This window comes from Azohydromonas lata NBRC 102462, assembly GCF_001571085.1.
Classification (GTDB): domain Bacteria; phylum Pseudomonadota; class Gammaproteobacteria; order Burkholderiales; family Burkholderiaceae_C; genus Azohydromonas; species Azohydromonas lata.
This window is the reverse complement of record NZ_BCTC01000002.1, coordinates 112,883-168,330: the sequence shown is the minus strand read 5'-3', so window position 1 is coordinate 168,330 and position 55,448 is coordinate 112,883. Positions and strand designations below refer to the sequence as shown.

The 55,448-nt window shown below is 69.6% G+C and carries 51 protein-coding genes and 1 pseudogene (1 of these 52 cut by a window edge); 16 read left to right on the top strand and 36 right to left on the bottom strand.

From position 1 onward, the window contains the following. Positions 1–160: 160 nt before the first annotated feature. The 6 genes from ALA01S_RS01730 to ALA01S_RS01705 are packed head-to-tail and all read right to left on the bottom strand — an operon-like array spanning position 161 to position 6,158. The gene (locus ALA01S_RS01730; RefSeq protein ID WP_084267121.1) at positions 161–1,300 is read right to left on the bottom strand and encodes a glycosyltransferase family 9 protein; all 1,140 of its coding nucleotides are present in this window, start codon (positions 1,298–1,300) and stop codon (positions 161–163) included. An 11-nt stretch (positions 1,301–1,311) separates the two neighbouring features. Beyond that, positions 1,312–1,644: a glycosyltransferase family 2 protein gene (locus ALA01S_RS33855; protein WP_066331134.1), complete on the bottom strand. Its 333-nt coding sequence runs from the start codon at positions 1,642–1,644 to the stop codon at positions 1,312–1,314. Between the two features lie 59 nt (positions 1,645–1,703). Then, the gene (locus tag ALA01S_RS01720; protein WP_066331131.1) at positions 1,704–3,542 is read right to left on the bottom strand and encodes a carbamoyltransferase family protein; all 1,839 of its coding nucleotides are present in this window, start codon (positions 3,540–3,542) and stop codon (positions 1,704–1,706) included. Beyond that, positions 3,539–4,714, bottom strand: coding sequence for a glycosyltransferase family 9 protein (locus tag ALA01S_RS01715; protein WP_084267120.1), 1,176 nt, complete (start codon positions 4,712–4,714; stop codon positions 3,539–3,541). Before ALA01S_RS01715 ends, ALA01S_RS01720 begins: the two co-directional genes overlap by 4 nt. Further along, positions 4,711–5,343, bottom strand: a complete 633-nt coding sequence (locus ALA01S_RS01710; protein WP_066331130.1) for a D-glycero-alpha-D-manno-heptose-1,7-bisphosphate 7-phosphatase — start codon at positions 5,341–5,343, stop codon at positions 4,711–4,713. Before ALA01S_RS01710 ends, ALA01S_RS01715 begins: the two co-directional genes overlap by 4 nt. After that, the gene (locus ALA01S_RS01705) at positions 5,340–6,158 is read right to left on the bottom strand and encodes a glycosyltransferase (RefSeq protein ID WP_066331128.1); all 819 of its coding nucleotides are present in this window, start codon (positions 6,156–6,158) and stop codon (positions 5,340–5,342) included. The genes ALA01S_RS01710 and ALA01S_RS01705 overlap by 4 nt, the downstream gene beginning before the upstream one ends. A gap of 188 nt (positions 6,159–6,346) precedes the next feature. Here ALA01S_RS01705 and ALA01S_RS01700 point away from each other — a divergent pair, with 188 nt between their 5' ends. After that, positions 6,347–7,576: a cation:proton antiporter domain-containing protein gene (locus ALA01S_RS01700; protein ID WP_157118699.1), complete on the top strand. Its 1,230-nt coding sequence runs from the start codon at positions 6,347–6,349 to the stop codon at positions 7,574–7,576. A 199-nt stretch (positions 7,577–7,775) separates the two neighbouring features. Further along, positions 7,776–10,754: a hybrid sensor histidine kinase/response regulator gene (locus ALA01S_RS01695; RefSeq protein ID WP_084267119.1), complete on the top strand. Its 2,979-nt coding sequence runs from the start codon at positions 7,776–7,778 to the stop codon at positions 10,752–10,754. Positions 10,755–10,865: 111 nt separating this feature from the next. On the opposite strand, the gene ALA01S_RS34285 is transcribed toward ALA01S_RS01695, so the two are convergent. After that, positions 10,866–11,429, bottom strand: coding sequence for a hypothetical protein (locus ALA01S_RS34285; RefSeq protein ID WP_174548599.1), 564 nt, complete (start codon positions 11,427–11,429; stop codon positions 10,866–10,868). A gap of 146 nt (positions 11,430–11,575) precedes the next feature. Between ALA01S_RS34285 and ALA01S_RS01685 the strand changes: the two genes are divergently transcribed. Beyond that, the gene (locus tag ALA01S_RS01685) at positions 11,576–11,866 is read left to right on the top strand and encodes a hypothetical protein (protein WP_066331124.1); all 291 of its coding nucleotides are present in this window, start codon (positions 11,576–11,578) and stop codon (positions 11,864–11,866) included. Positions 11,867–11,928: 62 nt separating this feature from the next. Here ALA01S_RS01685 and ALA01S_RS01680 read toward each other — a convergent pair whose 3' ends face one another. From ALA01S_RS01680 to ALA01S_RS01650, 6 genes are all read right to left on the bottom strand, one after another. Beyond that, the gene (locus ALA01S_RS01680; protein WP_066331117.1) at positions 11,929–12,453 is read right to left on the bottom strand and encodes a DUF421 domain-containing protein; all 525 of its coding nucleotides are present in this window, start codon (positions 12,451–12,453) and stop codon (positions 11,929–11,931) included. 31 nt (positions 12,454–12,484) lie between these two features. Next, positions 12,485–13,408: a lipocalin family protein gene (locus tag ALA01S_RS34360; protein ID WP_218011410.1), complete on the bottom strand. Its 924-nt coding sequence runs from the start codon at positions 13,406–13,408 to the stop codon at positions 12,485–12,487. Beyond that, complete coding sequence (locus tag ALA01S_RS01670) at positions 13,371–13,937, bottom strand: phage holin family protein (RefSeq protein WP_066331116.1); 567 nt, start codon at positions 13,935–13,937, stop codon at positions 13,371–13,373. The genes ALA01S_RS34360 and ALA01S_RS01670 overlap by 38 nt, the downstream gene beginning before the upstream one ends. Then, positions 13,937–14,437, bottom strand: coding sequence for a hypothetical protein (locus ALA01S_RS32500; protein WP_157118698.1), 501 nt, complete (start codon positions 14,435–14,437; stop codon positions 13,937–13,939). The genes ALA01S_RS01670 and ALA01S_RS32500 overlap by 1 nt, the downstream gene beginning before the upstream one ends. 145 nt (positions 14,438–14,582) lie before the next feature. Next, a complete protein-coding gene (locus ALA01S_RS01655; RefSeq protein ID WP_066331227.1) occupies positions 14,583–14,852 on the bottom strand; it encodes a GlsB/YeaQ/YmgE family stress response membrane protein in 270 nt (89 codons plus the stop codon). 63 nt (positions 14,853–14,915) lie between these two features. After that, entirely contained in the window at positions 14,916–15,572 is a 657-nt protein-coding gene (locus ALA01S_RS01650; protein ID WP_066331110.1) for a cysteine hydrolase family protein, read from the bottom strand. Positions 15,573–15,640: 68 nt separating this feature from the next. Here ALA01S_RS01650 and ALA01S_RS01645 point away from each other — a divergent pair, with 68 nt between their 5' ends. The 3 genes from ALA01S_RS01645 (at position 15,641) to ALA01S_RS01635 (ending at position 19,115) form a co-directional block, all read left to right on the top strand. After that, positions 15,641–17,062, top strand: a complete 1,422-nt coding sequence (locus ALA01S_RS01645) for a sigma-54-dependent transcriptional regulator (RefSeq protein WP_066331108.1) — start codon at positions 15,641–15,643, stop codon at positions 17,060–17,062. A 140-nt stretch (positions 17,063–17,202) separates the two neighbouring features. Continuing rightward, positions 17,203–18,648: a class II fumarate hydratase gene (locus ALA01S_RS01640; protein WP_218011409.1), complete on the top strand. Its 1,446-nt coding sequence runs from the start codon at positions 17,203–17,205 to the stop codon at positions 18,646–18,648. Beyond that, entirely contained in the window at positions 18,645–19,115 is a 471-nt protein-coding gene (locus tag ALA01S_RS01635) for a GNAT family N-acetyltransferase (RefSeq protein WP_218011408.1), read from the top strand. Before ALA01S_RS01640 ends, ALA01S_RS01635 begins: the two co-directional genes overlap by 4 nt. Positions 19,116–19,160: 45 nt before the next feature. Here ALA01S_RS01635 and ALA01S_RS01630 read toward each other — a convergent pair. The 3 genes and pseudogenes from ALA01S_RS01630 to ALA01S_RS01620 all read right to left on the bottom strand — a co-directional run. After that, positions 19,161–19,490, bottom strand: a pseudogene (locus tag ALA01S_RS01630) (SDR family oxidoreductase); the annotation flags it as partial. Positions 19,491–19,764: 274 nt separating this feature from the next. Continuing rightward, entirely contained in the window at positions 19,765–20,271 is a 507-nt protein-coding gene (locus ALA01S_RS01625) for a hypothetical protein (protein WP_066331105.1), read from the bottom strand. A 43-nt stretch (positions 20,272–20,314) separates the two neighbouring features. Next, positions 20,315–23,236 carry an ATP-binding cassette domain-containing protein gene (locus ALA01S_RS01620; RefSeq protein ID WP_084267116.1) on the bottom strand — a complete coding sequence of 974 codons (2,922 nt, stop codon included), beginning with the start codon at positions 23,234–23,236 and terminating at the stop codon, positions 20,315–20,317. Between the two features lie 97 nt (positions 23,237–23,333). Between ALA01S_RS01620 and ALA01S_RS33850 the strand changes: the two genes are divergently transcribed. Beyond that, positions 23,334–23,492, top strand: a complete 159-nt coding sequence (locus ALA01S_RS33850) for a hypothetical protein (RefSeq protein ID WP_169805831.1) — start codon at positions 23,334–23,336, stop codon at positions 23,490–23,492. 350 nt (positions 23,493–23,842) lie between these two features. Here ALA01S_RS33850 and ALA01S_RS01615 read toward each other — a convergent pair whose 3' ends face one another. Next, positions 23,843–24,328, bottom strand: coding sequence for a hemerythrin domain-containing protein (locus ALA01S_RS01615; RefSeq protein WP_066331102.1), 486 nt, complete (start codon positions 24,326–24,328; stop codon positions 23,843–23,845). 187 nt (positions 24,329–24,515) lie between these two features. On the opposite strand from ALA01S_RS01615, the gene ALA01S_RS01610 reads away from it, so the two are divergent. The 4 genes from ALA01S_RS01610 to ALA01S_RS01595 all read left to right on the top strand — a co-directional run bounded on the left by ALA01S_RS01610 (position 24,516) and on the right by ALA01S_RS01595 (position 26,683). Next, the gene (locus ALA01S_RS01610) at positions 24,516–24,953 is read left to right on the top strand and encodes a DoxX family protein (RefSeq protein WP_066331093.1); all 438 of its coding nucleotides are present in this window, start codon (positions 24,516–24,518) and stop codon (positions 24,951–24,953) included. A 66-nt stretch (positions 24,954–25,019) separates the two neighbouring features. Then, positions 25,020–25,451, top strand: a complete 432-nt coding sequence (locus tag ALA01S_RS01605; RefSeq protein WP_238455659.1) for a SirB2 family protein — start codon at positions 25,020–25,022, stop codon at positions 25,449–25,451. Positions 25,452–25,525: 74 nt separating this feature from the next. Next, positions 25,526–26,116 (top strand): hemerythrin domain-containing protein, encoded by a 591-nt coding sequence (locus tag ALA01S_RS01600; RefSeq protein ID WP_066331086.1) that lies wholly within the window; start codon positions 25,526–25,528, stop codon positions 26,114–26,116. 246 nt (positions 26,117–26,362) lie between these two features. Beyond that, positions 26,363–26,683, top strand: a complete 321-nt coding sequence (locus tag ALA01S_RS01595) for a hypothetical protein (protein WP_066331083.1) — start codon at positions 26,363–26,365, stop codon at positions 26,681–26,683. Positions 26,684–26,708: 25 nt separating this feature from the next. On the opposite strand, the gene ALA01S_RS01590 is transcribed toward ALA01S_RS01595, so the two are convergent. Both ALA01S_RS01590 and ALA01S_RS01585 read right to left on the bottom strand, forming a co-directional pair. Continuing rightward, on the bottom strand, positions 26,709–27,197 hold the full coding sequence (locus ALA01S_RS01590; protein ID WP_066331080.1) for a cyanophycin metabolism-associated DUF1854 family protein: 489 nt from the start codon (positions 27,195–27,197) through the stop codon (positions 26,709–26,711). Positions 27,198–27,200: 3 nt separating this feature from the next. Beyond that, positions 27,201–29,471 carry a cyanophycin metabolism-associated ABC transporter gene (locus tag ALA01S_RS01585; RefSeq protein ID WP_066331078.1) on the bottom strand — a complete coding sequence of 757 codons (2,271 nt, stop codon included), beginning with the start codon at positions 29,469–29,471 and terminating at the stop codon, positions 27,201–27,203. Between the two features lie 145 nt (positions 29,472–29,616). On the opposite strand from ALA01S_RS01585, the gene ALA01S_RS01580 reads away from it, so the two are divergent. Genes ALA01S_RS01580 through ALA01S_RS01570 form a run of 3 tightly spaced genes read left to right on the top strand, consistent with a single transcriptional unit; the run spans position 29,617 to position 35,028 of the window. Beyond that, a complete protein-coding gene (locus tag ALA01S_RS01580) occupies positions 29,617–31,791 on the top strand; it encodes a cyanophycin synthetase (protein WP_066331074.1) in 2,175 nt (724 codons plus the stop codon). Next, positions 31,791–34,346 (top strand): cyanophycin synthetase, encoded by a 2,556-nt coding sequence (gene cphA / locus ALA01S_RS01575; protein ID WP_066331072.1) that lies wholly within the window; start codon positions 31,791–31,793, stop codon positions 34,344–34,346. The genes ALA01S_RS01580 and cphA overlap by 1 nt, the downstream gene beginning before the upstream one ends. A 52-nt stretch (positions 34,347–34,398) precedes the next feature. After that, a complete protein-coding gene (locus ALA01S_RS01570; RefSeq protein WP_066331070.1) occupies positions 34,399–35,028 on the top strand; it encodes a DUF4126 domain-containing protein in 630 nt (209 codons plus the stop codon). Between the two features lie 60 nt (positions 35,029–35,088). On the opposite strand, the gene ALA01S_RS01565 is transcribed toward ALA01S_RS01570, so the two are convergent. From ALA01S_RS01565 to ALA01S_RS01555, 3 genes are read right to left on the bottom strand one after another with little or no spacing between them, the layout of a single operon-like run. After that, on the bottom strand, positions 35,089–35,640 hold the full coding sequence (locus ALA01S_RS01565) for a flavin reductase family protein (RefSeq protein ID WP_066331068.1): 552 nt from the start codon (positions 35,638–35,640) through the stop codon (positions 35,089–35,091). Positions 35,641–35,653: 13 nt separating this feature from the next. After that, positions 35,654–36,856, bottom strand: a complete 1,203-nt coding sequence (locus tag ALA01S_RS01560; protein ID WP_066331065.1) for an acyl-CoA dehydrogenase family protein — start codon at positions 36,854–36,856, stop codon at positions 35,654–35,656. Between the two features lie 33 nt (positions 36,857–36,889). Further along, the gene (locus tag ALA01S_RS01555; RefSeq protein ID WP_066331062.1) at positions 36,890–37,828 is read right to left on the bottom strand and encodes a 3-carboxyethylcatechol 2,3-dioxygenase; all 939 of its coding nucleotides are present in this window, start codon (positions 37,826–37,828) and stop codon (positions 36,890–36,892) included. A gap of 222 nt (positions 37,829–38,050) precedes the next feature. Here ALA01S_RS01555 and ALA01S_RS01550 point away from each other — a divergent pair, with 222 nt between their 5' ends. After that, on the top strand, positions 38,051–38,377 hold the full coding sequence (locus ALA01S_RS01550; protein ID WP_157118697.1) for a hypothetical protein: 327 nt from the start codon (positions 38,051–38,053) through the stop codon (positions 38,375–38,377). 33 nt (positions 38,378–38,410) lie between these two features. On the opposite strand, the gene ALA01S_RS01545 is transcribed toward ALA01S_RS01550, so the two are convergent. From ALA01S_RS01545 to ALA01S_RS01485, 13 genes are all read right to left on the bottom strand, one after another. Beyond that, positions 38,411–38,914: a flavin reductase family protein gene (locus tag ALA01S_RS01545; RefSeq protein WP_169805830.1), complete on the bottom strand. Its 504-nt coding sequence runs from the start codon at positions 38,912–38,914 to the stop codon at positions 38,411–38,413. 11 nt (positions 38,915–38,925) lie between these two features. Beyond that, positions 38,926–39,318: a tautomerase family protein gene (locus ALA01S_RS01540; protein WP_066331053.1), complete on the bottom strand. Its 393-nt coding sequence runs from the start codon at positions 39,316–39,318 to the stop codon at positions 38,926–38,928. Then, positions 39,309–40,385 carry a cell division protein ZapE gene (zapE, locus tag ALA01S_RS01535; RefSeq protein ID WP_066331051.1) on the bottom strand — a complete coding sequence of 359 codons (1,077 nt, stop codon included), beginning with the start codon at positions 40,383–40,385 and terminating at the stop codon, positions 39,309–39,311. The genes ALA01S_RS01540 and zapE overlap by 10 nt, the downstream gene beginning before the upstream one ends. Beyond that, positions 40,382–41,008 (bottom strand): FMN-binding negative transcriptional regulator, encoded by a 627-nt coding sequence (locus tag ALA01S_RS01530; RefSeq protein ID WP_066331049.1) that lies wholly within the window; start codon positions 41,006–41,008, stop codon positions 40,382–40,384. Before ALA01S_RS01530 ends, zapE begins: the two co-directional genes overlap by 4 nt. 40 nt (positions 41,009–41,048) lie before the next feature. Further along, the gene (locus ALA01S_RS01525; RefSeq protein ID WP_066331047.1) at positions 41,049–42,338 is read right to left on the bottom strand and encodes an NAD(P)/FAD-dependent oxidoreductase; all 1,290 of its coding nucleotides are present in this window, start codon (positions 42,336–42,338) and stop codon (positions 41,049–41,051) included. Further along, positions 42,319–43,641: a SidA/IucD/PvdA family monooxygenase gene (locus tag ALA01S_RS01520; RefSeq protein ID WP_218011407.1), complete on the bottom strand. Its 1,323-nt coding sequence runs from the start codon at positions 43,639–43,641 to the stop codon at positions 42,319–42,321. The genes ALA01S_RS01525 and ALA01S_RS01520 overlap by 20 nt, the downstream gene beginning before the upstream one ends. A gap of 14 nt (positions 43,642–43,655) precedes the next feature. Then, positions 43,656–45,032: a diaminobutyrate--2-oxoglutarate transaminase family protein gene (locus ALA01S_RS01515; protein ID WP_066331043.1), complete on the bottom strand. Its 1,377-nt coding sequence runs from the start codon at positions 45,030–45,032 to the stop codon at positions 43,656–43,658. Between the two features lie 10 nt (positions 45,033–45,042). Next, positions 45,043–46,089: an aromatic ring-hydroxylating dioxygenase subunit alpha gene (locus ALA01S_RS01510; protein WP_066331041.1), complete on the bottom strand. Its 1,047-nt coding sequence runs from the start codon at positions 46,087–46,089 to the stop codon at positions 45,043–45,045. A gap of 24 nt (positions 46,090–46,113) precedes the next feature. After that, positions 46,114–47,640, bottom strand: a complete 1,527-nt coding sequence (locus ALA01S_RS01505) for a 4-hydroxyphenylacetate 3-hydroxylase family protein (protein WP_238455658.1) — start codon at positions 47,638–47,640, stop codon at positions 46,114–46,116. A 40-nt stretch (positions 47,641–47,680) separates the two neighbouring features. Further along, positions 47,681–48,439, bottom strand: coding sequence for a sulfite exporter TauE/SafE family protein (locus tag ALA01S_RS01500; RefSeq protein WP_066331029.1), 759 nt, complete (start codon positions 48,437–48,439; stop codon positions 47,681–47,683). Between the two features lie 455 nt (positions 48,440–48,894). Then, positions 48,895–49,614 (bottom strand): LrgB family protein, encoded by a 720-nt coding sequence (locus tag ALA01S_RS01495; protein ID WP_066331028.1) that lies wholly within the window; start codon positions 49,612–49,614, stop codon positions 48,895–48,897. Positions 49,615–49,617: 3 nt separating this feature from the next. Beyond that, positions 49,618–50,022: a CidA/LrgA family protein gene (locus ALA01S_RS01490; RefSeq protein WP_066331026.1), complete on the bottom strand. Its 405-nt coding sequence runs from the start codon at positions 50,020–50,022 to the stop codon at positions 49,618–49,620. Positions 50,023–50,027: 5 nt separating this feature from the next. After that, positions 50,028–51,041, bottom strand: a complete 1,014-nt coding sequence (locus ALA01S_RS01485; protein WP_066331024.1) for a glycerophosphodiester phosphodiesterase family protein — start codon at positions 51,039–51,041, stop codon at positions 50,028–50,030. Between the two features lie 280 nt (positions 51,042–51,321). Here ALA01S_RS01485 and ALA01S_RS01480 point away from each other — a divergent pair, with 280 nt between their 5' ends. Beyond that, entirely contained in the window at positions 51,322–54,471 is a 3,150-nt protein-coding gene (locus ALA01S_RS01480; RefSeq protein ID WP_238455657.1) for a transglycosylase domain-containing protein, read from the top strand. Positions 54,472–54,528: 57 nt separating this feature from the next. Here ALA01S_RS01480 and ALA01S_RS01475 read toward each other — a convergent pair whose 3' ends face one another. Beyond that, positions 54,529–55,448 carry the 3' portion of a PEPxxWA-CTERM sorting domain-containing protein gene (locus ALA01S_RS01475; protein WP_084267111.1) on the bottom strand. Its footprint extends 172 nt past the window's final position, so only the last 920 of its 1,092 coding nucleotides appear in the window; the start codon falls outside the window, past its right edge; the stop codon is at positions 54,529–54,531.

Below are 55,448 nucleotides of genomic sequence, written 5' to 3'. Positions count from 1 at the left end.
TCGTGCAGCCGCTCGCCCATCACCACCACCAGGCCCTCGGCCTTGTCGCCCGTCGTAGAGGGAGTTGCCGTGCACGTGCCAGGTGAGCACGCGCAGGCGGCGGCCGCCGCAGGACGCCGAGGAAGCGGGGCGGCCGGGCATGGACATCAGCGTTGCGCTCTCAGCTGTAGAGATGCGGCTCGGCGCGGGGCTGGTCCAGCGTGGCGGCCAGGCGCCCTTCGCAGGCCGCCGACACCTCGGCCGCGCCTATGGCCAGCGCGCAGGCGTGGCCCGTTGGGCAGCTCACGTGGTGGCAGGGCCGGCACTCCATGGCCTGCCACAGCACGTGGTGCGAGCCGCGGCCCAGCGGCCGCCAGCGCGAGACCTCCGAGCCGCTGGCCACCACCACGCTGGGCGTGGCCAGCGCCGCGGCCACGTGGGAGATGCCCGTGTCGTTGCACAGCAGCAGCCGCGCGCGCGCCACCAGCGCGCCCAAGGTCCACAGCGTGGTGCGCCCGGCCAGGTTGATGCTGGGCTGGCGCATGTGCGCCTGCAGCTCCGACGCCAGCGCGACCTCGCCGGCGCTGCCGGTGAGCACCACCGTGAACCCCTGGCGCGCCATGCGGTCGGCCACCTCGGCAAAGCGCTGCACCGGCCAGCGCCGGCTGGGCAGCCGCGCGCCGGCGTGCACGCACACGTAGGGCTCGTCGGACGCGGCGCCCGGCCACACGGCCTGCAGGTCGCTGAAGTCCTGCGGGCGCAGCGGAAACTCCAGGTGGTCGCCCTGCCGCGCCACGCCCAGGTGGTCCAGCAGCCGCAGCAGCCGGTGCACCTCGTGCCCTTCGCTGGGCCAGCGCGTGTACAGCTCGGGCTGCGGGCAAAAGGCGCCGGGCTCGAAGAAGCCGGCCGAGCGCCGCGCGCCGCAGGCGGCCATGAGCGGGTTGACGATGCGCCCGCTGCCGTGCATCTGCAGCAGCAAATCGAAGCGCTCGCGCTGCATCTGGTGCAGGAAGTCCGTTACGCCCCCATGGTCCACGCCGCCCTCGGGCAGCCCGGGAAAGCCGGGGAAATCAATGAAACGGTCCACCATGGGCAGCCGCTGCATCAGCTCGCGCGCCCAGGGCAGGCCGATGTAGCTGATCTCGGCCTGCGGGTGCGCCGCGCGCAGCGCGCGCAGCGCCGGCACGGCGCACAGCACGTCGCCCAGCATCAGGGCGCGGAACACGCCTATGCGGCGCAAGGGCCCCTCGGCGGCGGGCACCGCGCCAGGCAGGCTGTGCGGATAGCGGTCCCGTTGGGAAGTGGGCAGGGAAATCGGCATGTCACCCTCGTTCATATAAAGAGCACGCGGAAACGCCAGGCGCCGACGAAGCGCCAGTACACCGCGAGGTACGGAATGGCAAAGGAAGTCACGAGCATCTCGGCCACGTGCGCGGGCGCCAGCGACGCGACGCGCCGCCCCGCCGCTTGAAGGCAAAGCCCAGGAGGGCACGCGGCCAGCTCGTCCACCACGGCGCGGGTGTCGTCGCTGCGCCCGTCGTCCACCACCAGCACCTCGAAGCGCGCCGGGTCCAGGCGCTGGCGCAACAGCGCCTGCAGGCAGCGGCGCAGCAGGTCCGGGCGCCGGCAGGTGGGAATGACGACGGCGATTTCGACGGGGCTCATCGGTGCATCAGTTCTTGCAGTGGGATTTCTCGATGCGGTTGCGGCGCGCAACGAAACGCTCAGCCCTTGCGCAGGATGAAATTGCCCATGACCAGCGCGTCCAGCGGCGTGCTGAAGAAGGCGTCCAGCGCGTCCTTGGGCGTGCACACCACGGGCTCGCCGCGCACGTTGAAGGAGGTGTTGATCAGCACCGGCACGCCGGTGAGCGCCCCGAAGGCCTTCAGCAGCGCGTGGTAGCGCGGGCTGGCCTCGGCGGTGACGGTCTGCACGCGGGCCGTGAGGTCGGCGTGGCAGGCGGCCGGGATGCGCGGGGCCTGGCGCTTGATCACGTCGTAGATGAAGAGCATGAAGCGCGCTTGCCCGCCGTTGGCCTGCGCGGGGGTGAACCAGTCGTCCAGGTCTTCCTCCGGCACGGCGGGGGCGACGGGGCGGAAGTCCTCGCGGTCCTTCAGTTCGTTGATGCGCGCCTGCATCTGCGCGTGCAGCGGCGAGGCCAGGATGGAGCGCGCCCCCAGCGCCCGTGGGCCGAACTCCATGCGGCCCTGGAACCAGCCGATCACCAGGTCCTGCGCCAGCAGTTGCGCGGCCTCGGCGGCCACGTCGTCCACGCGGCGGTACGTCAGCTTGGCCCACTTCAGGAGCTGCGCTATCTCGTCGTCGCCGTAGCCCGGCCCCCAGTAGGCGTGCTCCATGGCCCAGTCCGAGCGCCGCAGCACCGTGGGCACGGCGTTGGGGGCGGCGCGGCTTTCCAGCGCCACGTCGCGCGCCGGGGCCGCGGCGTCCTGGGCCGCGGCCGCCACGGCGTTGACGACGGCCGCGGCACCCGCGCCCTCGCGCGCATCCACCCACAGCGCCGCGCCCAGCGCGGTGCCGGCGTCGCCCGCGGCGGGCTGCACCCAGACCTGGTCAAAGAGGCCCGCGTCGCGCAGCCGCGCGTTCATCACGCAGTTCAGCGCCACGCCGCCGGCCATGGCCAGCAGCGGCTCGCCGCTGGCCTCGCGCAGCCAGCCGGCCAGTTGCAGCGCCGAGCGCTCCAGCACCTGCTGCAGCGAGGCGGCCAGGTCCAGGTGCGGCTGCTCCAGCGCCGCGCCGCGCTCGCGCGGCGGCACCAGGGCGCCAAGGTCGATGCGCTCGATCTCGTAGCGCCCGTCGGGGAACACGCGCACCTGGCGCTGTAGCGCCTCGGCAAACCGCGGCTTGCCCAGCGCCGCCAGCGCCATGACCTTGTACTCGTCGCTGCTGTGCAGGAAACCCAGGTGGCTGGTGACGCGCTCGTAGAGCAGGCCCAGGGAGTGCGGCATGTCCACCTCGCCCAGCGGGCGGTACAGCCCGTCGGCCCACAGGCCGTAGGCGGTGGTGGCGTCCTCGCCGCGGCCGTCCAGCGTCATCACCGCGCAGCGCTCGAAGGGCGCGGCCAGGAAGGCGCTGGCCTGGTGGCAAAGGTGGTGGTCGATGAAATGCCACTGGAAGGGGCCGTCCCAGCGGCAGCCCTCGAAGCGCTTTTTCAGGTGGTGCGGCGCGCCGTCGGCGAGCTGGCGCGGGGCGTTGCTGACGTAGGCGGCGAACAGCGGGTCCCAGGGGTTGTCCCAGCCGGGGGCGGGCTGCGCCGAGGGCTGCAGCGGCAGCGTGATGCTGTCGCCTTCCAGGCGGCCCCTGATGAAGCGCTGCGGGTCGTAGCTGTAGGCCACATGGTCCACCTGCGCCAGCGTGAGGCCGGCCTCGGCCAGGCAGTAATCGATGGCGTGGTACGGCAGCTCCCACGCCGTGAACGGCAACGGCCGCTTGCCATGCTTGATGCGTGTGAAACGCTCCTCTTCCGCGGCGGCGATGAGCTGCCCGTCGCGCACGAGGGCGGCGGAAGAGTCGTGGAAAGCTGCGTTGATGCCGAGAGTGATCATCCAAGTGCCGTAACTGGGTGGGGAATGCAGGGGCTGGCCGGATGCAGCGGCACGCCGGGCAGCGGCCCCATGAGGTCGAGCGCCGCCTGTACCACATCCTGTGGCGGCACGCGCTCCAGGCAGTCATGGTGACGCTCGGGGCACACGCTCTTGAGGCAATGGCGGCAAGGCACCGGATGGTTGAGCACCCGCGCCCTCGCCTGCCAGGGCGTGTGCTGCGGGTTGGTCAGCGCGTACAGCACCACCACCGGCGCGTTGAGCGCGGCGGCCAGGTGCGCCGGCGCGCTGTTGTTGCACAGGGTGACCTGCGCCCCAGCGATGAGCGAGGCCAGCTCGCCCAGCACCAGCTCGCCGCCCAACGACACGGCGCCCTCCCCGCCGTCGCGCATGGCGGCCATGGCCTCGTGGATGAGCGGCAGCTCGTCAGGCCCGCCGCTGAAGACGGCCTGGCAGCCCGTGGCGTCCGCCAGCGCCTGCGCGGCCTGGCCGAAGCGCTCGGCCGGCCAGCGCCGCGAGGCGGCCGTGGCGCCGGGATGCACCACGAAGTACGGCCGCGTAAGGTCGCCCCCGGCACGCTCGAACTTGTGGCGCATGGCCAGCGCCTCTTCCACCTTGAAGCGGAACAGCAGCCGCTGCGCGTCGGCCTGCAGCCCCACGTGGTGCACCAGGTCCAACTGGCGCTGCGCCTCGTGGCGCATGCCGTCGGCGGGCACCTCGGTGTCGGCGATCCAGTCGCTCAGCAGCTCATAGGGGTTCTCGCGGCTGTAGGCCAGGCGCAGCGGGATGCCGGCCTGCAGGCACAGCAGCGCGGCGGGCAGCGCGCTTTGCGTGCACACGGTGAAGATGACGGCGGCGTCGAAGCGGGCCTCGGCCAGTATCCGAACCATGCGCGCCTCGGCCTCGCCGGGGCCCAGCGAGCGCTCCAGCGCGCCGGCCGGCCGCTTGACCCAGGGCGCGTCGTAGGCGAGCACTTCGTCCACCACCGGCACGTGCGAGGCCAGCGCCGCGCCCGCGCTGGAAGCCAGCAGGGCGATGTGCGCCTGCGGCAGCGAGGTGCGCAGCGCCACCAGCGCCGGCGTCGTCATCAGCAGGTCGCCGAGGTTGTCCAGGCGTATGGCCAGCACCCGCCGCGCGCCCTGCCACAGGCGCTGGCGTTCGCAGGGGGCACTCATGACAGCACCTCGTGGCTCACAACAGGCGCGGCGTCATGCCGCAACGTTTGGTTCTCGCCCATGTCGTCGCTCCCCAAAATAAAAGCCGCGGCATCGAACAAATCCTTGGCGCGGTGGTGCGGAAGGCGCTGCGGCGAGAGCTGCCACTGCGTCTCGTTGCCCACGTCCAGCAGCACGCTGCGGCAGCCGGCGCGACGCCCGGCCTCCACGTCGTTGAGGATGTCGCCCACCATCCACGAGCGCGCCAGGTCCAGGTGCAGCGCCCCAGCCGCCTGCAGCAGCAGCCCCGGCGCGGGCTTGCGGCAATCGCAGCCGGCGTCCGGCGCATGCGGGCAGAAGTAAAAGCCGTCCAGCGTGACGCCCGCCTCGGCCACCAGCTTGTCATGCAGCGCCCGGCGCAGTGTCTCGAACTGTTCGGCGCTGAAGCGCCCAAGCGCCAGGCCGTGCTGGTTGCTCACCACCACCAGCGCGTAGCCCGCGCGCTGCAGCGCTTGCAGGGCCGGCAGCGCGCGCAGTGTGAAGCGCAGCAGCGCGGGGTCGGCGTTGTAGGGCACGTCCACGACCAGTGTGCCGTCCTTGTCCAGGAACACGGCCGGACACGGCGGCGCGGCGGCGCCGTGGTGCGTCATGCCACGGCTCCCGGTTGCGAGCGGTCGAGATCGGCCGCCGGCACCGCCGCCGCTTCGCGCGGGCGGCGCACCTGCTGGCAGACGGTGGCCAGCGCGTCGGCCACGCCGTCCCAGGTGAACATCGTGCGCACGCGGCGCATGCCCGCGCGGCCCATGGCCTGCGCCAGCGCCGGGTTGGCGTGCAGTTGCGCGAGGCGCGCGGCCAGCGCCATCCGCCACCCCCGCCTCGCGGGCCAGCGCGCGCAGGCGGCCGATCGGGCGCCGTCGGCGCCGTCGGCGCCGTAAAGGCGCAGCAAATCCGATCTGTCCTGCGGGCACTCGGCCACCACGCGGTCCGCGCCGCGCACGATGCGCGCCTCGATGGCGATGCGCTCCGGCGGGAAGGCGTCGGCCGCGCCCGGGTGCTCCAGCCGCACGCGGCCCAGTGCATGGAAGGTCATCATCACCAGCGGCACGCCGAAGCCGGCCTTCAGCCGCAGGCCCGCCAGGCCGGACATGAAGAAGTTGGCGTGCACCACGTCGTAAGGGACGCTGTGCGCCAGGAGTTGCCGGGACGCGCGCGTAAATGCCGGCATGTGCTGCAGCAGTTGCTCCTTGGGGACGAAACGCGCCCGCCCGGCCGGGATGTGCAGCACGCGCACGCCGGGGCGCAGGTCCACGGCGGCGGGCAGCGCGGCGGCGTCGCGGCGGGTGAGCACGTCCACGTGAGGGCCGCGCCGCGCCAGGCAGCGCGCCACGTGGGAGGCGTAGGTGTTTTGCCCGCCAGCATCCACACCGCCTTGCGGGGCCAAGGGCGAGGCGTGTTCGCTGATCAAGGCGACACGCAGAGGCGGTGGCGGGGAACTCATGAAACCAATCCCATGGCGGCAATGCCGTTTTCCGCGGCAATCGCCATTCCCCTGTTCCGAGCTTGCGGGGATTGCGCGGTGCGAGGGCTCAAGGCCCTTGACACGCGCCCCGCCAGGGCCTGCCGCGGGGCATTGCGCTTGCTGATGCAGCGCACATGCTGACCGCGACCATGCTGCTGCTGGGCCTTGTGCTGGTCGCGATGGCGCTGCTGGAAGCGCCGGTGCGGCGGCTGCCGCTGTCCTCGGCGCTGATCTACCTGGCCGTGGGCTGGGGCGCGGCCGTGCTGCACGCGCCGCTGCCCCAGCCCGACCCGCTGCGCCAGGCCGCGCTGCTGGAGCTGCTGTCGCAATGGGCGGTGCTGATCTCGCTGTTCGGCGTCGGCCTCAAGCTGGAGCTGCCCGCGCGCTGGAAGCGCTGGCGCGTGGCGCTGCTGCTGGCCAGCACCACCATGGTCGCCACCGTGGCGCTGGCCACCGCGGCGGGCGTGTGGCTGCTGGCCCTGCCCTGGGCCGCAGCGCTGCTGCTGGCGGCCATCCTGGCGCCCACCGACCCGGTGCTGGCCTCCGAGGTGCAGATCCACGACACCGGCGACCGCGACGCGGTGCGCCTGTCGCTCACCGCCGAGGGCGGGCTCAACGACGGCACGGCTTTTCCATTGGTGACGCTGGCGCTGGGCCTGCTGGGCCTGCACGACCTGGGCGAAGGCGGCAGCACCTGGGCGCTGCACGACCTGCTGTGGGCCGTGGGCGGCGGGCTGGGCCTGGGCTGGCTGTGCGGGCGCGCGGTGGGCCACCTGGTGGCGTGGCAGATGCGCCGCCAGAGCCCGCTGTGCTGGGACGAGCTGCTCTACCTGGGCACCATCGCCCTCACCTACGCGCTGTCGGAGCTGCTGCAGGTCACGTCCTTCCTGGCCGTCTTTGCCGCCGGCGTGGCGCTGCTGCACGGCCACCGCGAGCCGCCGCACGAGGGCGACGCGCTGGGCCGGCGGCTGTCGGCCTTCAGCGGCCGGCTGGAGCGGCTGGTGGAGGTCAGCATGGTGGTGTTCCTGGGCGCGGCCATGACGCTGGTGCGCTGGAGCTGGCCGGTGGTGGCCTACGCGCTGCTGATGGTGTTCGCGCTGCGCCCGCTGGCCGTGCTGCTCACCATCGGCGGGCTGCCGCCGGCACAGCGCCGGCTGCTGGCCTGGTTCGGCATACGCGGCGTGGGCTCGGTGTTCTACGTCAGCTACGCGCTGCAGCACGGCGTGAAGGGACCGCTGGCGCAGGTGCTGATCTCGGCCACGCTGGTGGCGGTGGCGCTGTCCATCGTGTTGCACGGCATCTCGGCCACGCCGCTGATGCGCTGGTACCGGCACTGGCGCGCGCGCCGCGTGCACCAGGCATGAAAGCCGCCCTGCAGCGCTGGGCGGTCCAGCGCAGCCGGCCGGCGGCGGTGTTGCGCCCTCAACGTCCCCCGCGCTGCAGGACTAGACTGCCCCGCATGCGCGGCGCCGCATCCACTCCAGGCCTCCACAAAAAACCAATGACGCTCCTGCTTCTTCCACCGCACCACGGGTATTGGGCTTGCCCGATAGCTTGCCTGTGATGAATCCCCCGCGAACCCTTGGGCGGTCCTGGTGGCCGGGCTGGCCGCGGGCGTCGCTGCGCACCTACCTGGTGGCCATGATCCTGCTGGGCACGCTGCCCAGCGTGCTGCTGATGTCCTGGCAGGTGTTCTCCAGCATCCGGGCCGAGCAGGACCAGCTCGACGTGCAACTGCAGCGCAGCGCCGAAGGGCTGGCGCACGGCGTGGAGCGCGAGCTCACGGCCAGCATGGAGGCGCTGTCCATACTGTCCTGGGACGATGCGCTGCAGCGCGGCGACGTCGAAGCCTTCGCCGCCTCCTTCGCCGAACAGCCGCAGATGCGCGCGGCCTGGAGCGGCGTCTTCCTGCTGGACCCGGACGGCCAGCCGCTGCTCGACACCGCACAGCCCCCGGCCCGGCCCGCGCCCTGGCTGCGCCAGCTTGCCCGCGACACGGCCAGCAGCGGCCGGCCCGCCGTCTCCGACCTGCTGGCCGCGCGCTTCGAGGGGCGCTTTTGCACCGCCGTGCTGGTGCCGGTGCGCGTGGACGGCCAGGTGCGCTACGTGTTGGGCGCGTGGATGGACAGCAACGTGTGGCAGCGCCTGCTGGAGAACATGGGCCGGCCCGGCGAAGGCTTCACCAGCCTCTTCGACCGGCAGCGCCGCCTCATCGCCCGCGTGGCCGACCAGGGGCCCGTCGCCGTGGGCCGCGAGCTGCCGCCGCAGGCGCTGCGCCTGGTGGCCGGCAGCCCCGCCGGCGTGACGCGGGCCGACCGCTTGGGCGGCGGCGACGGCTACGTCGCCTGGCAGCCCGCGGGCTACGGCTGGGGCGTGGGCGTGGGCGTGGCCGCCGAGCCGCTGGAGACGCGCGCGCGCCGCGCCGTGGTGGCCACGCTCAGCACCGCGCTGGTGTGCCTGCTCCTGGGCGTGGCGGTGGCGCTGTACGTGGCGCGCCGCGTGACGCTGCCGCTGCGGCTGCTGGCCACGGCCGGGCCGCGGCAGCCGCTTGGGCGCATCGTCGTCGACGAGATCACGGTGCTGCGCGACGCCCTGGTGGCGGCCGAGGCACAGGAGGCCGTGGCCCGCACCCGGCTGCAAAGCAAGGCCGACGAGTTCGAGACCCTGTTCCACAGCATTCCCGTGGGCCTGGCCGTGGCCCACGACCCGCAGTGCCGCTCCGTGCTGCACAACGCGGCCATGGACGCCCTGGTGGGCGGCGCCGAGGCCAGCGACACCGTGCGCATGCTGCACCGCGGCCACCTGCTCGGCCGCGAGGAGCAGCCGCTGCAGCGCGCCGCCGCCAGCGGGCAGGCGCTGCGCGGGCTGGAGCTGGAGCTGCAGTTCCCCAACCGGCCGCCGCGCCATGTCATCGCCCACGCCGCGCCGCTGCTGGACGCCGCCGGGCGCCCGCGCGGCGCCATCGGCGTGCTGGTGGACATCTCCGAGCGCAAGCTCGCCGAGGCCCGCCTCACCCACGCCGACCGCCGCCTGCGCGAGAGCCAGCACCTGGTGGACCTGGCGCAGGAGGCCGGGCACGTGGGCTTTTTCCACTACCACGTGGGCACGGACACGGCCTCCTGGACCTCCGGCCACGCCAAGCTCTTCGGCCTGCGCAGCAAGCGCGTGGAGGGGCCGCTGGCCGAGTGGATAGAGCGCATCCACCCCGAGGACCGGCCCAGCGTGCGCCACGCCCTGGCGCGGCTGCTGCACCAGCGCGCCGAGCGGCTGACGCTGGAGTTCCGCGTGGCGCTGGAGGGCGGGCAGACGCGCTGGCTCTCCAGTCGCGTGCTGGTGACCTACGCCGAGGACGCGCGCCCGCTGCAGGCCATAGGCATCACCGTGGACATGACGGAGCAAAAAGCCGCCGAGCAGGAGCGCGCCGCGCTGGTGGAGCGCGAGCAGGCCGCGCGGCGCGAGGCCGAGGCCGCCAGCCGCGCCAAGGACGAGTTCCTGGCCATGCTGGGCCACGAGCTGCGCAACCCGCTGAGCGCCATCTCCTCCGCCGTGGAAGTGCTCAACCGCGGCAGCGCCAACGAGGCGCTGGCCACCAACGCCCGCAACATCATCGGCCGCCAGACGCGGCACCTGGCGCGGCTGATGGAAGACCTGCTGGACGTGGCCCGCGTCATCTCCGGCAAGGTGGTGCTCTCGCGCCAGCCGCTGGAGCTTTCAGCCCTGGTGCAGCGGCTGGTCTCCACGATGCAGCTCACCGGGCAGACGCAGCAGCACGAGCTGCAGTTGCAACTGCAGGAAGGCGTGTGGGGAGACGCCGACGCCACGCGCGTGGAGCAGGTGGTGAACAACCTGCTGTCCAACGCGCTGAAGTACACGCCGGAGGGCCGGCGCATCGAGGTGCGGCTCGCGCGCGAGGGCTCCGAAGCGGTGCTGGAGGTGCGCGACCAGGGCTTGGGCATTCCGGCCTCGCTGCTGCCGCGCATCTTCGACCTCTTCGTCCAGGGCGAGCGCACGCTGGACCGGCGTGCCGGCGGCCTGGGCATTGGCCTGACGCTGGTGCGCCGCTTGGTGGAGCTGCACGGCGGCACCGTGGGGGTGGAAAGCTCCAGCGAGGGCAGCACCTTCCGCGTGCGGCTGCCGGCCATAGAGCCGCCGGCGCTGCACCCGGTGCGCGAGACGCGGCTGGCCTCGCGGCCCCGCCAGGTGCTGCTGGTGGAGGACAACGCCGACGCCATGAGCGCGCTGCGCAGCCTGCTGGAGCTCGACGGCCACACGGTGAGCACGGCTGTGGACGGCGTGGCGGGCCTGGCGGAGCTGCTGCGGCTGCGGCCGGAAGTGGCCATCATCGACATCGGCCTGCCCGGCCTCACCGGCTACGAAGTCGCCAAGCGCAGCCGCGCCGCGGGGCACGGCGGCAAGCTCATCGCGCTCTCCGGCTACGGCCAGGGCCGCGACGTGCAGCAGGCGCTGCGCGCGGGCTTCGATGCGCACCTGGTCAAGCCGGTGGACCCGGAGACGCTGCGGCGGCTGCTGGCGGAGCCTTGAAGGCGGCCGGCGGCGGGTGTTAGATGGTCTAACACCGTGTTCAGGGGGCCGGCCGCCGCGGCGCCAGCACCCCTTCGGCGCCTCCTCAGCGCCCCTTTTCAGTACCCCTTCTCAGCGCCCGTCCGCCTCGTCGTCCTCGGCGGCGTCGCCCATGTCGGGCACGTCGCCGGTTTCGTCGGCGGCCAGGCCGTCGTCATCGTCTTCAAGTTCGGCGTCGGCCTCCTCGTCCTCATCGAGGTCGTCGTCGTCCTCCAGCGTGGAGGCGTTGACCATGTCGGCGGCGGCGTCCTCGCGGGCGCGGGCTTCCTCGGGGGAGAGTCCGGCGGCGGCGTCCTCGTTGAAGTTGCCGTCCACCAGCGGGTCGATGTCGGCGATGGTCTGGATGCTGTCGGGCGCGATGTCGGCGGCTTCCACCCCGGCGTCGCTGCCGGCGCTGCGGCGCTCACCGGTGCCGCGCGAGTCGCTGTCGGAGCCCAGCACTTCCAGGCCCGTCATTGGGCGCAGGCTGTCGGGCTCGGCGATGGCGTCCAGCGGGCCGCCGGGGTCCAGGTCGTCCTCCAGGCCGGCGATGTCGCTGCCGGAGTCGGTGGTGTCGCTGGGGCCCAGCGCGGCGGTGTCGCGGCCCGGCGTGGGCGCGGGCGCCTGGTCGGTGCCCAGGATGGAACTGGTGGCCATGGTGTGCTCCTGTCGCGGTGTGTTCAGTGCTGCACGCCATTCGGCAAGCGCCATGCCCCGACGCGCCGGGCACAGGCGTTGCCGCCTGGCAAGGCATGCGGCCCAGAAGGCGGCCGCCTACTTTCCAGGACACGCAGGAGACCTCCATGAAGGACCACAAGGACAAGGACACCGAGCAGGGCCAGCGGCGCGAGCAGCTCGGCAACAACCCCTCGGACGCCGGCACCAACCGCCAGCAGCAGCAAACGCAGCAGGCCGGCGGCGGCAGCGCGCAACAGCAGCATCAGCAAGGCAGCAAGGGGCCGCAACACCCGGCTGCCAGCGGCTCGCACCAGACGCTGCAACCCCACGCCAGCGGCCATGACCAGGCCGGCAAGAGCGCCGGGCGCGCCAACACCAACGACGACAGCGGCAACGCGCCGCATCGCGGGGGTTGAGGGCCCTCAATGCGGCGCGGGCGGGGCCATCCTGCCCGCTTGGTGCCGCATGGGGGCGTGCGTCAAAAAGTCTTTTGCGCGCCCCCGGCCGGCGCCTCGTCCGCGTCGCCGTCGTCGGCGCGTATGACGCTGATGCTGCCGTCGTTCTCCATGGTGGCCAGCTTGACCTGGGACAGCTTCTCTATGCCGTGCTGGCGCAGTTGGGCCATGAGCTCGTCGCGGGTGACGAGCTCGCGGCGCATGTTGCGCTGCTGGATCCGGCCGTCACGCACCAGCGGCAGCGGCCCGGGCTCCAACAGGCGCCGCGTGGCCGGGAAGCGGTAGCTGACCCAGTCCATCAGCACGTTCCAACCGGCGATGGTGCCCACCAGCACGAAGCCGTCGCTGATGGTCTCGTACTCGCCCGCCATGGCGTTCTGCGACGCATCGGCAATCAGGACGATGAGCAGCACGTCGGCAATGCCCAGCGCGCCCACGTCGCGGCGCAGCACCAGCCGAAACAGCAGGAACAGGAACCAGTAGACGGCCGTGCCGCGCACGACCAGCTCCAGCGCGTGGTCCAGGCCGAACAGTGCGTCCCAGTCCACGGCTCGTGGCGTGGCGGCAGTCCCGGTCGGTTCAGGCCGCGCCGCGCACGCCCTGCGGTGTGCGCATCAGCCGCGTGGTGTCGAAGTCCTGGGCGCGGGCGTGCAGCATCAGGCGCTGCAGCTGCGCGTCGTCCATGAAGGCCGTGCGCGACAGCAGCCACAGGTGCTTGCGGTCAGGCGTGCCCACCACGGCAGCGCTGTAGTCCGGCTCCACGTGCAGCACCCAGTACGGGGCCCAGGCGCCGGGCAGCCAGCGCAGGCCCGCGGGCGCGAAGCACACCTCCAGCTTGGCGCCGTCGTCGCCGGAGGGGCGTGCGATGCCGCGCACCTCTTCCACTTCGCCCTCGGCCGTGCGGCAACTGTTGACCACCCGCATGCGGCCGCTGCGCAGCAGCGTGTAGGTGGCGGTGACGTCGCTGTCGCACTCGCGCTCGGTGCGCAGCGGCAGCCGCGCGATCTCGAACCAGCGCCCGGCGTAGCGGCGCAGGTCCAGCAGCGGCGTGGTGGCCACGGGCGGCGTGCGCGCGGCCTTGAAGTGCGCCGCGGCCAGCGGCACGGCCGTGGCCATGAGCGCGGCCACCAGCTTGGGATTGGCGCGGTTGCGCACCGTCAGCGGCAGCAGCGGCCAGATCACGGCGCTCAACTGCGCCCAAGGCAGGTGCGACAGCCAGCTCGCGCCCGTGCTCACCGCGCCGCCGCCCGTGCCGCCCACGGCACGGCGCTGGCGAAAGAGCCGGCGCAGCACCACGCCGCCCACCATGCTGGCCGCGCCCGCGCCCAGCGCCGGCAGCTTGTCGTGAATCTGCAGCCCTATGCGGCTTGCATGCTCACGCAACCGTTGCTCGCGTTCGAGGATGGCCATCTCGGCGGCCATGATCTGCTGGTCCAGGCTCGCCGGCACGGTGCCGGCGGGCGCCTCAGGACGTGCTGCCGGCTGCCGAAGCTGCGCGCTCATCGGAGACTCCTCCCGCAGTGGTATGGGTATAGGGGCCGGACGCCGCACCGGCTCGCGGCGCCACCGGCGACGGCGGCCCGAGCGTGAGCCGCCGCAGCGTGGCCGGCAGTGCCAGGTAGCGGGCCAGCGCCAGTACGCGCTTGACCGCCAGCCAGGCCGCGGCCAGGTTGATGAGCAGGATCAGCATCAGCGTCCAGCCCCAGGCGACGCCCGCCTCGACCAGTGCGATGCCTATGCCCGTCCACAGCGCCAGCCAGGCCGTGCACAAGAGCACCCCCGCAGCCACCACGAGGCCCACCATCTGGGCCAGCGCCAGGCCGGAGCGCTTGAGCTCCAGCGCCAGCAGGTGCACGCGGTCGCTCACCAGCCCGGGGAGGTCGCGCAGCACCTGCTTGACGTTGTCCAGCAGCGAATCGGACGCCGGGCCGTCGACGCCCGCCCGGGCCTCATCGGCTTGGGCGGCAGCGGCGGCCTGGGACGCGGACCCTGCAGAGGCCGGCGAAGCCGGCTGGGGCTGCAGCTCGTCCATCAGCGCGAGGACATCATGCGGCTGAGCAGCACACCCGCGGCCGCGGCCACGGCCAGCGAAGCCAGCGGATGCTCGCGCACCGTGTCGCGCAGCGTCGACGTCCATTCCTGCTGCATGGCGCTGAGCTCGTCCTTGCTCATGGGCAGCTTTTCAGTCGCGCTGCCCATGGTGCTGCGCAGCTTTTCAAGCGCAGGGGCCGCCTTCTCGGCGAAGCGGTCCACGGCCTCGTGGGCGCTTTGCACCATGCGGTCCATGGAGGCGTTGCCGCCTTGCGAGGTGCTGCCGCCGGACATGCCGCCACTGGAAGACATGCCGGCAGAGGACATGCCGGAAGACGACGACATGCCGGAAGAAGACATCCCCGGGGAAGACGACGACATGCCCGTGGAAGAAGACAGGCCGCTGGTGCCGTCACCCGTGCCACCCAGGGTGCTGCCGCTGCCCAGGGTGGAACCGCTGGAGCTGCCGGAAGTCGGGAAGGGGCTGGAAGTGGAGGCCATGGATACTCTCCTGTGCTTTTAAGAAAGACGCGTGGAGTTTCGGCAAGCGCCGAAAGGGGGGGACGTGGCACGCCCCGATGCCAGCTTATACACGGCACCGGGACGGCCGCAGGGAGCTCTCGTCAAGGAATTGCCGCGGGCTGCTTCAGCGCACGCTGCCCCTTCGCACGAGATTGACGATGGCCAGCAGCACCACGGCGCCTACCAGCGAGACCAACAGTGAGCCGATGCTGAACGAGTTGGCGTTGATGGACGGAATGCCCACCAGCGGCGAGATGAACCAGCCCGCCAGCGCGGCACCAATAATGCCGACGATCACGTTCAGGAACATGCCCTGTTGGGCATCAGTGCGCATCATCAGGCTGGCCACCCAGCCGATCAGACCGCCAACGAACAGCCAGACAATCAGGTTGATCATGGTGCATTACTCCTAGGTTTCAGAGGTTGCAGAACGGCGCCCTGATGCGCGAGTCCCGTGTCAACCCCGAGGCAAACGGTGTGCCGCAGCGCTGGCGCCGTCGGTGTTTTGCGCAGGGCGCCTGGCGGTGCTGTGCGACACGTCGGTCTTGAACACGCGCTCCATGTAAGCCCGCGCATCGCGCAGCCGCTCGGGGCTTTCGGCAGCCGTGCAGTCGCAGGGCGCCCACACCGTGTAGCCGCGCAAATACGCATCCATGGCCGTGACCTGCACGCACATGTCGGCCGACAGGCCGACCACGATCAGCTCGTGGGCATGCATCTGCGTGAGCAAGAGCTCCAGCGGCGTTGCATAGAAAGCTGAGTGGCGCGGCTTGAGGATGGTCAAATCGTGCTCGTCCGGTGCCAGCAGGCGCGCGATCTCGCCGGCCTCGCCCGGCAAGTCCTGGCAGTACTGGAGCACGTCGCTGAACTGCGAACGCCAGGTGCCGTAGTTGTCGTTGGCGTAAATTGTGGGGATGCCTTGTTGTGAAAGCACCTGTTTCAAATGTGCCGTACAGCGCGCCGCCTGCAGGGCCGCGGGCGCCATACTGTCGGCACCTGGGAATTGAAGCGGATTGATGAAATCCACCAGCAGCAGCACGCTGCGGCTTCGAGGCAATGTGTTGTCGCCGGCGCCTATGGCGAGGTCCGGCCTGTGCGGGGGCTTTGCGTCCATGCGCCGTTGCGGCAACTTCGGTTCCTGTCCCCGTGCGGGGGAGCCCCCGACACCTGAGGAGAACACTCTTGAGTCATGCCCTGATCGTCGATGACGACACGGACTCGGCCCAGATGATGGCGGCCCTCATCGCGGCCGAGCATTTCACCGTGGCCACCGCCCATAACCTGCGCGATGCGCGGCGCCAGATGGCGCTGCAGCAGCCCGATATCGTGCTGCTGGACCTGCAACTGCCCGACGGCAGCGGCATGGACCTGTTCGACGACCCGGAGCTGGTCGCGCACTCCGAAGTCGTGCTCATCACCGGCCACGCCAGCCTCGAAACCTCGGTGCAGGCGCTGCGCCTGGGCGCCGCGGACTACCTGACCAAGCCGGTCAACATGAAGCAGCTGCGCGGCATCCTGTCGCGCGTGATGCGCCCCTCCGTGCTCAAGGACGAGCTGGCCTCGCTCAACGCCGAGTGGCAAAAGACCGGCCACTTCGGCCACCTCTGGGGCCGCTCGGCGCCCATGCAGCGCATCTATGCGCAGATCGCACGCGTGGCCGGCACCGCCGTGAGCGTGTTCATCACCGGCGAGAGCGGCACGGGCAAGGAAGTCGTCGCGCAGACCGTGCACGACTTGAGCCGCCGCCGCAAGCAGCCCTTCCTGGCCGTCAACTGCGGCGCCATCTCGCCCAACCTGATCGAGAGCGAAATCTTCGGCCACGAGAAGGGCAGCTTCACCGGCGCCGACCGCATGCACCAGGGCTTCTTCGAGCGCGCCCACGGCGGGACGCTTTTCCTCGACGAAATCACCGAGATGCCGCTGGAGCTTCAAGTGAAGCTCTTGCGCGTGCTGGAGACGGGCACCTTCATGCGCGTGGGCTCCACCACGCCGATAGAGACCGACGTGCGCGTCATCGCCGCCACCAACCGCACGCCGGAGCAGGCCGTGAGCTCGGGCAAGCTGCGCGAGGACTTGTACTACCGGCTCAACGTCTTCCCCATCGGCTTGCCGCCGCTGCGCGACCGCTCCAGCGACGTGCCGCTGCTGGCCGAGCACTTCCTGGCGGCCGTGTGCGAGCGCGAGAGCGTGCGCAAGCGCTTCACGCCCGGGGCGCTGGAGAAGCTCACCGCCTACCGCTGGCCGGGCAACGTGCGCGAGCTGCGCAACGTGGTGCAGCGCTCCTTCGTCATGGCCGAGGGCGACCAGATCACCGACGAGTGGCTGCCCACCGACCCGCCCTCGGCCGACGGCAGCCCGGCTGCCGCCTCCGCCGCACCCGCGGCCGGCGCCAACAGCGGCAGCATCACCATCAAGCTGGGCACCTCCATGGCCGACGCCGAGCGCCAGCTCATCCTGGCCACGCTGCGCCACTTCAACCAGCACAAGGAACGCACCGCCGCCGTGCTCGGCGTGAGCCTCAAGACGCTCTACAACCGCCTCAAGGAGTACGCCGCCGAGGACAAGGACGGCGAGGTCCCCGAGGGCGGCGACCCCGCGCCCTGACCCGGCCCCACGGCGGCGCAGCGGCGCCGTCGCATCCGGCAACCAGCCGCCCAACCGGGCGGCTTATTTTTTGGACCTGCGGCGCACGGCGCTTGCTCAACCACGGGACGGGGCGCCCACGGCCGGCGCCGGGGAACGCCATGACCACAGCAGACCATGGCGGCGATACGCCGCCCTCCTCCACCGCAACGCCGGGCGCCACCGACGCCCTCGACTGGCGCATCGAGAAGGACAGCATGGGCGAGGTGCGCGTGCCCGCCCACGCGCTGTGGGGCGCGCAGACGCAGCGCGCGGTGGAGAATTTCCATTTCGGCGGCATCGCCATGCCGGCGGCCTTCGTGGAGGCGCTGCTGCACATCAAGGCCGCGGCGGCGCACGCCAACGCGCAACTGGGCCTGCTGGAGCCGGCGCTGGCCGAGGCCATTGCCGCCAGCGCCGACGAGCTGCTGGCCGACCCGGCCCGCCAGTCGCACTTCCCCGTGGAAGTCTTCCAAACCGGCTCCGGCACCAGCTCCAACATGAACGCCAACGAGGTACTGGCCACGCTGGCCGCGCGGCGCCTCAACCGCGCCGTGAGCCCCAACGACCACGTCAACTTCGGCCAGAGCAGCAACGACACCGTGCCCTCGGCCATACACGTCGCGGCCGCCCTGCAACTGGAGCGCGAGCTGCTGCCGGCGCTGGCGCATCTGGCGCTGGCGCTGGAGAACAGGGCGCCCACGCTGCGCCAGCACGTCAAGACCGGCCGCACGCACCTCATGGACGCCATGCCCGTGCGCCTGGACCAGGTGCTGGGCGGCTGGCGCGCGCAGGTGCAGCAGGCCATCAACGGACTGGTGGCGCTGCAGGGCGCGGTGACCACGCTGGCGCAGGGCGGCACGGCCGTGGGCACGGGCGTCAACACCCATCCCGAATTCGCCGCCATGCTGTGCACGCTGCTGCAAAAGCGCACCGGTATCCATTTCCAGGCCGCGGCCGAGCGCTTCTCGCTCATGGGCGCGCAGGACACGGCGGTACAACTTTCCGGCGCGCTCAAGGCCACGGCGGTGGCGCTGATGAAGATCGCCAACGACCTGCGCTGGATGAACTCCGGGCCGCTGGCAGGCCTTGCCGAAATCGAGCTGCCCGCGCTGCAGCCGGGCAGCTCCATCATGCCGGGCAAGGTCAACCCGGTGATCCCGGAGGCCGTGGCCATGGCCGGCGCGCAGGTCATCGGCAACGACGCGGCCATCACCATCGCCGGCCAGTCCGGCAACTTCGAGCTCAACGTGATGCTGCCGCTGGTGGCGCGCAACCTGCTGGAAAGCCAACAGCTGCTCTCGGCCGCGGCGCGGGCGATGGCGGACAAGGCCATCGCAGGATTTGCCGTCAACGAGGCCAGCCTGCGCGAGGCGCTGTCGCGCAACCCCGTGCTGGTGACGGCGCTCAACCCGCTGGTGGGCTACCTGAAGGCCGCGGAGATTGCCAAGGCGGCCTACAAGCAGGGCCGACCCATCATCGACGTGGCGGATGAGATGACCGACCTGGGCCGGGAGAAACTTCAGGCCTTGCTGGACCCGGCGCGGCTCACGGAGGGAGGACTTTGATTCGCATACGCCCCTACGCCAGCGCGGACCTGCCCACGCTGGTGGCGCTGTTCACCGCTTCGGTCCACACCCTGGGCGCGCCGCACTACGGCCCCGACCAGCTCGCCGCCTGGGCCCCGCGCCCGCCGGACCTGGCCGGCTGGCGCCAGCGCATGGAAGCGCTCACCACGCTGGTGGCCGAGGACGCCTTGGGCCCCTGCGGCTTCATCGCCTGGGAGGAGGACGGCCACATCGAGCTGCTCTACACCGCCCCGCGCTGTGCCCGCCGCGGCGTGGCCACGCGGCTGGTGCAGGAAGCCGAGGACGCCCTGAGCGCCGTGGGCGTGACCGTCTTCAGCACCGAGGCCAGCCTCAGCGCCTGGCCCTTCTTCGAAACCCAGGGTTTCACCGTGGTGGAACCCCAGACCGTGACGCGGCGCGGCGCGTCGTTCACGCGCTTCCTGATGAGGAAGGAAAACGCGGCCTGAGCCGCCGCGTGGGGCCGTGCCTCAAGGAGCGCGCGCCCGCCGGCCTCAGGGCCAGCTGCTCTCGCGCATGGGGAGGACCATCACTTCGGGAATGACGGTCTCCTCGTCTTGCAGCAAGACGAAACGCACGGTCTTGGCGACCTGCACCGGGTCTTGCAGCACGCCGGGGTCGATGTCGGGGCAGCGGTCGAGCAGGAAGGGCGTGCGCATGCCGCCGGCCACCACCGCCGTGACCTTGATGCCCTTGGGCCGCAGCTCCGCGTGCAGCGCGTGCGACAGCCCAGGCCGGCCCCACTTGGTGGCGTGGTAGCCCGCGGCGTTGGGCCAGGCGCGCTTGGAGGCCGTGGAGGCGCTGTTGACGATGTGCCCGCCCCCCACCGCAGGACGACTCGCGCCCCATGAGCGCCGCCGCATGCTGGGCCACGTAGAAGGGGGCGCTCAGCTTGGTGCGGACGATGCGCTCCCACTCTTGGCCGTGCAGCTCGGCGATGGGCACGGTGATGTCGATGGCGGCGTTGTTGATGACGTCGTCCTGGCGGCCGGGCCGAATTGGGAAGTGCAAAGGCGCGCCCGCATGGGGCCGGCGCGGCGAAGGCCGCAAGGCCGTGGCGGGGAATTCGAGAGATCGAAGGCGGCGACGCGGGGGCGGTCAGCCGCCGGCGCTGGGCTGGCGCTTTTCCAGCGCGGCGGCGTGGCGCTGCTTGGCGATGGCGCGCAGGTTGGCGGCCAGCGCGGTGGCGAAGGCCTCGTCGAACCAGGGAAAGGCACCGCTGGCGGCCACCACGATGCCGTCCAGCACCACGCTGCCCCACAGCAGGCTGTCGCCCTCGCGCAGCCGGTGCGGCTGCCGCGTCTGCAGCGCGTGGGTGTCGCCCAGGGTCCAGGCCAGGCGCGCCTTGTCGCGGGCGAAGGCGGCGTAGTCGGCATCCCAGCGGCTGCGGTCGCCCACGGCATGCTCCAGCAGGATGGCGTCCTCGAAGGCGCCATCGGCCGGCGTGAGCGCCGGGTCCATGACCACCACGTAGAAAAAGCCGCAACCGCTGACCTGCGGGTCGGACATGGCGGCCTCGATCATGGGCAGCGTCAGGGCCAGCGCCTGCTCGGCGGCATGGCGGTCGGCGAAATGGCTGCCGGGGCGCGCGGGATTCTTGGGCATGCGCGCGAGGGGGCAACCGGCGCACCCAACCAGGGCGGCGGCATCACACCTCTATGGGCGGCGAAGGCGGCCCGGCGCTGGCGGCGGCGTCGGCCCGGGGTGGGCCCGGCTCCATGAGCTCCAGCAGCAGCCGCCGCGGGTGCGCAGGCTTGCTGAGATGGGCGTTGAAGCCGGCTGCCAGCACCTGCGCGTGCGACTGTGCGCCGGTGAGGCCGGACAGCGCCAGCGCCGGCAGCCGCCGCGCCACGGGCACGCCGCGGCGCGACTCCAGCTGCCGCACGGCACGCATGAATTGCAACCCGTCCTCCTCGCCCAACGCGACTTCGCTGAGCAGCCGCTGCGGCCACATCGCCTCGGGCTGGCGCTCCAGCCACTGCAGCGTGGCGGCGGCGGTGTCGAAGAGCAGCACGTCCGCGCCGACGGCCTCCAGCAGTTGCTGCAAGGCCTCGCGTGCCTCGGGGCGCGGCTCCAGCACCATCACGCGCAGGCCGTCGAGCTGCGGCAGCGCGGCGGCGTCCAGCGGGTCGTCCGGCGGCATGGCTTGGGGCGCGGCCTGTGGCGCGGGCGCCGGGGCCTGCGCGGGCGCGGCGGCTGGCACGGCGGGCGTGGCGACGGTTTCGGCGAACGCCGCGTCCGGTGCCGGCAAGGCCACGTCGCCCGGCTCCAGGCCGGAGACGGGGCGCAGCGGCAGCTCCATCACGTAGCGCAGGCCGTGGGTGGCGCTGGGCGGCTCGATGTGGAAGCGTCCGCCCTGGCGTTCCACGGTGGAGCGCAGCGCCAGCGGGTCCAGCGGCGTGTCCAGGCCGAAGGGCGGCGGCGTGAGCGCGGCGCTCTCGCGCGGCGGCCGTTGCGCCGGCACGCCCGCGGGCTCCAGGGCGGGAACGGCATGGCGGCCGTCGCCAATGCTCAAGCGCGCCCGCTCGCCCTGGCGTTCCAGGCGCACTTCGATGCGGCGGCCGCGCGGCGTGGCCTGCAGCGCGGCCAGGCACAGCTCGCGGGCAAGCTGGGACAGCGTGGTCGGGTCGCCGGTGACGCTGGCGTTGCCCAGGTCGATGTGGGCCGACAGGCGCACCTGGCGCGCGTCCAGCTCGGCGGCCAGGCCGTCCACCGCCTGCGCGATGACCACGGCCAGGTTGACCGGCTGGCGCGCCAGGCGGCGCTCCAGCTTCTCGAACTGCTCCTGCTGCAGTTGCAGCTTCCAGAGCTGGGCGTAGAGGCCGTCGCGCGCCAGCAGCTCCCCGTGGCGGCCGCGCTCGACGATGCGGCCGCGGTCCATGACCACGATCTGGTCCGCGCCCACGATGGTGGCGAGCCGGTGGGCAATGATCAAGGTCGTGCGGCCCTGGGCGATGCGGTCCAGCTCGTGCTGGATGGCGCGCTCGGCGCGGGTGTCGAGGGCGGAGGTGGCCTCATCGAAGATCATCAGCGGCGGGTTCTTCAGAAAGGCCCGCGCGATGGCGATGCGCTGCTTCTCGCCGCCGGAGAGCTTCATGCCGCGCTCGCCCACCACGGTGTCGTATTGGGCAGGCAGCGACATGATGAATTCGTGCACCTGCGCGGCCTGCGCCGCGGCGATGACCTCGGCCATCCCGGCGCCCTCGCGGCCGTAGGCGATGTTGTAGGCGATGGTGTCGTTGAACAGCACCGTGTCCTGCGGCACCACGCCCACGGCGCGGCGCAGCGAGCTCAACTGCACCTCGCGCAAGTCCTGGCCGTCCACGGTGACGCGGCCTTCCTGCGGGTCATAGAGGCGCAGCAGCAGCCGCGCCAGGGTGCTCTTGCCCGAACCGCTGCCGCCGACCACGGCCACCGTCTGGCCGGGGGCGATCTCCAGGCTGAGGTCGTGCAGGATGGGGCGGCCCGGCTCGTAGCCGAAGTGCACATGCTCGAAGGCCACCGCGCCGCCCTGCAGCTGGAGCGGCCGGGACTGCGGCCCGTCCTGGATGTCCACGGGCTGGTTGAGCAGCGCAAAGAGCTTTTCCGTGTTGACCAGCGCGTCGCGCGCCTCGCGGAAGACGAAGCCCAGGGCGTTCAAAGGCAGGCAGATCTGGATGATGTAGCTGTTGACCAGCACCAGGTCGCCCACCGTCATCTGGCCGCGCATGGCCTGCTCGCCGGCCAGCAGCATCACCGCGGCGACGCCCGCGGCGATGATGGCGCTCTGGCCGATGTGCAGCCCGCACAAGGCCCGCTGGTTGCGCATGCCCTCCTCCACCCACTCGCCCAGCACGCCGCCGTAGCGGCGGCGCTCGTAGGTTTCCCTCGCGTGGGTCTTCACCGTCTCGTAGTTGAGCAGCGTGTCCGCCATGCGGCCGTTGGCGCGCGAGTCCATGTCGTTGACGCGGCGCTGGCGCAGGGCGCGCGTGCCCGTCTTGGCCATGGTGAAGCTGCCGTAGACGAGGAAGGTGGCCATGATCACCAGCGTGAACCACAGGCTGTAGCCCGCGGCCATCACGGCCAGCACGGCGACGAACTCCACCAGCGTGGGCACCACGGTGAAGAGGCCCGCGCCCAGGAGGAAGCCGACGCCGGAGGTGCCGCGCTCCACGTCGCGTATGAGCGCGCCGGTGTTGCGCTGCACGTGAAAGCGCGGGCTCAGGGAGAGCAGGTGCGCGAAGCAGCGCTCGGCGAAATCGGTGACGGTGGAAAGCGTCACGCGGACGAACACCAGGTCGCGCAGCTCGGTGAAGAGGGTGCCCGCGAAGCGCAGCAGCGCGTAGCCCAGCAGCAGGAACACCGGCAGCACCAGCACCGTGTCGCCCAGGCGGCTGCTGGTGGCCAGGGTGCCGGGCTCGCTGAAGCGGTCTATGACGGCCTTGAGCAGCAGCGGTACGGCCACGGCGGCCAGCTTGGCCGCGATGAGCAGCGCCAGGGCCAGGAGGGTGCGGTTGCGGTGCCGCCACGCGGCCTGCGCAAGGCCGGCGAAAACGTTGGGCTGGTCCTGGTCCGGGGGGGTATCTGCCATCGCCGCGCGGCGGCAAGTGGGGTGCCCAGTGAGGTCCGGCGTCGGCACGGGCCTTGCCGTCATGACGGTCCAACGTCAACCACGCAAGGAGTCCCGCATGGGCAACCAGATCAAGACCGAAGCCGACGCCCGCGCCACCCTCCCGCTGCGCCCCGCGCAGGAGCAAAAGGCCACCGGCCAGAAGCGCAGCAAGGAGCGCGGCGTGGCCACGCGCAGCAAGAAGAACCCCGGCAAGCGGGCGCACCAGGGGGGTTGAGGACGCTGCGAAAGCAGACCCGGGCAGGGGGCAGGCTCCAAAGCGGCAGCCGTGAGCTGACGCGCCACGCCCCCCATTTCGTCATTCCCGCGAAGGCGGGAATCCAGGCGGCCCCCAAGTCGACCGACAGCTTATGAGGCGGCGTGCCGCGGTCTGAGCTGCGGCTTTCCTACGTCATCCCTTCGCTGCGGCATGGGGCCGCCTGGATGCCCGCCTTCGCGGGCATGACGAAGAAAAGATTGGAGCGCATCGACTTACGGGATGCAGTTTCTTTGGTCCGCAGCGCGTCTTATGCGTGTGCCGACGACGAGTAGCGGCTTGGCAAGCCCGCAGGCTGCCTCAAGCCGCCATCACTCCAGCTTGGCCGCCTCGTCCGTCTGCTGCGTCACGGCCTCGCGCGGGTCGCCCTCGCGCTTGAGCTGCTGCTGCAGCGCTTCCATCTGCTCGCCCAGCTTGTTGCGCGCCGCCGGCTCCAGCAGTTGCTTCACCTTGGGGAAGAGGTTCTCTTCCTCTTCCTTGTGGTGGTGCTCGGCCTGCTCCTTGAGCACGTGGAATTTCGGCTCGAAGGCCGGGTCGGACGGGTCCATCTCCACCAGGTCGGCCAGCACGCGCTTGAGCGACAGGTGCTCCTCCAGCGATTCCAGCAGGATGTCCTCGGTGCGCTTTGCCTTCACCGCGGGATAGAAGATTTGCTCCTCCGAGGTGACGTGCACGGTGAGCTCGTCGCCCACGCGCTTGAACAGCGAGGGGCGCTGCGCCTCGTTCGAGTCCATCCATTGCTTCATCAGCGCCTCCAGCTTGCGGTGCTGGCCGGTGAGCAGTTCTATGGCGTCCATGGGTCGGGGCTCCTGGTGAGTGATTTCAATGCGCGCAAGTTGGCAGGCGGCATGCCCGCAGGAGCCGCAAATAGGCCTGGGCTGCCGCGGCAGGAGCGCGGTTTGCTCCGGCGGCGCGCTGCGTGATGAGCAGCTCCGGAATAAACGCGCCTGCCGGCGCGTACACCCCTCTCATCAGGAGGACGCCATGACTGTCACCACCACCGCCCCGCTCGCCGTCTCCAGCCCCGGCGAGGACGCCGGCAAGCTCGTCCTGCGCGTGGCGCTGGGCGTGCTCATCCTGCTGCACGGCATCGCCAAGATCGTGGGCGGGCCCGGCTTCATCATGGGCCTGGTGGCCAAGGCCGGGCTACCCGCGGCGCTGGGCTACGGCGTCTACATCGGCGAGGTGGTGGCGCCGCTGCTGCTCATCGTGGGCCTGTACACGCGGGCGGCGGCGCTCATCGTCTTCATCAACATGCTGGTGGCCATAGGCCTGGTGCACATGGGCCAGATCGGCCAGATCAACAAGCAAGGCGGCTGGGAGCTGGAGCTGCAGGGCATGTACCTCTTTGGCGCCCTGGCCGTGGCGCTGTTGGGCGCGGGGCGCTACAGCATGGGCGGACTGCGCGGACGCCTCAACTGAAGACGGCGGCCGGCCCCGCCGCCAGGGCTTAGGCTGGCGGGCATTCACGACAGCACGGCGCCCGGCTTGCGCGGGCGCCTTCTCATCCCGATGGCCCTCACCGAGCACTACTTCGCCCTCAAGCACGCCCACGTGGGCCTGGTCTATCTCAGCGGCAGCCTGTTCGCGCTGCGCGGCGGGGCACTCGCCGCCGGGGCGCGCTGGCCCATGGCGGTGCCGCTGCGCATCGCGGCCGTGGCGGTGGACACGGCACTGGTCACCGCGGCACTGCTGGTGCTGGCCTCGCTGGCCTTTCAGCCCCTGGCGGCGCCCTGGCTGTGGGTGAAGCTGGCGCTGCTGCCCGTGTACGTGGCGCTGGGCACCTTTGCGCTCAAGCGTGCGCGCAACCGCACACAAAGAGTGGCGGGCTGGTTACTGGCGCTGGCGGTGTTCGGTTTCATGATCTCCGTGGCCCGCGCCCACCACCCGCTCGGACTGCTGCACACCCTGGCGGGCTGACGCGGCGCGCCCTGCGTGCCGCGCAACAGGAATGCGGCTTGCCGCCGCGCAAGGCTCACCCCTCCGGAGACCCCATGAACCAGTTCCTGAACAAGCTCTCGCCGAGCATCACCAACATGATCCGCATGGATCACACCCACGTGCTGGCCACCTTCCACCAGTACGAAGTGGACACCCCGCCCAAGACCAAGCAGGCCCTGGCCAAGACGGTGTGCCTGGCGCTGGAAATCCACGCCCAACTGGAAGAGGAAATCTTTTATCCCGCCATGCGCGAGGCGCAGAGCGACAACGCGGTGCTGGACAAGAGCGTGCCGGAGCACGACGAGATGCGCACCCTCATCGCGCGGCTGCGCACGCTGGACCCGACCGACCCCGAGCACGACCGCGTCTTCATGTCGCTCATGCGCGCCGTGATGCACCACGTGGCCGACGAGGAAACCACCCTGCTGCCCCAGGCCGAGCTGGGCCTGGCCGACCGCTTGGGCGAGTTGGGCGCCAAGATGACCAAGCGCCGCCTGGAGCTGACCGCGCCGCACGCGGGCGAGATCGCCTCCAACACCGTGCGCACCATGCCCGCGAGCTCCATGGCGCTGGCCGCGGGCGCGCTGCTCATGGGCGGCTACATGCTCAAGCAGACGTTCAAAGGCCGCCGCCACATGGGCTGAACGGCCTGGCCCCTGCCACCGCGAAGCGGGCCCCCGGGGCCCGCTTTCCTTTTGGCGGCCGTCGCGGAAAAACCCTTGCCGGGCCAAGAAAAACGGCGAACCAAGGACATTCGTCACGGCCGGTGCGCGGGGCTTGTTACCAGGGGAACGGGAAGGCCCGAACTGCCGTGCCAAAGGCCGCTTGGTCGGCCGATGCCCGGGCGGCAGGGTGCGGCTCAATGGCGGCTGAACTGCAGGAAAGCCGCCGTGAACGACCTTGCCCACAACCGCCACCTCTTCATCGAAGACCTCGCGCGCCGGCTGGCCGCCCTGGAAACGGGCCAGCGCCGCATGAACGCGCTGGACTACCGCGTGCACGCCCGCATGCTGCGCCACGCGCTGGTGGGCATTCCGCGCCGGCAGCTTCAGGTGCTCATGACCTACGAGGTGGTGTGCGAGGTGATGGACAACCGCAGCTTCGACGAGGCCGGCCTGCTGCAAAGCGCCGGGCCCCAGGCGCGCGAGCTGCGCGACGCGACCGACGCCTTGCTGCGTCGGCTGCAGCAGGGCAGCCGCAAGACGGTCTGAGTCAGACGGCTTGTAGGAGGCCGCCTTACAGGAAGCGCTCCAGCAGCCGTTTTGAACCCTTGTCCAGCGCAAAACGCTCGGCCAGGAACTGCACGCCGTCGGCGCTGGTGATGAGCAGCATGCCCCCGGCCAGGCGGCGGATGTCCTCCTCGGCCTTGAGCACGAATCTCGTCGCGCCCCGGTCCGTGCGCACGCTCCAGGTGCTGGGCACGGTGAAGGTGGAGACCGACAGCAGTTGCTCTATGCGCGGCATGAACTCGCGCACCGCCAGCTCTTCCTCCACCAGCACGCGCGCCGCGGGGGTGAGCGCGTCCATGCGGTCCACCCAGGCCAGCTCGTGGCCGTCCGGGCCCACCAGCGACAGCCCCTCCTGCGGCGCCGCGATGGGGAAGGAGCGCACGGGCGTCACGCCCACGTGCTCGCGCCCGGCCGCGTCGGTCAGCACCAGGCGGCCGAAGGCGTTGCGCGAGAGCAGGAAATCGTGGCCGGTGCCGGCAAGGTTTGAAGTCGCCATGGATCACACCTCCCCGGTTTGCCGTGCCAGGTGCGCTTCCGGCGTGCGCGCCACCTGCGGCTCGGTATCGACGTTGCGCGCCTGCGCCTCGTACAGGCGCCAGTAGGCGCCCTGCTTTTCCATCAGCTCGTCGTGCGGGCCCACTTCCACCACGCGGCCGCGGTCCATCACCACCAGGCGGTCGGCCTTGCGCAGCGTCGAGAGGCGGTGCGCGATGGCGATGGTGGTGCGGCCCTGCACCAGGTTGTCCAGCGCCTTCTGGATCTCGCCCTCGGTCTCCGTGTCCACGCTGGAGGTGGCCTCGTCGAGGATGAGGATGCGCGGATCGATCAGCAGCGCCCGCGCGATGGAGATGCGCTGGCGCTCGCCGCCTGAGAGGCCCTGCCCGCGCTCGCCCACCAGCGAGTCGTAGCCGTGGGGCAGGCGCAGGATGAACTCGTGCGCATGCGCCGCCCGCGCCGCGGCCACGATCTGCTCGCGCGTGGCATCCGGCCGCCCGTAGGCGATGTTCTCGGCGATGGTGCCGAAGAACAGGAAAGGCTCCTGCAGCACCAGGCCGATGTGGCGCCGGTAGTCGGAGACGGCAAAGCGGCGGATGTCGGTGCCGTCCACGCGGATGGAGCCGTCGCTCACGTCGTAGAAGCGGCAGATGAGGTTGACCAGCGTGCTCTTGCCGGAGCCGCTGTGGCCCACCAGGCCGATCATCTCGCCCGGGCGGATGTCCAGGTCCAGCCCGCGGATGACGCTGCGGTTGCCGTAGCGGAACGTGAGCCCGCGCATCTCGATGCGGCCCTGCACCGAGGGCAGCGCCACGGGCTGCACGGGGTCGGGCACGTTGGAGACGTGGTCCAGGATGTCGAAGATGCGCTTGGCGCCCGCGGCGGCCTTTTGCGTCACCGACACGATGCGGCTCATGGAGTCCAGCCGCGAGTAGAAGCGGCCGATGTAGGCGATGAAGGCGGTGAGCACGCCCACCGTGATCTCGTTGCGGCTGATCTGCCAGATGCCGAAGGCCCACACCACCAGCAACCCGATCTCGGTGAGCAGCGTCACCGTGGGCGTGAACACGCTCCAGGTGCGGTTGAGCTTGTCGTTGACCTCCAGGTTGTGGCGGTTGGCGTCCTTGAAGCGCTGCGCCTCGCGCGCCTCCTGCGCGAACGCCTTGACCACGCGGATGCCCGGGATGGTGTCGGCCAGCACGTTGGTCACCTCGGACCAGACGCGGTCGATCTTCTCGAAGCCCGTGCGCAGCCGCTCGCGCACGGCGTGGATGAGCCAGCCGATGATGGGCAGCGGCAGCAGCGTCACCAGCGCCAGCCACGGGTTGATGGAGAAGAGGATGACCGAGGTCATCGCCATCATCAGCACGTCGGTGGCGAAGTCCAGGGCGTGCAGCGACAGGAAGACGTTGATGCGGTCCGTCTCCGAGCCGATGCGCGCCAGCAGGTCGCCCGTGCGCTTGTTGCCGAAGTAGTCCAGCGACAGCGTGAGCAGGTGCTCGTAGGTGGTGGTGCGCAGATCCGCGCCGATGCGCTCGCTCACCAGCGCCAGCAAGTACGTGCGCGCCCAGCTCAAGCCCCAGGCCAGCAGCGCCGAGGCCAGCAGCCCGCCCAACAGCAGCAGCACCAGCGAGGTGTCTATGGGCTGGCCGTTCTGGAAGGGGATGAGCACCCGGTCCATGAGCGGGATGGTGAGATAGGGCGGCACCAGCGTGGCCGCCGTGGAGGCCAGGGTGAGCAGGAAGCCGGTCAGCAGCCGCCCCTGGTAGGGCCTGGCGAAGCGGGCCAGGCGCAGCAGCACCCAGGTGGACGTCGCCTTGGCGCCGCCCTTGGCGCCGAACTCCTCGGCCTCGGCCGCCTCGGCGGCGAGGTCGGCCTCGTCCTCGGCGGTGAAGGTGCCGGCGCGGCGCGAGAGCTGGCGCTCGAAGGCGGCGATGAGCTGCGCCGCCGCCGGCCCCTGCGCCAGCGTGAAGCGCCACAGCGCCAGGCGGCGGTGGGCGTCGGCCAGCTCCAGCGTGCCCACGCCGGCGTGGTCCACCAGGCGCAGCACGAGGTCGCGCGTGAGCGGCCAGTCCTGCCAGCGCCCGTCCGGCGAGACCGCCTGCAGCGTGCGCTCGGTGAGCACCACGGCACCCTGGGCAAAGCGCAGTTGGGCGTCGAGGTCAACCTGGAGCGTCGCCAACACGTTGTCGCCAGCTTCGAGGCGGGATGGCAAGGCTGTGCGCCAGGCGGCGCCGGCATCACCGGACAAGGGAGCGGATATTGAATTTGGCATGGGCTTTGAGCGCCACCGGCGCACGCCGGGGGCGCAGGATTTTCGCGCAAGCGGGCAACTCTTACGCCTTGCGCCCCGTGGGGCGGAAACCACACTTTGCGCGGGCTGCACAATCCCGCACTCGACCGGGACAGCATTACTGACCATGAGCCCCAAGAACGACATACGGCTGCTGCGCATCAACCACCTGCGCGGGCCCAACATCTGGACCTACCGTCCCGCCCTGGAAGTTTGGCTGGACCTCGGTGAGCTGGAGGACTTTCCCTCCAACCTGCTGCCCGGTTTTACCGACCGGCTGCTTGGGCTGCTGCCCAACCTGATGGAGCACCACTGCGGCGTGGGCGAGCGCGGCGGCTTCGTGGAGCGGCTGCGCGAAGGCACTTGGGCCGGCCACATCCTGGAGCACGTCGTCATCGAGCTGCTCAACCTGGCGGGCATGCCCACGGGCTTCGGCCAGACGCGCAGCACCTCGCAGCACGGCGTCTACCGCATGGTGTTCCGTGCCCGCGACGAGCAGGTGGCGCGCGCGGCGCTGGCGCAAGGCCACGCGCTGCTGATGGCCGCCATCAACGAGCGGCCCTTCGACGTGGGCGCCGCCGTCAACGTGGTGCGCGAGGAGCTTGACGACTGCTACCTCGGCCCCTCCACCGCCGCCATCGTCGAGGCGGCCACCGACCGCCGCATCCCGCACATCCGCCTCAACAGCGGCAACCTGGTGCAGCTCGGCTACGGCGCGCGCTCGCGCCGCATCTGGACGGCCGAGACCGACCGCACCAGCGCCATCGGCGAGGGCATCGCCGGCGACAAGGACCTCACCAAGACCCTGCTGGCCGCCTGCGGCGTGCCGGTGCCGGAAGGGCAAGTCGTCGAAAGCCCGGCCGAGGCCTGGGAAGCGGCGCAAGACATCGGTATTCCCGTCGTCGTGAAGCCGTCGGACGCCAACCACGGCCGCGGCGTGTCGCTGGAGCTGACGGCGCAGGCCGACATCGAGGCCGCCTTCGGCATCGCCGACGCCGAAGGCTCCGAGGTGATCGTGGAGCGCTACGTGCGCGGCAACGAGCACCGGCTGCTGGTGGTGGGCGGCAAGCTCGTGGCCGCGGCGCGCGGCGAGAGCCTGTGGATCACCGGCGACGGCCAGGGCACCGTCACCCAGCTCATAGACAGCCAGCTCAACTCCGACCCCCGCCGCGGCGAGGCCGAGGACCTGCCGCTGGAAACGATACGCCTGGAGCGCGAGCCCGTGATGTGCCAGCTCCTGCAGCGCCAGGGGCTGGACGCCGGCTCCGTTCCCGCCGCGGGCCGCCGCGTGCTGATCCAGCGCAACGGCAACATGGCTTTCGATTGCACGCACGAAGTGCACCCCGAGGTCGCCGCCATGGCGGTGCTGGCGGCCAAGGTCGTCGGCCTGGACATCGCCGGCATCGACATGGTGGCCGAGGACATCAGCAAGCCGCTGGACGGCCAGCGCGGCGCCATCGTCGAGGTCAACGCCGGCCCCGGTCTGCTGATGCACCTGAAGCCGGCCGTGGGCACGCCGCAGCCGGTGGGCCGCGCCATCGTGGACCACCTCTTCGCCGAGGGCGAGAGCGGGCGCATTCCCATCGTGGGCGTGGCCGGCACGCGGCAGACGCACGTCACGGCGCGGCTGATCGCCTGGCTGCTGCACCTGCGCGGCCTGCCCGTGGGCCTGGCCTGCCGCGACGGCCTGTTCCTGGAGAACCGCCCCGTGCAGGGCGGCAACCGCGCCGACTGGGCCAGCGGCCACCGGCTGCTGATGAACCGCCGCATCGAGGCGGCCGTGGTCGAGAACGGCCCGCTGTCCATCCTGCGCGACGGCCTGCCCTACGACCGCTGCAACATCGGCATCGTGACGGACCTGGAAGGCGCCGAGACGCTGGCCGAGCACGACATCCGCGACGCCGACCAGTTGCCCAAGGTGCTGCGCACCCAGGTGGACGTGGTGCTGGACGATGGCGTCGCGGTGCTCAACGCCGGCGACGAGCGCATCGCCGCGCTGGCCTCGCTGTGCGACGGCGACACCATCCTCTACGCCCTGGACGCGGCCAACCCCGCGCTGGACGCGCACGTGGCCGCGGGCGGCCGCGCCGTGCGGCTGAACGGCGGCAGCGCCGAGCTGCTGGCGCCGGACACGACGCCGCAGCGCCTGGAGCTGGGCGCCTGGGGCACGCCGCAACGCGCCGAAGGCGTGCTGCCGGCCGTGGCCGCCGCCTGGGCCCTGGGCATCGCCCCTGCCCTGATCCGTGCCGGCATCGAAACCTTCGCCGCCGAGCTCGCGCGCAACCAGAACCCGACCCACTGATGAACGTCTCCCGCATCCGTGCCCTGCGCGGCCCCAACCTGTGGAGCCGCCATACCGCCATCGAGGCCGTGGTGGCCTGTGAAGGCGCCGAGAACGCCATCGACGGCCTGCCGGGCCTGGAAAACCGGCTGCGCCGGCGCTTCCCGGCCCTGGCGCCGCTGCATGCCGGCGCCTCGCTGGCCCATGTGCTCGAAACCGCCACGCTGGGCCTGCAGGCCCAGGCCGGCTGCCCCGTGAGCTTCAGCCGCGTGCAGCCCACGCTGGAGGCCGGCGTCTACCAGGTGGTGGTCGAGTACACCGAGGAGGCCGTGGGCCGCATGGCCTTCCAGACCGCGCGCGAGCTCGTGGAAACCGCCCTGGCCGACGCCCCCTTCGACCTGGACGCCGCCCTGGCCGCCCTGCGCGAGAAGGACGAGGACGTGCGCCTGGGCCCCTCCACCGGCTCCATCGTCACCGCCGCCCTGGCGCGCGGCATTCCCTACCGGCGCCTCACCGAGGGCTCGCTGGTGCAGTTCGGCTGGGGCGCCAAGCAGCGCCGCATCTGGGCCGCCGAGGTGGACACCACCAGCGCCGTCTCCGAGTCCATCGCCCAGGACAAGGATTTGACGAAGAAGCTCCTGGCCGCCGCCGGGGTGCCGGTGCCCATCGGCCGCCCGGTGTCCAGCGTCGAGGAGGCCTGGGCCGTGGCTCAGGAAATCGGCCTGCCGGTCGTGCTCAAGCCCCAGGACGGCAACCAGGGCAAGGGCGTGACGGTGAACGTCGTCACGCGCGAGCACCTGGAGAGCGCCTACAAGGCCGCGGCCGAGATCGGCGACGTGCTGGTGGAGAAATACCTGCCCGGCTGCGACTACCGGCTGCTGGTGGTGGGCAACCGCCTGGTGGCCGCTGCGCGGCGCGACCCGCCCAACGTGGCGGGCGACGGGCGCCACACCGTGCGCGAGCTGGTGGAGCAGGTCAACGCCGACCCGCGCCGCGGCGACGGCCACGCCACCTCGCTGACCAAGATCCGGCTGGACGACATCGCGCTGACGCGCCTGGCCGACCAGGGCCTGACGCCGGAGTCCGTGCCCGAGAAGGGCCGCCGCGTCATCCTGCGCAACAACGCCAACCTCTCCACCGGCGGCAGCGCCACCGACGTGACGGACGACGTGCACCCCGACGTGGCCGCCCGCGCCGTGGCGGCGGCACAGATGATCGGCCTGCACATCTGCGGCGTGGACGTGGTGGCCGAGAGCGTGCTGCGCCCGCTGGAGGAGCAAAGCGGCGGCGTGGTGGAAGTCAACGCCGCGCCGGGCCTGCGCATGCACCTGTCGCCCTCGTTCGGCAAGGGCCGCAACGTGGGCGAGGCCATGATCAGCCACCTCTACGCCCCGGGCGACGACGGGCGCATCCCCGTGGTGGCCGTCACCGGCACCAACGGCAAGACGACGGCGACGCGGCTCATCGCCCACCTGTTCGCCAGCGCCGGCATGCGCGTGGGCATGACCAACACCGACGGCGTCTACGTCAACGGCCGCCAGACCGACAGCGGCGACTGCAGCGGCCCAAAGAGCGCCCGCAACGTGCTGCTGCACCCGGAGGTGGACGCGGCCGTGTTCGAGACCGCCCGCGGCGGCGTGCTGCGCGAGGGCCTGGGGTTCGACCGCTGCAGCGTCGCGGTGGTGACCAACATCGGCGCCGGGGACCACCTGGGCCTGAACTACATCACCACGCTGGACGACCTGGCCGTGCTCAAGCGCGTGATCGTCCACAACGTGGCCGAGAGCGGCTACGCGGTGCTCAACGCCGCCGACCCGACGGTGGCGGCCATGGCCGGCGTGTGCCCGGGCAAGGTCATCTTCTTTGCCGCCGACCGGCACCACCCGATCATGGCCACGCACCGCGCGCAGGGCCAGCGCACGGTGTTCGTGGACGGCGACGCGGTGGTCGCGGCCGAAGGCACCTGGCGCGAGAGCCTGCCGCTGCGCGACATCCCGCTGACGCGGGGCGGCTCGATCGGCTTCCAGGTCGAGAACGTGATGGCGGCGGTGGCGGCGGCCTGGGCCTCGGGGCTGAGCTGGGACGCGGTGCGCCGCGGGCTGGCCAGCTTCGTCAACGACGCGCACAACGCGCCGGGGCGCTTCAACGTCATGGACTACCGCGGCGCCACGCTGATCGCCGACTACGGCCACAACCCCGACGCCATGCGGGCGCTGGTGGCGGCCATCTCGACCATGCCGGCCAAGAAACGCTCGGTGGTCATCAGCGGCGCGGGCGACCGGCGCGACGAGGACATCACCGAGCAGACGCAGATCCTGGGCGCGGCCTTCGACGAGGTCGTGCTCTACCAGGACGCCGCGCAGCGCGGCCGTGCCGACGGCGAGGTGATCGGCCTGCTGCGCCAGGGCCTGCAAGGCGCGGCGCGCACGCGGCACGTGGAGGAGATACGCGGCGAGTTCGTCGCCATCGACTCCGCCCTCTCCCGCCTGGAGCCGGGCGACCTGTGCCTGATCCTGATCGACCAGGTGGAAGAGGCGCTGGCGCACCTGGCGCAGCGCATCGCCGAGGCGCGATAAGGGCCCCGAGGGCGCTGAAACCGGCGGCGCAGCCCTCCATTGCAACTTCGTAATGGACGCCGCCGCCCCGCAGAACCTGGCCCAGCTCGCCGCCCTGGCCGCGGCGCTGGGTTACAGCAGCGGCCTGCGGCTCTACGCCGCGGTCTTCCTCACCGGCCTGGCCGGCTGGCTGCAGTGGGTGACGCTGCCGCCGGGGCTTCAGGTGCTGCAGCAGCCGCTGGTGCTGGGCGCGGCGGGCGCGATGGTGGTGGTGGAGTTCGTCACCGACAAGGTGCCGGCGCTGGACTCGCTGTGGGATGCGGTGCACACCTTCATACGCATCCCGGCCGGTGCCGCGCTGGCCACGGCCGCCATGGCCGGCGCCTTCGGCGGCGACGCGTTGACCTGGGGCACGGTGACGGCCCTCTTGGGCGGCACCCTGGCCGCCACGGCCCACGCCGGCAAGGCCACGACGCGCGCGGCGGTGAACACCTCGCCGGAGCCCTTTTCCAATCTCGCCTTGTCCCTGGCCGGCGACGCCGCCGTGCCGGGGCTGCTGTGGCTGTCGTGGACGCACCCGGTGGTCTTCTTCGCCGTGCTGGCCGTGGGCGTGGCGGTGGCGCTGGCGGTGACGGTCACGCTGTGGCGCTTCGTGCGGCGGCGCTGGAGGAGATTGCGCCGGGGGGCCGGGCCTGCGGCTTGAGGTCTTCAAGAACCGCGGCCGCAACGCCGCCTGTTCAGCAGCGCCGGCCCGCCCGCGCGTTCACTGCGCAACGCGGTGGAAGCTGCCGTTCAGGTAGATCAGCGCCTCGCCGTCGTTGCGCTCGCGCGTGGCGAGCACCTCGCACAGAAAGGCGTGGTGGGTGCTCTCGTCAAACACCTTGATGACCCGGCAGTCGAAGTTGGCCAGGGCACCGTCGAGGGCCGGCGCGCCGGTGGCGATCTCGTTCCACAGGCCGTGCTCGAAGCGCGCAGGGCCGTGCACGTCCTGGAGCATGCCCGCGAAGACCTTGGCCACCTCCTCCTGATCTCCGGCCAGCACGTTCACACACAGGGCCCCGCTGTCGAGCACCCTCTGGCTGGCGGCGACGTTCTTGTTGACGAACACCACCAGCCGCGGCGGATCGGCGGTCACGGAGCACACCGCCGTGGCCGTCAGGCCGGCGCGCGCCGCGCCATGGCCGGCCGTGATGATGGTCACGCCCACCGCGAAGTGGCGCATGCCGTAGCGATGGTGCTCCGACGACACCGTCGGCAGGGCCCCCAGCCGCGCGTTGGGGACCCAGTCCAGCCGCTGGTTGATCTCCTTGCTCATTGCGCGCCCCCGCTCAAGCCTTGGCACCGAAGGGATTGGGCTGCGGCAGCGGATTGCCCAGCAGGTGGCCGCCCAGCAGCTCGCCGATGTTGTCCTGGTTCTGCGTGATGTGGTTGGCGCCCACCAGGATGTCGCGCATCTGGCGCTGCAGCGGGCTGTTCATCCAGATGCCGCGGGTGGAGGTCTTCTTGAAGATCATGTGCGCCGCATCGAAGCACTCGCCGCCCGTGAACTGGTTGGTGGCGAAATGGCGGATGCGCACGTCCAGCGGCACCAGCCGGCCCTGGGAGGCGTAGCTCCAGGCCTCGTCCGTGTTCTGCAGCACGCGCGAGGTCGCCCCCAGGATCTTGGCGTGGGCCTCGCCCAGCCGGCCCTTGATGAACGGATCGTTCACCGCGGCGCCCACGGCCTGGTTGATGTTCTGCCGCGGCTTCATGTGCTCGATGTAGAGGTCCGCCATGCCGCGGGCCATGCCGATGATGACGGACGACACGGCCGCGTAGAACACGTAGAAGAACGGCATCTTGTAGAGGTTGTTCACGCCGCCGTGCGAGCTTTCGTCATACGCGCCGATGACGTGGCTGCGGTAGCCGGCGACAAAGGCGTTGCGCAGGCACAGCTTCTTGCTGCCGGTGCCGGCCAGGCCGACCACATGCCAGTCATCGACGATGTCGAACTGGCTGCGCTGCACCCAGAAGGAGCGGAACTCGGTCTCGCCCTGCTCCTGCACCCGCCCGCCGACGAAGGCGCCGCCCGCGGCATGGTCGCAGCCGCTGGAGGTGAGCCATTCGCCGTTGAGCACATAACCGCCCTCGGCCTTGTCCACGGTGCCGAAGGGCGCGTAGGACGAGGAGACCAGGACGCTGCTGTCCTGCGCCCACAGCTCATCCCCCACGCGGGCCGGCAGCAGGCCGACCTCGAAGGGGTGGACGCCCAGCACCATCACGTTCCAGGCGCTGGACGGGCAACCGCGGGCCAGCTCCATCAGCACCTTGTTGAGAACGTTGGGGTGCATTTCATAGCCGCCCCAGCGCTTGGGCTGGAGGATTCTGAAAAATCCCGCGTCCTGGAAGGCCTGTATGGTTTCCTTGGAAACCATGCGGTTGGCCTCGCAGGCCTGCGCGCGCTCGCGCAGCATGGGGATCATGTCCTGGGCTCGCTGGACGATGTCCTCGGCGCTCGGGATCTGCAGCGGGGCGATTTCAATGTTGCTCATGGCTTGGGCCTCGGTTGTGAAGGACAGGACGTTTCAGACGGTCGCGGCGCTGACCACGCCGTAGCCGGCAATCCATTCGTTGATGGGGCGGTAGTAGTCTTCGCGCGCGCTGTAGTCGCCGACGGCCTGCAGCGCGGCAAAGGCGGCGACCCAGGTGCGGACTTCGTGCGTCGAGCGGCCGGCCGCCTTGGAGATCTCGTCGATGCGAAAGGCATCGACCTGCTCCAGGCGGCCTTCGATCAGCAGCCGCATGAAGGCCTTGTCCCACTCGGGATTGAGCGGCGTCAGGCCGCACTGCGGCGTGCCGAAAATCTTTCCCGTGGCGATGGTGCGGGCCTGGCGGGCGGCGCGGAACTCCGGCGTCGGGTTGCGCCCGGCAATCAGGAAGTCGGCAACGTCCTGCGGCGCGTCGGCCAGCAGCGGGACGGGCGGCTCGTGCGAGAGGCCGCCGGTGCCCAGGATCAGCACCCGCTTGCCCAGCCTGGCAATGAAGCTGCCGACGGCCTGGCCCAGCTTGCGAATGCGGCGGTACGGGCCAAAGGGCGGCGCCACCGAGTTGATGATGATGGGAATCACCGGGTAGCGCTCCAGGCTGCCCGTCATCTCCTGCAGGGTCTGCGTGCAGCCGTGGTCCACCTGCAGCCGGTGCGAGATGGCGATGTCCAGGTCGCTGTCCAGGAGGTGCCTGGCCAGCTCCAGCGCCAGGCCGCCGGGCACCGACAGCGGACCCGGCTTCGTCTGGTAGTCGCCCACCGACTCGGCGGCGGTGGCGATGACGAAGGGCGGCATCAGGTCGTAGAAGAGGCCGTTGTAGTGGTCCGGCGCGAAGACCACGATCAGCTCCGGATCGTAGGCTTCAACCTCGGCGCGGCACTTGGCCAGCACGGCGTCCACTTCGGCAATGACCTCCGCGCCGGGGTCGTTGAGGCCGCGCAGCGGCGTGTGGGACAGGCATTTCAGTTGCACGGGCATGAGTACTCCTCGCGCCATGGGCAGCGGCCCCAGGCGACACGGTGTCGGCGATCGGAATGGGTGCAGGAGAACCGGCGTGCGGGGAGCGCCGGGACCATGGCATCCATGGGCTGGTGCGGTGGATTGCCGCGACGGGACGCACTGTCGTTGTGCCGTTGCAAACCGTAAACCGCGTGCACCCAGTGCACATCCGGCCATGGGTTTACCCCGACCAAGGAGCCCGTGCGCCAGGGCGAGCGCGATGGTCAATACACCCTGACCTTCGAGGGGCGAAGGTTGAGCGAGGGGTTCGAGGACGAAGCCTGGGTGGGGCGCATCGCGCTGCCGGCGATGCGGGCCGCCGTGCGCGAGTCCACCCACCGCTGGAGCGCGCTGTCGCAGCACCGGGCGATGATCGGCGAGCGCATGCCCCTGGCCATAGGCCGTGCATACCTGGCCGCGGCCGGCAAAGGCGAGCGCGGCAACGACCTGCAGCAGCGCTTCGTGCCGGCATTGAAGCGGCTGGCCCATTCCATGGGCCGAGGCAGCTGCGCGTGGGTGGACGGCTGAAGCGGCCCGCGCGGGAAACCGCTCGCGGCGTTGTCAGCCCATGGGCAGGGCGTGATGGAAGCGCCCTCCGAAAAACACCAGCGGCCCGGCGGGCTCCGCGCGGGAAAAGGCCTCCAGCACCTCGCCGATGAAGACCACGTGGTCGCCTTCCTCGAAGTGCCGCTTGACGCGGCAGACCAGGCCCGCGTTGGCTTCACGCAGCACCGGAACGTCCTGCGCACCGGGCCGGAAATAACCGTCGACCCGCTTGCCGGGCTCGCGGGAGGCGAAATGGTTGCAGGGCTCCAGTTGAAACTCCGTCAAGGCGCTGACGGAGAACTTCCCGCTCCTGACGAAGGCGCCCAGCAGCCTGGAGCTCTTGCGCAGGCACCACAACACCAGCGGCGGCTCCAGCGAGACGGTGGCGAACGAATTGACCGTCAGGCCGACGTTCCCCATGCCGGGCTGGTGCGTGGCCACCACCACCACGCCGGTGGCAAACCCGGCCAGGGTGCGCCGAAGCGCCAAGGGTTCCACTGCCGCGACTGTCGCGCCCATGCTCATGTCCCTCAGACGTTCACGCAGTAGCCGAAATCAATTTCGCTGCCCAGGCGGCCGCCGCGCATACCCCAGTTTTCCATGGGATGCTCGACCAGCAAAATCAAAATGGATTCAGGCGCAACACCGAGCAAGGCCGACAAATTCTGCGCCAGAAATTCATACAGCTTCTTTTTCGTCTCCGCCTTGCGCCCCGCGAACACCGCAATCTCCAACTGCATGTAATTGACGGCGCCCACGCCGGGCGGAAAAAAACCGTCCGGGTCAAGCACCTGATACCTTGCCTGCAGCTCCTCGTCGCTCACGCCGAACACGGACTTCAAGCCGTCGAATATGCATTTGATGACGGCTTGGCGCTCGGCCCTGCTGCGCGGGCGGGAATCTTCGATTCTGACTATGGGCATAAGGGACTCATTTCCAGGGGTGTTGCAACGGCAAAGGATGCGGATTGCATCTCGGCAAGCCGGCTCAGGGTGCGCTCCATGTCCACGGCGCAGGGAACGTCGCGCAACATCTGCTCCACGGGCCGCTCCCCGCCCAGCAGCAGGCGCCGGCGACGGTCGTAGAGAATATCCACCAGCCAAATGAAGCGGCGCAAGCCATCGGCCTTGTTCAGTTGAGACTGAAGCATGTCCGACACGATCACCCCGCTCCAGCGCTCGGAAATTTCCAGGTAATCCAGATGCGAGCGCGGCCCCAGGCAAATGGACTGGAAATCGAACCAGACGCCATCCTCTCCCAAGCCGCGCACGGGAATGGAGCGGCCATGAAGAGAAATACTGTCCGGGCCGCGCCGCAACGGCATGCCCAGCGTGTGCGCCAGGTTTTGCAAAGCCTGGTCCGTGGCCTCGCCGCAAGGGTGAAGATAATGCTGGCGGCAAGGGGGCTCACGATAGCGATAATCCCTCTCGCCATCCAGCCGCACGATGCTCATGTGCTTCCCGATCAACGCAATCAACGGCAGGGCATGCCGATGGAGCAGCGGATCCGGCAGCAATTGTTCAGGCGCATAATTCGACGTCAATATCACCAGCACACGCTCGTTGAGGAGCACGGCCAAAAAGCGCTCCATCAAGATGGCATCCGCCACGTCGTGCAGGTGAAACTCGTCCAGACAGAATATCCGGCACTGCTGCGCCACCTTGCGCGCCAACGTGCCCAGGTAATCCGCCTGGCCTTTTTCCGCTTGGGCGCGGCCACGGTGCAGGTCGCGCAGGAACTGGTGGTAGTGGATGCGCCGTGCAGGATGGGCGGCCGTGCTGAACAGGCCATCCATCAGCATGGTCTTGCCGCGCCCGGGCTCGCCCCAGAGGTAGGCGCCCAGCGCGGGGGCACGGCGCAACGGAGCCAGGCGTGACGGGATGCGTGCCTGCAAGCCGTCCAGGACATCGCAGGCACGGCGCTGGCCCGCGTCCAGCACGACGTTGCGCTGCGAAAAATGCCCGGCCAGGAGAGTATTGCCGGCCCTCATTCCGCTCTTGCGCAATCCGAAAAATTCAGCAGCGTGGCCATCAATTCACGCCGGCAGGCCCCATGCTGCTGCAGCAAATACTCCAGCGCGGCTTCACGATCCGCGTGCGGCTTGTCCTGCGAAAGTTTGAACCGCCCTTCCTCATGGTGTGAATGAATCCTCAAGCCGAGGATATGGGGAAGATACTTGATGACACGCGAGTCGGCCGCATCGAATTGATAGGGAGCGTCCGCGGGCTGCAGCCTGGCCGCAGTAGCGTGCAGCACGTGCTGCACCGCTTCCGGATGGTCCACCACCTGGATTTTCACATCCATATGCACAGAAACGTAATTCCAGGTAGGCAATTGTCGGCTATGGCAAGCCTCTGGAGGTATGTAGCTCTGCGGCCCCATGAACACCAGCTTGGCGGGGAAAACGCCTCGCCCCTGGAACTGCAGATTCCGGCGATCCACATGGCCGAACAAGCTGCGGTCCGCGTCACGGAACAAGGGTATGTGGCTGGCGTGCATGACCCCTTGGTATTCACTGCACACCAAAGCCAGAGGATACTGGCTGATCATCTGGTCTATCAGATCGGCACGCAGGCTTGTGTATTCCTGATAATGGAAGGCGCAGGTGGCCACTGAATTATCCCTCATGTGAATTTAGGTCAAATCCTCTGCGTCAATCGACAATGGGGATACTGACCCGGGCACGCCTCCAGCGGTCGCCGGCAATGGCGGCTTGAGCAAGCCATTGCACGAAAACCCGGCCATGCAAAGGTTTGTAGACCGGTGGCAGAAGTTCCGGTGCACCGCAGATCAATTGCCGGGCCAAAGTCTGGCCCACCATATAAGACAAAGCCAGTCCGCGCCCATTGCAGCCGCTCCAGGCCCACACCCCGGCGCCTTGCGCAAACAGGCGAGGCAGGCCGTCGGGGGTGAGCCCCACGCGGCCGGCCCAAATATCTTCCGAGGGCGCGGGCTTCACGCCAAATACCGTCTGGATCCGTTGCCGCAAATGCTCGGCATGGCTGGATGCCGACGCGTGGCGATTGAGCGCGAACCATCCCGTCATCAGTTTTCCCTGCGGCGTCTTGCGGAAGAACCACATGTCGCGGCAGTTGTCGGAAAACGGAATGTCGGCAGGCAATATCTCGCGCAGGGCGGCGGGCGCGAGGTCGAACTGCCCAAGCACCAGCTCCAGGGGCACCGAATGGCGGGCCGCCGGACGCAGCGCTTCATGGCTGTACGCATTGCCCGCCATGAGAACGCGGCGCGCCTGCACGGTACCGGCGGGCGTGTGCAGGGTCTGCCAGGCATCGCCCTCGCCGGGGCGCACTTCGGTGACCGGGCAGTGCTCCGCCACCACGACGCCCAGCGCGCGGCAACGGTCGGCCAGCGCGCGGGCCAGGGCCAGCGGGTCGATCTGGCCGCCGTCCTCCAGCAGCATGCCGCCCTGGTAGTGCGACGTGCCCGCCAGTGCCTGCACGTCGCACGCCTGCAGCAGCCGCGCACGCACGCCCAGGTCCGCCCAAGCTTGCGCCAGCGCCTGTTGTTCCGACGAGGGCGGCTCCAGGAACAGTTGCATCCAGCCCTTGCGCGCGGCATTGGCGCCCGGCTCGGCCAACAGCGCCGCGGCGGCCGTCCCCAGCGCCGCCGTGAAGGCCGGCGCCTGTGTGCCCAGCCATTGGCGCAACTGCCCGGGGCCGATGCGCGCCGTGATGGGGATGACGAAGCCCGAGTTGCGCCCGGTCGCCCCGCTGCCCACCCGGTGCGACTCCAGCAGCACCACCGAGCAGCCGGCCTGGGCGGCGGTGAGCGCCGCGGCCAGCCCCGTCAGCCCGGCCCCGACGACGGCCAGCTCGCAGCGCGGCGGCAGCTTGGGCGGCACCGGCGCGGGCACCGCCGCGTCAGCCCGCAGCGCCCAGCCCGCCGGCGCCCGCAGCAGTTGCTCAAGCGCCGACACGGGCATGCCCGGTCGCCGGCAGCGCCAGGCGCTGCAGCACCGACTGCACGATGGCCTGCGAGCGCAGCGCCAGCAGGCTGAACGAGCCGGCATCGCCCATGCCGTGGGAGGACTCGCACAGGCCGTTGAGGTACAGCGGCGCCCCCTGGTCCGCCGCGCCCTGGAGCTGCACCCGGTAGTCCAGGCCGACGTCCACCGGGTTGCGCTGCGCCGCCAGGCGCGGCGAGACGGTCTGCATCAGGCGCGGCCAGGGCTCGTGCTTGGGGCCTTCGCCCAGGTCCAGGAAGCCCGTGGCCAGCACCACCAGGTCCACGGTCTCCTGGCGCGGGGTTTCCTCCTCCAGGAAGTGGCGCATGCGCAGCGTCACGCCTTCGGCGCCGGCTTCGCAGCCCTCGATCGCCATGCACGTCAGCAGCTCCAGGCTGTTCTTGCCCTGCAACCGGTTGGCGTAGCGCTTGACGTAGAGCTGGTTGAGCACGTCGATGTCCGCCGAGGAATAGTTGGTGAACACCAACTCCCGGCGCAGGCGATCCTTGTTCTTGGCGCTGGCCTTGAAGAAGGCGTCCACGAAGGCCGGGAAATAGACCTCGTCGGAAAACGGGCTCGTGTCCTTTTGCCGATAGCCGAAGTTCCGCGTGATGCCCATCACGCGGGTGAGCGAAGGCTCGGCACTGGCATGCAGCAGGATCTCCACCGCGCTCTGGCTGCCCCCCACCACGGCAACGCGCCCGCCGCCTGCCGCCTTGAGTTGCTCCAGCGCCGGCAAGTAGTCGTCCAGGTGTACGACGCGCGCATCGCGCATGCCGCGGAAAGGCTGGGGAATATTGCGGCTGCGCCCAGGCGCAAGCACCACGCAGCGGGCCAGGTATTGCGTGCCATTGGCGCAAGGCACGCGGTAATGCGCCACCGAGCCGTCGGCCGCCATCTCCGGAATGATGTCCGCGACGTCACAGCCATATTCCACCTGCTGCGCAAAACAGCCCGCCACCCAGCTCACATACTGTGAATACTCCAGCCGCAGCGGGTAATGCAGCGGCAGATTCAAGTGTTCGTAGAGCCGGTTGTGCTCATGCAGGAAATTGGTGAAGGTATAGCGGCTGCGCGGGTTGCGCGGCGTCACCAGGTCGCGCAAGGGATGGTTTTGAATGTCCGACCCCTCCAGCAGCATGCCGGGCTGCCACACGGTGGATTCCCGCCGCTCCAGGAAACGCACCGACAATTGCGGAGCCTGTTCCTCCAGCGCAATGGCCAGCGCGATATTGGCAGGGCCGAAGCCTATGCCGATGATGTCGTAAACGGGCTGATTCACTTTGTCATCCCAATTCAAATGGCCAAGGCGGCCTCGGGTATGGCCCCCGGCACGGGAGCCGCGGGCCAGGCACTGGACAGCGCTGCTTCGAAACGCCGGCTGATTTCCTCGATGTCGTCGGCTGAAACCACCAGCGGCGGCAGCATGCGCATCACGGCGCCGTGCCGGCCACCGGTTTCGATGATCAGCCCCCGCTCCAGGCAGGCACGCTTGAGAGCCTTGGCCAGGCTGCCGTGGGCCGGCGGCCGGCCATGGCTATCCCTGGGCCCCTGAGGATCGATCAATTCGATTCCCAGCATCAGCCCCCGCCCCCGAATTTCGCCGATGCAGGCAAACCGCTGCTGCAGCGCGTCCAGCCGCCGGCGCAACAATTGGCCCATTTGCCGCACATGCTCCAGCACGCCGGGGCCCTGCAGATACTCCAGTGTGGCCGCACCGCTGACCAGGGCAATCTGGTTGCCGCGGAATGTGCCGGCGTGGGCGCCAGGCCCCCAACGGTCATACTTGCGGTGGTAGGCCATCACGGCCAGCGGATACCCGCCGCCCACCGCCTTGGACATCAAAATGGCATCCGGCACGATGCCGGCATATTCATGGGCAAACATGTCGCCGCTGCGCCCAAACCCGGATTGAACCTCGTCCAGCACCAGGGGTACGTCATGGCGTGCAGTAATCTCGCGCAGGCCACGCAGCCACTCGGCACTGGCCGGAATGCAGCCCCCTTCGCCCTGAATAGGCTCCACGATCAGCAAGGCCGGCTTGGTCACGCCGCTTTCAGGATCGGACAGCAGATTCTCAATGAATGCCAGCGACAACTGCTCAGTTTCCCGGGAACCCACCCCGAAAGGACTGCGATAGGCATAAGGAAAAGGCAGGAACTGTATTTCCGCCGGAGAGCCGCTGACGGCGGCCTTGGGACCCAAATTGCCCATCATGCCCAGCGAGCCCATGGTCATGCCATGGTAGGCACCCTGGAAAGCCAGTACCGAGCGGCGCCCGGTGGCCGTTTTGAACAATTTGAGAGCCGCCTCCACACAGTCCGAGCCGGAAGGTCCGCAGAACTGAACGCGGGCATCCTCCGCAAACCTGGCCGGCAAAGCCCGGTACAGGGCCTCGACGAAATCCAGCTTGGCGGGAGTGGCAATATCCAGGGCCTGTTGCAACTGGCCGGACCTCAGGAATTCAGCCACTTTCTCCTGAATCAGCGGATGGTTGTGGCCCAGGGGCAGCGCACCGGCGCAAGCCAGGCAGTCAATATACTCCCGCCCCTGGCTGTCATAAACCCGGGCAATCTCACCCCGGCTGATGATGCGGTCGATGCCGCGGGCATAGGTTCTGGCATTTGATTCCCGCTCCGCCAGCAGCAGTCGGCGTTGTTCAAATGAATTCATGGCGGCCCCGTCAGCTCAAAACCACCGTTGCCGGCGCGGCACTTTCCCGCTGTGCCTGGGTTTCCATCCCCAGCTCCTTGATCCAACCACGGTATTCGATGCCCAGCTTGTCGCTGCGCACATGCATTTCCTGATGCATGTCCAGGGGCAGGCGCGCAGGACGCTGCGATTCGACGATCAGCCTGTCCTGCTCGAACACCTTGTCCTGACGGAACAGGATTTGTTCCTCCGTCAAATTCTCGCCAAAATTGATGGCGACGATCAGCCAGATGATGCACTCGTCCTCGTCCACCGGCGTGGCATTCAGGAAGGTGCAGAAGCGCTCGGTTTCACCGGTTTTCTTGACAAAATAAGCCGTCGTGGGATTGAAAACCCAGTAGGTATAACGCGAAGTCACGGGAATGCCGCGATGGTCGCCATAAGGCTGGAACACGGTGATTTCCGACGTATGCAGCCCGCGCTCGTCCTTGAAAACCTGGTAATCCTTCAGCGGCTCGGGCGCCTCGGGGTCGCCATTCAGGTGTGCATGCACAAAGGGGAAATGCGAGGCATCCAGGAAGTTTTCCACTGAACGCAGCGCGTTGCCTTTGTAGAAATACGGGCCGGCAAATACCTTGCGGAAACTCCCGTCTTCCCATTGCGGGAATTCAGGCAGGGGGCGTGTGGGTTTCAGCAGGCTGCACCAAATCAACCCATAACGCTCCTCGGCGTGATGGCGGAATATCAGGCGATTCGAAGCGGGAGCAGCTTGGTCCGGGTGGGCCGGGACCCGGGTGCATTTACCGCCGGCATTGAAGCGCCAGCCGTGATAGGGGCACTCGATTTCACCGTCCTTGACGCAGCCCAGCGACAGCTTCGCCCCGCGGTGGCCGCAGTAATCCTTCCAGGCCTGGATGCGGCCCTTGCCGTCACGCCACAGCACCAGGTCCTCGCCCAGCAGCCGGATCGCCTTGGCCTGGCCGGCGACCACGTCTTCGGAGCGGGCCACCACGTGCCACTGATTCTTCAGGGCCTGGTAGTCCAGGCCGTTGCGATCCCATTTTCCTGAATACAGCATTGCAATCTCCTCCCTGAATGGATTTCAGACCCGGTCCTGGCATTTGCCATCAAATTGCCAACCCGGTTGCGTCCAGCCTTCCAGGGAGTAATCCGACATGCATTGATCCACCAGGGAGCGGCACTGCGTCAGCACGCCACTGCTTTCGCAATGGCGCAACATGTCCAGCCGTACCTGTTCGTTATTGCCTGCATAGTTGTGCTCGTACAACTCATGCCGCCCGCCAAATTCGCTGCCCAACGCATCCCACAACAGTTTGATGAGCTTGAGCCGCTCCACCGCCTCCTGGTCCGTGCCCTGGAAATAGCAGTCGATCAGCGGGCTGATTTCCGGATTCTTCATGTCCAGCCAGCTCGAAACCTGCATGATGGGCGACCCGCCCAAAATCGTGTTGAACACGGGCTTGAGCTGCGACATCATTTGCGTGCCGAAATAGCGGACGGTGGCCGCGGCTTCCAATCGCGGAACCACCGAGCCGTCCTTGCGCGGCTCGGGGTCGTGGCACAGAGATTCCGTCAATGACCACATCAGATTGCGCAAGGCCACGATATCCGCCAGACGCGTGCGCACACCCCGGAAACTGTCCGTGCCGTTGGATTCCAGCATTTTGGCCAGCAGACCGCACACGAAATCCATCTTGACGGCCAGGCGCGTGCCCGACTGCAGCGGGTAGCGGTTCAAAAAACCGGAGGCCGAGTAGAAGCTCTTTGCGCGCTCGATATCCCTGTAAATCAGCACGTTTTCCCAGGGCACGAATACGCCGTCGAATATCAGCACCGAATCGTTCTCGTCGAAGCGGCTGGACAGCGGGTTGTCGAACGGGCTCAGCGCCGAGGCTTCGTAGGAGCGCCGGCACATGATTTTCAGGTTGGGCGCGTTCATGGGAAGAATGAAGCACAGCGCAAAGTCTTCTTCCCGGCCCGACTGGTAATGGGTGGCGCTGTTTTGGGCCACGAAGGTGGCATTGGCGATCGCCGCGCTGGTCGCCACCATTTTGGCCCCACGAACGATGATGCCGCCGTCGGTTTCCTTCTCGACGTGCAGATAAATGTCGCGCATGTCCGAGATATTGCGCGCACGGCCCACCGGCGGATTGACCAGCACGTGCGTGAGGAAACTCACCTTGCGTGCCGTCTTGCGGTACCAGCTGATGGCGTTGTCATGGAAAGGCGCATACAGATGCGGATCGGATTTGAGCGTGGCGGTAAATCCCGCCTTGTAATCCGGTGTCCGGCCCATGAAACCATAGGTCAGGCGCGACCAGCAGGCAATGGCGTCCCGGGCCTTGAGCAGGTCGGCGGCCGAGCGGCTGGGCATGAAATACCGGTGGGTTCTGTAGCCCTCCGAGTCCAGGTCGGTCATCACGTCCTGCGTGGCCGGGTCGTGCAGGGCGGCGTACAGCCGGGACATGGAATAGGCGCTGTTGCGAAAGGCCGGATGACGCGTGACGTCGTCCACTTTCTCACCGTAGATATAAACCGAACGGCCATCCACCAGACTACCCAGGTATTCCTCGGCAGTCATCATTTCATTCACACCCGCTTGATTCATTTCCATAACTCCATTTCACCGCCACCCATCAGCCAACCCGTTACTGGCCCAAATACCGGCCAATCAGGACGACCCCCGAACACAACACCACGACATTGATTATTTTTATGAACTGATCACGCGTCAGCCGCAAAGTAATACGCCGGCCCGCATTGACACCCAACAACATGACCGGCAACAAAACCAAGGCCAGCAAAACAATACTGGTTTCCGCATAGACTCCCGCCAACAAAAACAAAATGACCCGCGTCAGCGTGCTGAGGCCTATGAGCGTGGTCTGCGTCACGCGCATGCCTTCCTTCTGCTCGATCCGGCCGGACAAATAGATGGCATAAATGAAACCACCACTGCCGAACAAGGCACTGAACACCCCACCGACCAGCCCGAAGGGCACCGCGGCACCGGGATTGAACTTTCGCTTGGGACTGAATTTGCTGAGGGAATACAGCGAATAGGCAACCACGAAAATGCCCAGCACCAGCAGCATGACTTCTGGTCGGGTCTTCAGCAATATGGCGGCGCCCACCAGGCTGCCGACCACCATCAGCGGAACCAAGCGCTTGAGCTCCTGGACATCGGCCTTGCGCCCATCCTTGTAAATATTGGTCATGGCCGCAAGCATGTCCATGAGGGCCAGCAGCGGGACTATTTTCGCAAGCGGCAAATACAGGGCCAGTGCCGGACTGGCCACCAGGGCGGTGCCGAATCCGACCATGCCGAATACGAGGTATGCAACAGCGATGGCCACGCATATCACGGCACCGCTTCCGAAAGTCAACCAACCCAAATCCAATGCCATTTCTACCCTTCAATACTCGCAGCACGCCATGGCGCGCACCTGCACGAGCCTGGGCCTCGACGGCCAGGCACCACACGTACGGAAAAATGCTCGAACACTCTAGGCCAGCAAATGGCCCACAGCGGCATCAAGCATGAAAATTAATGCTGGCATTCGGCCGCCGGCATGGGCGGCCACAAAACAAGATTTTCGTCCACGACACCGCAAACCCGGCGATCCACGACGGGCAGCTTATTCGTCCTTTAAATGCGTCCGCGATCCCCTGGGAGCTGCGCCATGCTCACTCCCACCCGGCACCGGCTGCCACGCGATGCGCATCGCTGATATTGGGCAGGCTGGATTTCACTTGCGGCGTCGGGAACTATAACCCCACATGTTTCCAGTTGCAACTTCAGCGCAATAAGTTTCTATGGCCAGGAAAAGCGGGCCTGGAGAGCTTCCCCTTGGCTGCGTTTTCAGCTTGGCAGCCACCGGGCCGCCAAGGGCATGAGCAGCGCCGCCAGCAGCACTTGCAAGCCCAGCGCCATGCCGGCGTAGGCGCCGGCGTCCGGGTGCACCTGCAGCGCGCGCGCCGCGCCTATGCCGTGGGCAGCGGTGCCCAAGGCGAAGCCGCGCACGGCCCAATCGCGCACGCCCAGGGCGTCGAACAGGTATTTCGCCGACAGCGCTCCCACCATGCCGGTGAGCACCGCGAACAGCGCCGCCAGGGCGGGGATGCCGTTCAGTCGCTCGGCGATGCCCATGGCCACCGGCGCGGTCACGGATTTGGGCGCCAGCGAGCGCAGCACGTCCGCGGGCAGGCCCAGGGCCCAGCCGATCAGCACAGCGCTGCCGGCGGCGGCCGCACCGCCCATCAACGCCGCCACCACCAGCGCCACGCCGCGGCGGCGCAGCGCCTCGCGCCGCTGCCACAGCGGCCAGCCCAGGGCGACCACCGCCGGGCCCAGCAGGGCATGGACGAACTGCGCGCCCGCGAAATACGTCGGATACGGCGTGCGCGTGGCCAGCAGCAGCGCGCCCAGCATCAGTACCGACCACAGCACCGGGTTGGCCCAGGGCGCGTGGTTCATGCGCACGTACAGCGCCTGCGCGAGCACGTAAGTCACCAGCGTGGCCGTCAGGCCAAACAGCGGCGTGGAGGCCATGTAGACCCAGAGCTGCACGAAATCGGCCATGGCTCAGCCCTCCTTCCTGTCTTCAGGCGCGGCGCCGGCGCCCTCGCCTTCGCCTTGCGACCCCCCGTCCGAGCGCGCCAGCAGCGCGCGCAGCACCAGCGCCGTCACCGCCATGCCCACCCAGGTAGACAGGACGATGGCCAGCAGCAGCCTCAAGCCGTACTGCGACAGCAGCGCCAGGTGCGTGATGACGCCCACCCCCACCGGGACGAACAGCAGCGACAGGTTGGACAGCAGCACGTCCGCCGCCGCCGCCACGGGCGTGTGCAGCGCCGGCAGGCGCAGCGCGGCCAGCAGCAGCACCAGGCCGATCACCGGGCCGGGCAGCGGCAGGCTGAAGCCGCGCGCCAGGGCTTCGCCCAGGGCTTGCAGCAGCAGCAGCAAGGCGAGTCCGCGAAGGGCCTGCATGGTGCTCAGCGCCTGGCGGCGACGGCCGCGCGGCCCTGCGCCGGGTGGTCGGTGAAGAAGCCGTCCAGGCCGGCGTCCAGGTGGGCGTCCAGGTAGCCCCGCACATCGCCGTGGGCGGCCGGGTCGGTGCCGCGGCGGTATTCGGCGGGCAGGAACTGGTTTTCGGCACGGAAGGTCCAGGCGTGGACCTGCAGCCCGGCCGTATGCGCGTGCGCCGCCAGCGGCGTGGGCACGTCCAGGCGCCCGTCGCCGCGGCGCGGGATGAGCATTTCGGCCTGCACGCCCACGGCCTGCGCGTAGCGGGCAACGTCGGCCAGGGCGGCGGGGGTGAGCAGGTCGGCGTAGCGGCGGGGGTCGCCCGCGGTGGCGAAATCCCAGGGCTGGCCGTCCAGCTCCATGAGCTGCACCAGCGGCAGATCGGTCAGCTCGCGCAGGCGGCGCAGGTTTTGCACCTCGAAGGACTGGATGAAGACGGGCGCCGCGCCGCGGCGCTGCAGCGCGCGCAGCAGCGGGGGCTCCAGCGGCAGGCCCAGCTTCCGGAAATGGCTGGGGTGCTTGGTTTCCGGGTAGAGGCCCACGGGGCACCCAGGGCGGCAGGCGTTGGCCTCGGCGAGCAAGGCGAGGATGTCGTCCAGGCTGGGGATGCGGAAAACGTCGTCGAAGGCCGTGCCGCGCAGCGCGGGCAGGCGTTCGCGCGCGCGCAGCGTCTGCAGCTCGGCCCAGGTGAAGTCTTCGGTGAACCAGCCGATGCGGGGCTGGCCGTCTACGGATTTCTTGCAGCAGCGCGCGGCGAATCCGGGGCGCTCGGCGACGTCGGTGGTGGCCTCCTGCAGCGAGCCGTCCGGCCGCAGCAGCGCCAGCGCGTTTTCGTGCCTCGCCACCAGCACGCCGTCGCGCGTGCTCACGAGGTCGGGCTCGATGAAATCGGCGCCCTGCTCTATGGCCAAGCGGTAGCTCTCCAGGGTGTGCTCGGGGCGGCTGCCACTGGCGCCGCGGTGGGCGATGACGAGGGCTTGCATGGCCGCAGCATCGCACGCGCGCGGGGCCTCGCGCGAGGGCGCTGCGGCCGGCGCAGGCAGGGCCGCGCCGTCGGTTTGAAACCGGCAAAAACCGCGTGCTGCACGGGCGTTTCCCGGCGCGTTCGGCCCATGGCAAGGCCTGTTCCCGGACCGGTGTCCGGAAGCCAGGGAAACCCTCGTTGGTACGTTCCCACACCCTCCGTAGGACAACCTGAATGAGCGTGGAAGCAGCGCCGGTTCGCAGTATTGTGAACACCCACCTCACTGAAGTTGAGCTGCCTTGAAGCCCTTCCTGTCATGGCGAATGCTCGGCCGCCTCGTGGTGCCGGGCGTGGGGATCGCAGCGATTGCTGCGGCTGCATATGCGGTGGTCGAGGAAGTGCAAAGCTCCCGATGGCAAGCCCGCCAGCTCAGCGAAGTCAACAGTGAGTTGGGCTTCGAACTGCAGCCCGGCCCAACCGACCAGGTGCGCTACCCCGGCGACGGCCCCTACGACCTGCGCCTGGGCTACACCCAGCTGCCCATGTTCATAGACCGGCTGCGCCGCCAGGGCTACGCGGTGCAGGAGCAGGCGCGCATGACGCCGCGCATGGTCAGCCTGGCCGAGCACGGCATCTTCCCGACCTACCACGAGAAGAACCAGGGCGGGCTGGAGCTGCTGGACTGCCGCGACCAGCCCATGTTCGCCGCGCGCTACCCGCAGCGCGTGTACGACGGCTTCGGCGACGTGCCGCCGCTGCTGGTGCAGGCGCTGCTGTTCATAGAAAACCGCGAGCTGCTGGACGCCGACGCGCCGCAGCGCAACCCGGCCGTGGAATGGGACCGCCTGGGCAAGGCCGCCGTGTCGCTGGGCCTGCGGCTGGTGGGCGACAGCCGCTCGCCCGGCGGCAGCACGCTGGCCACGCAGATCGAGAAGTACCGCCACTCCCCCGAGGGCCGCACCGACGGCGTGCGCGACAAGCTGCGCCAGATGGCGTCGGCCTCGCTGCGGGCCTACATCGACGGGCCGGACACGCTGGCGCGGCGCCAGCAGATCGTGGTGGACTACATCAACACCGTGCCGCTGGCGGCCAAGCCGGGCTTCGGCGAGGTCAACGGCATGGGCGACGGCCTGTGGGTGTGGTTCGGCCGCGACTTCGACGAGGTCAACCAACTGCTCACCGACACCGGCGAGGAGCCGCGCCCGCAGTTGCTGGCGCAGCAGGCGCTGGCCTTCAAGCAGGCGCTGTCGCTCATGATTTCGCAGCGCCGCCCCTCGCACTATCTGGGCGAGGCCGACTCGGGGCTGGACGAGCTGACCAACAGCTACCTGCGCCTCATGACGGACGCCGGCCTCCTCACCCCGGCGCTGCGCGACGCGGCGCTGGCGGTGAAGCTGGAGCTGCAGGCCGGCCCGCCGCTGCGGCCGCCGCAGCAAAGCTTCGTGGAGCGCAAGGCCGGCACGGCGGTGCGCACGCGGTTGTCGGCCATGCTGGACGTGCCGCGCGCCTACGACCTCGACCGCATGGACCTGCGCGCCCACGCCACGCTGGACACGCCCGTGCAGCGCACCGCCACCGAGCTGCTGCGCGGGCTGCGCACGCCGGAGGGCGCGCGCGCCGCGGGGCTGTACGGCTTTCACCTGCTCAAGGACGGCGACGACCCGGGCAAGCTGGTCTTCAGCTTCACCCTGTTCGAGCGCGGCGAGGGCGTGAACCGGCTGCGCGTGCAGACCGACAACTGGGACCAGCCCTTCGACATCAACGAGGGCGCGCGGCTGGACCTGGGCTCCACCTCCAAGCTGCGCACGCTGGTGACGTACCTGGAGATGGTGGCCGAGCTGCACGAGCGCTGGGGCAAGCTCGACGCCATCGCCCTGGCGGCGCTGCAGATCCCGGAGCGCGACCACATCGGCCGTTGGGCGCGCGACTACCTCCTGCACACCAGCGAGCGCGGCCTGCAGCCCATGCTGGACCAGGCCATGCAGCGCAAGTACTCCGCCGGCCCCGGCGAGGGCTTCTTCACCGGCGGCGGGCTGCACTTCTTCGCCAACTTCGAGCCCGAGGACAACGGCCGCATCCTGACCGTGGCCGAGGCGCTGAGGAACTCGGTCAACCTGCCCTTCATACGGCTGATGCGCGACGTGGTCTGGCACGTCATGTACAACGCGCCGGACGCCAACCCCGAGCTGTTCAACGACCCGGACAACCCCCGCCGGCGCGAGTACCTCGTGCGCTTCGCCGACAAGGAGGGGCAGGCCTACCTGCTGCGCTTCTGGCGCAAGTACCAGGGCAAGGACTGGGCGCAGGTGCGCGAGACCCTGCTGCAGGGCGTGCGCGAGACGCCTCCGAAGCTCACCGCCGTGCTGCGCACCATAGAGCCCAAGGCCGGCATGCAGCAGCTCAGCGACTTCCTCGTCCAGCAGCTGGAAGAGGAGATGCCCAACTACACGGACAAGGAGCTGCGCAAGCTCTACGACACCTACGACCCCGAGCGCATGTCGCTGTCGGATCGCGGCTACGTCGCCAGCGTGCACCCGCTGGAGCTGTGGCTCGTGGGCTGGTTGCGCGAGCACCCGCAAGGCACGTTCAACGAGGCCGTCGCGGCCAGCGCCAAGGAACGCCAGGAGGTTTACTCGTGGCTGTTCAAGACCCGCTACAAGGGCGCGCAGGACGTGCGCATCAAGAACCTGCTGGAGATCGAGGCCTTCATCGAAATCCACCGCCGCTGGAAGCGGCTGGGCTACCCGTTCGAGTCCATCACCCCGTCCTACGCCACGGCGCTGGGCGCTTCCGGCGACCGGCCCGCGGCGCTGGCGGAGTTCATGGGCATCCTGCTCAACGACGGCGTGCGCCAGAGCACGGCGCGCATAGAGGAGCTGCACTTCGCCGCCCACACGCCCTACGAGACGCGCATGGTGCTGCAGGGCAACGCGCCGGAGCGCGTGCTGCCGCCGGAAGTGGCCTTCACGGCGCGGCGCGCGGCCTTCGACGTGGTGGCCAACGGCACGGCGCGGCGGCTCAAGGACGTGCTCAAGCTGCACGACGGCAGCATCGTCCCCATCGGCGGCAAGACGGGCACGGGCGACCACCGCAAGGACAGCTTCGGCCGCCACGGCGTGCTGCTGTCCTCGCGCGTGATCAGCCGCTCGGCCACCTTCATGTTCCTCATCGGCGACCGCTACTTCGGCACCATGATGGCCTACGTGCAGGAGCCCTACGCCGCGCAGTACAAGTTCACCAGCGCCTTGCCCGCGCAGCTCATGAAGTCGCTGGTGCCGGCGCTGGTGCCGCTGCTGGACAAGGGCTCGTGCCCGGCGCCGAGGCACGAGGCCGACATCCTGCCCGCCTCGGCCGCCGCCCCCGCCGCCGCCACGCCGGCCAACGTGCTGCAAAGCGTGCAGGTGCGCGCCGACGTCCAGGCCCAGCCGCAGCAGGCCGCGGCGCGCTGAGCGCACCCTCATCCGGCCGCGGCGCTTGCAGCCGCCGCGGCCGGTGTCACGCCGGGATCAGCCCGCGTCGGCGCGCCGGCGCCGCACCGCCACCCCCACCATCCCCACGCCCGCGAGCATCAGCGCCCAACTGCCGGGCTCGGGCACGGGCGTGGCCACGAAGCCGCGCAGGTAGCCGTGGAACAGGCCATAGCCCACGATGGCGCCGGAGTCGTTGATGCCCTGCGCCGACAGCAGCGCCCAGCGGCCGGCCTGGTCCGGCGCCACCAGCGCGTTGAGGTCGCGCCCAACGCCGTCGTGCCACAGGTAGGCCGACAGGTTGCGGCTGCCCACGATCCAGCCCTGGTCGTTGATGTCCCGCGCCTCGCCGAAGCCGCTGCTGGCCAGCGCCGTCATCTTCCCGCCGCTGTAGAGGAAGGGCAGCAGCTCGCCGCCGGCGGTGTAGCTGTAGCCCACCACCTGGCCGGCGTTGTTGACGGCCAGTGCCTGGCCGAAGGTGCCGCCCAAGGAGGGCAGCAGCGTGGTCTTGCCGCCGTCGATCATGAAAGGCCGGCGCACCACGTCGCCCGCCATCACGGCGCCGCCCACCACCACGCCGCGGTCGTTGATGCCCAAGCCCTCGCTGGTGTTGCCCACGGCCACCGCGCGGGTGGTGCCGCCGGCGTAAATGAAGGTCTGGCCGTTGATCTGCCCCGTGACCTGCCCCGAGGCGTTGACCGCATTGGCCACGCCATTGGCGTAGCCGGCCACGCCCGCGGCCAGGTCGATGAAGCTGCCGCGGCTGTAAAGCGTTGGGCGCCGCACGCCGTCGGCGTTGGTGGACCAGCCCACCACTTCGCCGCGGCTGTTGAGCGCGGACGCCACGCTCATACCGCCGCCCAAGGTGCCCAGCAGGCTGAGGTCGTTGCGGCCCGTGCCCAGGAAGATTTCGCGCGTGTGCGTCGTCCCGTTGGCCATGGTGCCGGTGATGAGGCCGG

Excerpts from the sequence above, each read along its gene's own strand:
- ALA01S_RS34285 (WP_174548599.1), bottom strand. The coding sequence starts at position 11,429 with ATGGCCACCAGTTCCATCCTGGGCACCGACCAGGCGCCCGCGCCCACG.
- ALA01S_RS01545 (WP_169805830.1), bottom strand. The coding sequence starts at position 38,914 with ATGGGCGCGACAGTCGCGGCAGTGGAACCCTTGGCGCTTCGGCGCACC.
- ALA01S_RS01515 (WP_066331043.1), bottom strand. The coding sequence starts at position 45,032 with ATGAATTCATTTGAACAACGCCGACTGCTGCTGGCGGAGCGGGAATCA.
- ALA01S_RS01570 (WP_066331070.1), top strand. The coding sequence starts at position 34,399 with ATGGACGCCGCCGCCCCGCAGAACCTGGCCCAGCTCGCCGCCCTGGCC.
- ALA01S_RS01555 (WP_066331062.1), bottom strand. The coding sequence starts at position 37,828 with ATGCCCGTGCAACTGAAATGCCTGTCCCACACGCCGCTGCGCGGCCTC.
- ALA01S_RS01615 (WP_066331102.1), bottom strand. The coding sequence starts at position 24,328 with ATGGACGCCATAGAACTGCTCACCGGCCAGCACCGCAAGCTGGAGGCG.
- ALA01S_RS01560 (WP_066331065.1), bottom strand. The coding sequence starts at position 36,856 with ATGAGCAACATTGAAATCGCCCCGCTGCAGATCCCGAGCGCCGAGGAC.
- zapE (WP_066331051.1), bottom strand. The coding sequence starts at position 40,385 with ATGAGGGCCGGCAATACTCTCCTGGCCGGGCATTTTTCGCAGCGCAAC.
- ALA01S_RS01670 (WP_066331116.1), bottom strand. The coding sequence starts at position 13,937 with ATGGACGAGCTGCAGCCCCAGCCGGCTTCGCCGGCCTCTGCAGGGTCC.
- ALA01S_RS01510 (WP_066331041.1), bottom strand. The coding sequence starts at position 46,089 with ATGCTGTATTCAGGAAAATGGGATCGCAACGGCCTGGACTACCAGGCC.
- cphA (WP_066331072.1), top strand. The coding sequence starts at position 31,791 with ATGAACGTCTCCCGCATCCGTGCCCTGCGCGGCCCCAACCTGTGGAGC.
- ALA01S_RS01495 (WP_066331028.1), bottom strand. The coding sequence starts at position 49,614 with ATGGCCGATTTCGTGCAGCTCTGGGTCTACATGGCCTCCACGCCGCTG.
- ALA01S_RS01565 (WP_066331068.1), bottom strand. The coding sequence starts at position 35,640 with ATGAGCAAGGAGATCAACCAGCGGCTGGACTGGGTCCCCAACGCGCGG.
- ALA01S_RS01540 (WP_066331053.1), bottom strand. The coding sequence starts at position 39,318 with ATGCCCATAGTCAGAATCGAAGATTCCCGCCCGCGCAGCAGGGCCGAG.
- ALA01S_RS01710 (WP_066331130.1), bottom strand. The coding sequence starts at position 5,343 with ATGACGCACCACGGCGCCGCCGCGCCGCCGTGTCCGGCCGTGTTCCTG.
- ALA01S_RS01700 (WP_157118699.1), top strand. The coding sequence starts at position 6,347 with ATGCTGACCGCGACCATGCTGCTGCTGGGCCTTGTGCTGGTCGCGATG.
- ALA01S_RS01695 (WP_084267119.1), top strand. The coding sequence starts at position 7,776 with ATGAATCCCCCGCGAACCCTTGGGCGGTCCTGGTGGCCGGGCTGGCCG.
- ALA01S_RS01485 (WP_066331024.1), bottom strand. The coding sequence starts at position 51,041 with ATGCAAGCCCTCGTCATCGCCCACCGCGGCGCCAGTGGCAGCCGCCCC.
- ALA01S_RS01580 (WP_066331074.1), top strand. The coding sequence starts at position 29,617 with ATGAGCCCCAAGAACGACATACGGCTGCTGCGCATCAACCACCTGCGC.
- ALA01S_RS01730 (WP_084267121.1), bottom strand. The coding sequence starts at position 1,300 with ATGCCGATTTCCCTGCCCACTTCCCAACGGGACCGCTATCCGCACAGC.
- ALA01S_RS01620 (WP_084267116.1), bottom strand. The coding sequence starts at position 23,236 with ATGGCAGATACCCCCCCGGACCAGGACCAGCCCAACGTTTTCGCCGGC.
- ALA01S_RS33855 (WP_066331134.1), bottom strand. The coding sequence starts at position 1,644 with ATGAGCCCCGTCGAAATCGCCGTCGTCATTCCCACCTGCCGGCGCCCG.
- ALA01S_RS01600 (WP_066331086.1), top strand. The coding sequence starts at position 25,526 with ATGAACCAGTTCCTGAACAAGCTCTCGCCGAGCATCACCAACATGATC.
- ALA01S_RS01720 (WP_066331131.1), bottom strand. The coding sequence starts at position 3,542 with ATGATCACTCTCGGCATCAACGCAGCTTTCCACGACTCTTCCGCCGCC.
- ALA01S_RS32500 (WP_157118698.1), bottom strand. The coding sequence starts at position 14,437 with ATGGCCTCCACTTCCAGCCCCTTCCCGACTTCCGGCAGCTCCAGCGGT.
- ALA01S_RS01505 (WP_238455658.1), bottom strand. The coding sequence starts at position 47,640 with ATGAATCAAGCGGGTGTGAATGAAATGATGACTGCCGAGGAATACCTG.
- ALA01S_RS01625 (WP_066331105.1), bottom strand. The coding sequence starts at position 20,271 with ATGCCCAAGAATCCCGCGCGCCCCGGCAGCCATTTCGCCGACCGCCAT.
- ALA01S_RS01590 (WP_066331080.1), bottom strand. The coding sequence starts at position 27,197 with ATGGCGACTTCAAACCTTGCCGGCACCGGCCACGATTTCCTGCTCTCG.
- ALA01S_RS01640 (WP_218011409.1), top strand. The coding sequence starts at position 17,203 with ATGACCACAGCAGACCATGGCGGCGATACGCCGCCCTCCTCCACCGCA.
- ALA01S_RS01585 (WP_066331078.1), bottom strand. The coding sequence starts at position 29,471 with ATGCCAAATTCAATATCCGCTCCCTTGTCCGGTGATGCCGGCGCCGCC.
- ALA01S_RS34360 (WP_218011410.1), bottom strand. The coding sequence starts at position 13,408 with ATGAGCGCGCAGCTTCGGCAGCCGGCAGCACGTCCTGAGGCGCCCGCC.
- ALA01S_RS01715 (WP_084267120.1), bottom strand. The coding sequence starts at position 4,714 with ATGAGTGCCCCCTGCGAACGCCAGCGCCTGTGGCAGGGCGCGCGGCGG.
- ALA01S_RS01610 (WP_066331093.1), top strand. The coding sequence starts at position 24,516 with ATGACTGTCACCACCACCGCCCCGCTCGCCGTCTCCAGCCCCGGCGAG.
- ALA01S_RS01500 (WP_066331029.1), bottom strand. The coding sequence starts at position 48,439 with ATGGCATTGGATTTGGGTTGGTTGACTTTCGGAAGCGGTGCCGTGATA.
- ALA01S_RS01490 (WP_066331026.1), bottom strand. The coding sequence starts at position 50,022 with ATGCAGGCCCTTCGCGGACTCGCCTTGCTGCTGCTGCTGCAAGCCCTG.
- ALA01S_RS01685 (WP_066331124.1), top strand. The coding sequence starts at position 11,576 with ATGAAGGACCACAAGGACAAGGACACCGAGCAGGGCCAGCGGCGCGAG.
- ALA01S_RS33850 (WP_169805831.1), top strand. The coding sequence starts at position 23,334 with ATGGGCAACCAGATCAAGACCGAAGCCGACGCCCGCGCCACCCTCCCG.
- ALA01S_RS01650 (WP_066331110.1), bottom strand. The coding sequence starts at position 15,572 with ATGGACGCAAAGCCCCCGCACAGGCCGGACCTCGCCATAGGCGCCGGC.
- ALA01S_RS01525 (WP_066331047.1), bottom strand. The coding sequence starts at position 42,338 with ATGCCCGTGTCGGCGCTTGAGCAACTGCTGCGGGCGCCGGCGGGCTGG.